The organism is Tolypothrix campylonemoides VB511288_2, from assembly GCF_045999855.1.
Taxonomy (GTDB): Bacteria; Cyanobacteriota; Cyanobacteriia; order Cyanobacteriales; family Nostocaceae; genus Scytonema; species Scytonema bouteillei_A.
Genome location: NZ_JBFPMW010000003.1, coordinates 576713 through 634383, shown reverse-complemented (window position 1 = coordinate 634383; position 57671 = coordinate 576713). Strand labels below are relative to the sequence as shown.

Below are 57671 nucleotides of genomic sequence, written 5' to 3'. Positions count from 1 at the left end.
TTCACCCCCGATTGCCATTGGCAATGTTTCCGCAGATGCCAAGGTAACTGGTACTCTAGGTAACTTACAAGCCCTCGCCCAAGTTCAAGCACCAAAAGCAACTTATCCCACAACCGGACAAGCAGTCATCTCTCAACAAGGAGAAAATATTCTCTTTCAAGATGCTGTAGCCAACATAGCAGGCAGTACAATCGGAGCAAGAGGTCAGCTGGCACGAGGTCGGTGGCAAGCATTTGTTAATGCTGGAAGAATTCAATTGAGCCGTTTTGCCCAAGTCCCGCCCCAAATTCAACGAGGCGTCTTAAGCGCTCAGTTGAACCTGGCGGGAACCACTGCATCCTTCCAACCCGAAGCCATTCAAGCAACGGGACAAGCAACTTTACGGAATGTTGCAGGAGGGACAGTTAACGTTAGAAACATTAACCTCAACAACGGGCGCTGGGATGCACTAGCCAATGTCTCCCAAGTTCAACTTAACCAATTTTCCCAACAGCTAAAAGGACGGTTGAGTTCCGATCTACAAGTTGCAGGAACAACTCAGTCTTTTCAACTCGCAGATATCCGCGCCGCAGGTCAAGTGCGGTTTTCTCAATTAGTCGCTCTCGAACAACCACTGACAGCGCAAGTTCAATGGAACGGACAACAAATTGCGATCGAACGAGCCACTGCTCCCGGATTGAGTGCTGCTGGTATAATTGCCGTTCAATTACCGGAAACAGGAACGCCTCAAGTCTCCGGGTTTAATTTGGATGTCCAAGCACGGGGTTATAACTTACAACAAATTCCTGTCAACCTTCCCGCTAATGTGGCGCTAGCAGGGCTGTTGGATTTCCGAGGACAAGTTAGGGGTACTCCAGAGACTCCCAATGCTCAAGGAAATATTCGCTTGCGGGGATTGAAAGTGAACCGTTTGGCGTTTGACCCCTTATTAACTGGCAGAGTTAATTTTCAGGGAGGACAAGGTGGAGAGCTAAGACTTGCGGGTCAGCAAGACCAAATTGCAGTGAGTTTGAATTCAAATTATCGCCCAACGTCATTTCTAGTTCGTCTTGATAACGCTGTCGCAACAGGAAGAACGGAGGGAGATAATCTCCTGGTTAACGTCCAAAGTTTTCCCGTTGCTCTTTTGGAGGGCGTTGTTCCTCAAAATAATTTAAATTTAAAACCTCTGTCTGGGGAGATCTCTGGAGATCTGGCGGTTAACTTGGAGCAGTTTACAGTTGTAGGAGATGTGGCGATCGCAAAACCTCAAGCGGGTAGAGTTGGTGCGGATGCGTTTCAAGGAAGCATCAGTTATGCCAATGGAAGGGCATCTTTAAACAACGGACAATTGCGAATAGGAGACAGTGTTATAGCTGTTAGCGGTAACGTAGAAACTGGCAATAATCCCCAATTCCAAGCTCAAGCTAGTTTTGACCAACTGAACATCCAAAAAGTTTTACAAGCAGCTAATATTTTTGATTTCCAAGATTTTGGTGGGGGATTGCAGATTCCGGAATTGGCAGGTGCAGAAGTTCTTCAAACAACACCTGTGGGGTTGCCTAACGCAGATTTACTAACGCAGTTAAGACGTTTTGCGGAAATTGAGGCTTTGAAAACACAACAGGCACAACAGCGCAATGAAACTCAAACTTTGCCTGTTCTGGCAGAATTACAAGGTGCTTTGAACGGACAAATTGAGGTGGCTGGTTCCTTAAAATCGGGAGTCAACGCTAGTTTCAATTTTCAAGGTGCTAACTGGCAATGGGGTGAGTATAAATTAGAACAGGTTATTGCCCAAGGCACCTTTGCAGATGGAGTCGTAACCCTAGTCCCAGTGCGTATAAATTTGGGTGATGGTCTGTTGGCTTTTACAGGACAGTTGGGGACAGAAGAACTATCAGGACAATTGCGTGTTGCTGACTTTCCAATATCATTACTACAGTCTTTTATACCAGACAATACCGTAAATGTAACAGGTAAAGTGGATGCGCTCGCAACTCTTGCAGGAACTTTAAAAGACCCCCGTGCTATAGGAGAAGTGACACTAGAAAACGCAACTTTAAACCAGCAACCCGTGCAAACAGGACAACTTAGCTTTAATTACGACAATGCCCGTTTGAATTTTGCCAGTACTTTATTGCTGACAGGAACACAACCGCTTGAAGCACAAGGAAGCGTACCAGTTCCGTTACCTTTTGCTTCCGTAAAACCAGACAGCGATCGCATTAACGTTACGGCTAACGTTCGAGATGGAGGATTAGCCCTGTTAAACGCCTTTACCGATGTAGTCAGTTGGGTAGACGGTCAAGGACAGGTAAATGTAGAGATTGGGGGTACATTAAAGCAACCAACAATTACGGGAACTGCCACAGTTAATAATGCAACTTTTCAAGCACAAGTTCTGCAAGATCCATTAACTAATGTGACGGGAACACTTGCATTTAATGGCAATAGGGTAGATGTCCAAGGGATTCAAGGACAGTACAATCGAGGAAATTTGACTGCTGAGGGGATTATTCCCATTTTTGCCAGCCAACAAGCTCAACAGGAAGCAGCAACAAACCCCCTCAAAGTATCTCTGCAAAATCTGAATTTGACCGTTCAGAATCTGTATCAAGGTGGTGTCAGTGGTAATGCTGTCATTGGGGGAAGTGTTTTAAAACCCGATATCAGTGGTGAGATTTTATTAAGTGATGGTCAAGTCACCATCGGACAACAAGCAGCGGGTAACGCTTCACAAGGTGGTCGGACAAAAAGTAATGAAGTCTCAGCCGCCGAAACAGCACAAAATACAGGTGGTTCTCCCGGTCGTGCTGCACCCGCACTGACCGATTCTCCTATCGAATTTACCAACTTAAAGCTCGTTTTGGGCAATAATGTTCGTGTCACCACGCAATCAGTATTTGGTAATTTCATACCATCGGGAGTCGATCCAACGCAAGCCATACTGAGCTTTGTTGCGAAGGGAGATCTGAATATTAATGGGACTTTAGCAAAACCCGTACCTGAAGGAACCATTCGACTTACAGGTGGGCAAGTTAATTTATTTACAACTCAGTTTACCTTAGAGCGAGGTTACGAACACACAGCAGAGTTTATTCCAAGTCGGGGGCTTGACCCGATTTTAGATGTCCGAATGATTGCTCTTGTACCGGAAACTAGTGGAAGTAGGATTTTGACTTCTCCTGTCATTTCTTCGGAGATCAGTGACATTCCTTCAACAAGTATTGGGACTTTAAGAACGGTACGCGTTCAAGCGAGAGTAGACGGACCCGCCAGTCAATTAGCTGATAATTTGGAATTAACAAGCGAACCCCGTCGCAGCGAACCAGAAATTATTGCGTTATTAGGTGGATCGATTATTAATACATTGGGTCAATCAGATACAGCATTGGGAATTGCTACTTTTGCCAGTTCTACGGTGCTGGGGGGACTGCAAGGAAGTATTAGTGCATTAGGACAAGCGATCGGATTTAGTGAATTTCGTATATTTCCTACAAATGTTGCTAACGAAGCGTCAAGGGCTTCTGTATTGGGTTTAGCTGCAGAAGGTGTTTTTGATATTAATAGGCGTTTCTCTGTTTCGCTCTCTAGAGTTTTCTTAACTAATGAGCCTTTCCGTTACAATGTGCTTTACCGGGTGAATGACAATACTCTCGTGCGAGGTTCCACAGATTTGGAAGATGAAAGTCGATTGGAATTTCAGTATGAAACGCGGTTTTAGTTTTTTAGGGGGATCGAAACCGCAAGAATGCACTTTAGAAGAAAAAACACGTTTGCGATTGAAATCGCCGCTATACAGGCTAAGCCCACCTACGTGGGCTTAATAAGAAGTCCTTGTCTTGCGGACTTCGTTTGTATAGCCGTGATTTCTAATTACTAAGCTAAAAGGGGTTAGAAAAGCGGATTTGGTATAAGTCATTAACCAGTCATAGAGGTGACCGTATCAATATTGCTCGAGCTGAGCAATAAAATCCAGTATGAGTGATGTCAATTTCTCAGGATACCAGAGTCCCCATTCGTGCAAACCTTCTTCTACAGTAATTAATTTAGAGTTGGGAATAATTGCTGCCATTTCTTGAGCATTATTTAATGGCGTAGTTAGGTCTTTATCAGACCATAATAACAAGCATGGAGCTTGAATTTTCGGTAGCAGATGGCTGATATCTTCGTATATAGAAATTAGCAGTCCTTGAATGACATTTCCCGTATTGAATAACAAGTTATAGGAGAACACCAAAGGGATATCAACTAATTTCAATCTGGGTCTTGGAAGAAACATTTGAACCGTCATTTCGATCGCCCTTCGCGGTATCATCTCCGGTATAGATGGTGAGGGAATTCCAGTACTATCTACCAGAATGACACTTCTGACTTTTTCTGGAACAAGTGTAGATAAAGTAATGGCAATACCTCCACCTAATGAGTGTCCTACTATATGAAATTGTTGTAAATTCAAAGCTTCCAGAAATGACAGGAGAAATTTGCTGTAGCTTGCGTAATCGGGAATTAGCTCAGAGTGAGTCGATCGCGCAAAACTGGGCAAGTCAGGAGCAATTATGGTATGCTGAAGTGCTATCAATGTCAGCACTTCAGTATAAGGCTCCGTAGAAATTCCCCATCCATGTAGAAATAGGATGGGGATTGAACTCGACTCCAACTTACTTTGCTGATAAAATATAGTGCAATCTTGTAAATCAACTCGATGATTCGTTAATTGGGATTTCAAAGCCACAACCTCATTCACTATGACTCGATAAATCACTTCAGCGATAATATTACAGTAGCAAGCTTAGAGGGTGGGCGAACCTTTCTCAAGGCTTATATCAGTCCAGATTTCTGAGTTCATAAAAATACAGCATTTTGAGGTATGTGAGGTACAACAATTGCAGAGTTGCTTTTAAACGTCGGAATTTGAATGAAGTACTTACCTCATAAACTCTGAATTTGCTGTAATACCAATTCTATAGGGAGCATCCCAATTCGAGCGTTGAAGAATTTCATGCAAAGGCGCAAAGCTTTTTTAGTTATAATTTAACTTATAAGTTAATAACAATACGCCTGTGTTGTAGCTTTTTGAGTTAATTAACGACAAATGAATTGCTTTTTTACTCTTGCCAAAAAGTTTTATGCCTCGACCAAGAATAATGGGATAAAGTTTGATGATAAGTTCATCAATGAGTTCGTTATCTAACAAAAAACCTGCAAAGGTTCCACCTCCGCACAAATAAATATCGGTTCCATCGGCTTCTTTCAATTGCTCGATCGCTTCTAGTTCGTTTTGGGCGATAATTTTAACTCGATCGTCTAGTTCTGTATCAAATTTCAAAGTCTTTGAGAATATGTAATTTTTCATGTGAGGATATGCAGGTTCTCCTGGTTTGTTTCCGTATTGATAACCAAACTCGTATGTTCTTTTTCCCATGACTGCTGTATCGTAAGTCTTGAGACTTTCAAAGTATTCTGTTACGTGTTCTCCCTCTGCAAACTTTAAGAAGCCGTCAATTGAACCATCTTCGTGAGCGATATAACTATCAAGGGTTGTACCTACGTGATAAACGAGTTTTCTCATTTTAATGTTCTTTTTTGTGTACCAGTCAATTGGAGCAAACAATCCTTTCTCGTTCGTAGTTGCGATGCAGGGGCTAAAGCTCAACTACGAACGTACTTTCTGCTTTTTAAAAAAGGGCTTTCTTTATTCCAAATTCTGCAACCCTAGTGCAATCTTACTGTGCTTTTCAATCTGTCCCATCACTTGTCTTGCTCGTTGAATAACTACTTTTGGTAAACCAGCCAATCTTCCCGCTTCAATCCCATAAGATTTATCAGCACCTCCCGGTTGAACTTGGTGCAAAAAGATAATTTGATCTGGTAATTCTTTAACTGTGACCTGATAATTAGCAACATTTGATAACAACGAAGCCAATTCGTTCAATTCATGGTAATGTGTTGCAAAAATTGTTCGGGAGCGGATTTCTGTTGCCAAGTACTCAGCGACAGCCCAAGCAATAGAAAGACCATCAAAAGTCGCTGTTCCCCTACCAATTTCATCTAACAGCACCAATGATTTTGATGTGGCGTGGTTGAGAATATTTGCTGTCTCGTTCATCTCCACCATAAAAGTAGATTGACCTGTTGCTAAATCATCTACCGCACCGACACGAGTGAAAATGCGATCGCACACTCCCAATTGTGCTTCTCGTGCGGGTACAAAGCTTCCTATTTGCGCCATCAGTTGAATTAATCCCACCTGTCTGAGATAACAACTTTTACCACTTGCATTTGGTCCGGTAAGGATAACCAAATCAGGAGAGGGAGAGGGGGGGAGGGGGAGAGGGGGGGAATTTCCCTGGTCCCCATTCCCCAAATGAGTGGAATTCGGTACAAAGAAACCGGAAGGTAAAGACTGTTCCACCACGGGATGACGCCCATCAATAATTGTGATTTCTCGCCCTTCCACCACGGACGGACGACAGTAATCCTGATAGATTGCTAGCTCGGCTAACCCACACAAAACATCTGCTGCTGCTATTGCACGGGAAATATTGCGAATCACTTCCGCCTGCGTACCTACCTCCTCTCGCAAGGCTACAAAAATTTCGTATTCTAACTGGTTTAAATCATCCCGCGCTGTTAGAATTCTGGCTTCCCGTTCCTTCAACTCCGGAGTGATATAGCGTTCTTCATTCACCAGGGTTTGTTTGCGGATGTAATTCGATGGTACTTGGTCGGCTTTTGCACGGGAAATCCCAATATAGTAACCAAAAGTTTTGTTAAATCCTACCTTTAAATTGGCAATTCCCGTTCTTGCTCGTTCATCAACTTCTAAATTAGCAATCCATTTCTGGTCATCTTCAACAGTGGCGCGTCGTTCATCTAATTGAGCATCAACTCCAGAACGGATCAATCCCCCTTCCTTAATATGTAAAGGTGGTGACTCTACTATATGAAGGCGAATTTTTTGTGCTAGCTCTTCCATTCCTGGTGGTACTTTTTGCAAAGCTTTCAAGAAGGGAGAACGAGCAACAGAAACCAAATTTGCTATTTGAGGCAAACGAGATAGGGAATCGGCTAAAGCTAATAAATCTCTAGCATTAGCAGTACCAGAACCAGCACGTCCTGTAAGCCGTTCTATATCATAAATTTGACGCAATAACTGTCGCAGATCTTGGCGCAGGGAATTGTTATCAACAAGTTCTTGAATCGTGTCTTGTCTTGCGCGAATACCTTTAATATCAAGCAATGGTTGCAACAACCATCGTCGTAAAGCACGACTACCCATTGGTGTAGAAGTTTTATCTAACGCCCAAAGCAGAGAACCAATAAAAGTGCCATCACGTACAGTTTGAGTTATTTCCAGATTGCGCCGTGTTTGATGGTCAATAATGAGAAAATCCGTGAGAGTGTAAGTCCGGAGCGTTTGTAGGGGGATCGCGTTTTCCTTCTGTGTATCTTCCAAATATTCCAGCAACCCACCCGCCGCACGCACAGCCAGGGCTAGGTGTTCGCAACCCAAGCCTTCCAAAGAACGGACTTTAAACTTTTGCAACAATCTTGTTCTGGCTTCGCCTTGGGAGAAAGGAACTTGCGATCGCAAGCTATAACAAAAAGATGGAGGCAAACATTCAGGTAAATGTTCCGAACGTTCTCCCGGACGCAATAAACTTCCCAAATCTGGGGCGTTAGTGGGAACGAGCACCTCAGCAGGCTGCAAGCGCATAAGTTCCTGTGTCAAATGTTCTGGATTACTCCCTTGAGTGGTTAAGAATTCACCTGTAGAAATATCTGCATAAGCCAAACCCCAATAGTCACCTGCAATGACCACAGCCGCCAAGTAGTTATTTCTGCTTGACTTAAGCATTCCTTCTTCCAACAATGTACCGGGAGTCAGAATGCGCGTCACTTCACGACGAACTAAACCTACAGCTTCTGAAGCATCTTCTACCTGATCGCAAATAACAACAGCATATCCCTTTTCTACCAACTGAGTCGTGTACCGTTCCCAAGCGTGATGGGGTACACCCGTCATGCGTACCCTACCGACTTCTCCTCCGTGTTTGCTAGTCAGAACCAGTTCCAGTTCTCTGGATACAACAATGGCATCTTGAAAAAATGTTTCAAAAAAATCCCCTACCCGATACAGCAGTAGAGCGTGAGGATACTTTTCCTTCACTTCTACATAGTGCTGGTACATCTTGCTGAGTTTGCTGCGGTCTACCGTGCGGTAGTCGCCGATGGGCTCATTCGGGTTACTCGGTTCGGTTGTTTGGGGTGTATGAGAAGCGGTCATGAGTGTCTACCAATACACAAGGCTGCCTGCCAAGATCCGATGATAACGTGATGTTGGTGATACTCACAAATTGTTTACGGTTTGTTAATCACTTCGATTAGTTTCTTCTAGACATTCTTTATACTGGTTCAGTCAGCTTGTTTAAGTCAATACCCACTATTACAGGAATCATCAATCCCAAACGCAATCTTAATGCTAGCCAGTCGCTCAAAGCTTCTCTCAATTCCCGCCGACAACCTTCAAGCGTGTGATGATTTGACCAGACTCCCTGTAAAATAGGAATTTCACCCCAGTAAGTTCCATCATCTTCAATAATTTCGTAAACTGCGAGTTCCATTGCTTGGTCAATATAACTTGCTAACATTATCTGTATTACCTCACCTATGTGCTCCATTCTAGCTTTATGTTGTTCCTCAGATTTCACCAATTCTCTATAGGCGATCGAGATCTAAGGGAATGACGCTTCACTTCCATAAGATAAGAGATTTTCTAATCGCAAGCAGGGGATAAATCTTTTACCTTCCATCTGAATTCCCCCCAATGATTTACCATATAAATTATCGCTCTAAAATCACATTTTCCGTTTTTCCTAAAGCCACACCGTCACTGGAAGCATCCTCACTGGGTGGAACTCTAAAACCTCCATCACGCCAGCTATCTGTTACATCTTTGATAAAACTAGCTATAGGTATAGCAACCAACAAACCTAACAGTCCTCCGAGTTTTGCACCTACCAATAAGGAAATTACAACCCAAACAGGGTTTAACCCAGTCAAATTTCCTAGAATTCGAGGAGCAACAAAGTTAGTATTAATTTGATCCACAAGTACAGCAACAGCTAAAACTTCCACTCCCAACCAAAAATTTTGCAATCCAATTAATAAGGTCACTATTGCAATCCCTATACCCGTACCGAAAGGAAAGAGGGAGAAAAATCCAATACCAATACCAAAAAGTAAAGCTAGGGGTACTTGTAGCGCTAAAAATATCAGTATGAGTGTCAGCGCTAGCAATGCACCCAATGTTGCTTGACCGATGAAATAATTTTGGAAATCCTCACGTAATAATTGCCGTATCGGCGAGCTAATGTAAGAAGGAAACCATTGAAAAATTCCATCCCAAAGTTTTTCTCCATTCAGTATTAGATAAATTGTAATGACTACTGTCAGCAGTACATTCACCAAACTGCCAATCGTGTCTACGGCAAAACCAAGGATTTGACCTGTTAATGACTGAAGTTGGTTGGAAAACCTATCCAACAGTTGAGTGACCAAACTACTTAAATTAACTGGCAGATCTTGGGTTACGGTTTGGGTAGCAAGCCAGGCTTGAAAAGCTTGAATTTGTTGTGCTCCAGAATCAATCCAATTAGGCAAAAAATTTACTAGTTCGTTGAGCTGTTCCAGAATTAAGGGAACCAAAGTAACAGCTAAAGCCCCAACAATGACTACAGCTAACAGCAAAACACTGACAATGGCAAAGTTCCTATTTATGCCTCGTTTTTGGAAAAACCGAATTGGATAATCTAAAACAAAAGCTAGCAAGAGGGCGGCGACAAGAATGCTTACTAGGGGTTGGAAATACTGTACAACCTGAAGCAACACCCAAGCGTTGAGTATAGCGAGGGGAAATGCTAAGCCCAGACTTAACCATTGTGGTAGTTTGTTTGGAGTCATTAATGATTTGCTAATTGCTAATGGCTAATGGCTAATGGCTAATTGGGACTGGTAATTAAGCATTAGCGAGTGGCATAGGTTTGCTCTCTATAAAATCTAACAGAATACGTTGATGGACTGCTCCAATTGGTCTGACTTCTCCTGCAACTGCTGAGTAGCAACTCCCTTGTTGAACGTATTCTGGTGCTACTAAACCCATGTCCCAACCTTCATTTAGAACTAACCGATCTAATTCTACTAATAGCGGTGCATGGAAAACATGACGCAACGCTATTTCATCAGAATAGCAGCCGAACTTGGAAAAGTTTGGTGGTAACTTATAACCTATTTCCTCTAAAATTTCTCGCTGTACTGCTTCCTCTGGGGTTTCGCCCGGTTCCATATGTCCGCCAAAAAATGCCCAGTGTCCCGGATAGAGAAGATTGGGTTTATTATCCCGCAACTGCATTAGGAATTTGTTTTCTCGGTAGAGTATCGCAATTGCAACTTGTACTTGCATAATTATTTGTTGGTTGTTGGTTGTTGGTTGTTGGTTGTTGGTTGTTGGTTGTTGGTTGCTATTAACCACTAACCACTAACCGCTAACAAATTATACTTACTCTTCTTCTAGGTAAATTTCTCCGTACTCTTTCCCTGCAATGGGAATAGATTGGTAGCGTATTTTACCTTTAAAAACAACTTTATCTCCCTCTTTTATACCAGTTTGATTGGTAATTACCCATACTTTACCGGTAGAGTCGTCAATTTGATATCCCAACCGCTTTAATAAAGGGACTCGTTTCTCAACTTTTCCCTGTACGTAGACTGTTGCATCATCCTCTTTCGGCGGTTTGATTTCCTGAATGGGGGTGATATTGGCTCCTATTGTATTCCAGCCATATCGACCAAAATTAGTGCAGCCAAACGCTCCTGTCAGAAGGAGGACTGTCAATCCCAGGCGTAAGGATAAAACTAGGGCGTACTGATACAAAAACAATATATTTAAATTTTTCATTTTTTGCATAATGATTACCTGTACTTGCCAATTTTGGCATCAGGGATCGGCTAGTGACAATTTATATCGGTTAAGTAGCGATATTTTTATCGGTTAAGTAGCGCTCGGGGGCGGGATTGACACAATAAGCCCCAGTTTCCAGTCCCGAGACTCTAATTTTATATTTCTTTACATAGTTGGTTTTATCTTTGCCTACCGACTTACAAGCAATCTGAGAAGATATTGAATGTGGTGTTTAAACGCGAATGCGAATTGTGCATGAGATGGCAATGCCACTGCGTAGCGTTCTTCTTCTACGAATTGTGATGGATACAAAAACAGCCAAACTTCTTGATGGTAAAGTTAAGGCAGAAAAAATTCAGCAAGAACTTTCTGCTGTCATTAAAGAAGCTCAACCCAAAATAGGACGCCCGCCCGGATTGGCAGTGCTGATGGTGGGTGATAATCCAGCATCAGCAGCGTATGTACGTGGAAAGGAACGCGCCTGTAAGAAGATTGGTATTGCATCTTTTGGTAGGCATTTTCCTACAGAAACGACAGAAGCCGAACTCGAGGAAGTTATTGCTGCACTTAACTCTGATGAGCGAGTGGATGGTATTCTCATACAATTGCCTCTTCCCAATCACTTGAATGCCCAGCACTTGCTATATCAAATTGCTCCAGATAAAGATGCTGACGGCTTGCACCCCGAAAACTTAGGACGGTTGGTGCGGGGTGAGGTGGGTTTACGCAGTTGCACTCCTGCTGGCATTATGAGTTTACTGGAAGAATACAACATTCCCCTACAAGGTAAGCAAGCAGTGGTGGTGGGACGCAGTATTCTAGTCGGTAAACCTTTGGCTTTGATGCTACTCGAAGCAGATGCTACCGTGACGGTTGCTCATTCGCGATCGCAAGATTTACCCGCGATCGCAAAGAATGCCGATCTTCTAGTTGCAGCAGTAGGGCGTCCGGAATTCATCACTGCTGAGATGGTGAAACCAGGTGCTGTTGTGGTAGATGTGGGGATCAATCGCGTGACAGACTCAAGTGGTAACAGTCGCATCGTGGGTGATGTTCGCTTTGAAGAAGTTGCTAGAGTTGCGGAATTTCTGACACCAGTTCCAGGCGGCGTAGGTCTCATGACTGTAGCTATGTTGATGCAAAACACTGTGAATAGCTACAGGCAAAATTTCAAAAATTAGTCATTTATCTTGTGTCAGCAAAATATACCAAATTAGGATTAACAGGATTGTTTGCCCTTCAGTGAAGATAGCTAAAATACAATGCATTTCAATCCAAGAGCCAAAATCCATTTATCCAAAATTGGTATCGGCACCAATGACGAATGACGCTTTCCCGTAAAATTGTTACGTAGACAACGGAATATCAAGGATAATTAAGGATGGTAGCAGCAGATAACATTCAGACAACTCCACAGGAAGGTAAATTTAACCTGTTAGCTTATCTCAAAGAGAAAAAACAGCTTTGTGATGAAGCTTTGGATAAGGCTGTACTCGTGCATTATCCAGAAAAAATATATGAAGCAATGCGTTATTCCCTACTAGCGGGTGGGAAGCGGTTGCGACCAATTCTTTGTCTGACTACCAATGAAATGCTTGGTGGTACTATTGAAATGGCTCTACCGACTGCCGTTGCCGTGGAGATGATCCACACGATGTCGTTAATTCATGACGATCTACCTGCTATGGATAACGACGACTATCGACGCGGTAAGCTGACCAACCATAAAGTTTATGGTGAAGATATTGCGATTTTAGCTGGAGACGGTTTACTCGCCTATGCTTTTGAGTATGTTGCAACCCAAACTCAAAATGTTCCTGCAGAACGGGTGCTAAGAGTGGTTGCTCGGTTGGGTCACGCAACTGGAGCAACTGGATTGGTAGGCGGTCAAGTGCTGGATTTGGAATCGGAGGGCAAAACAGATACTCCTCTGGAAACGTTAAATTTCATTCACACTCACAAGACGGGTGCTCTTTTGGAAGCTTGTGTCGTTTGTGGTGGTATTTTGGCAGGAGCAACAGCAGAACAAGAGCAACGCCTGTCTCGCTACTCCCAAAATATTGGGCTTGCTTTTCAAATTATTGATGACATTCTAGATATCACTGCGACTGCAGAGCAATTGGGTAAAACAGCTGGCAAAGACCTACAAGCCAATAAGGTTACCTATCCCAGTCTTTGGGGAATAGAAGAATCTCGCGCAAAAGCTCAACAACTGATTGAAGAGGCTTGTACTGAACTCGAACCTTTTGGAGCAAAAGCGCAAGCATTAATTGCGATCGCCCATTTTATAATAACTCGCGATCGCTAGATAATGAAAATGAATGATGAAAGACGGCTTTACAAGTCACCATTTATCATTCATATTTCTTTTCATAATTCATCATTTATAATTCATAATTCATAAATAGTATGCAGGACATAAGCGACATTTTAGAAAACCGAGTGCTTTTCGTAGCTCTAATATCTAGTTTGATTGCTCAAGGGCTAAAGCTGGTTATTGAGTTAGTGAAAAATCGCAAACTGAACGTCAATGTTCTCGTAACTACAGGAGGAATGCCCAGTGCTCATTCCGCTTTGGTGACAGCCTTAGCAGCGGGTATTGGACAAACTTTAGGTTGGGCTTCTTCCGAATTTGCAGTTGCTGTGGTTTTTGCCATCATTGTCATGTATGATGCAGCAGGAGTGCGACAAGCTGCGGGTAAGCAAGCTCGCATTCTCAATCAAATGATTGATGAATTATTCCACGAACATCCAAACTTTAACGGCGATCGCCTCAAGGAATTATTGGGACACACACCCGTTCAAGTTATAGCAGGTTCAGCTTTAGGTATCACCATATCATGGTTGGCCAGGTCTACCGGCGTACTCGTTGTCAATCCTTAATCACCTGATAGGAGACAGGGGAGACAGGGGAGACAAGGGAGAATAATTCATAACCCTACGACAAATTTACTGCAAGCGTACAGCCGAGCGTAACAGCAAAACTTTTCGACTATCTACCAGTACAGCAGAAAAGCCTTGCTCGCTTAGCTTTTGCAATGTAGTGTATGCATCTTTTTGGTTATTTGTGTAAACAGCTAATAAGTAAGGGCGTTGCCCGTAGGTAGCAAAACCTACATTTCCTCCTACAACTTCCCGTACTTCATTGGCAACTTCCGGACGATTATAGTAATCAACTAGTACAGCATAACCCTCTCCCAATCGCTCCGGTTTGTAGGTGACATTTTGACCGGGCGTAGCTTCTGTTGGTCGAGTTGTGATGATAGCAGATAGCCCAACAACATTGCTGATGTACCTCGCCCAGCGATTGGCATCGTCTATGCTGCGAAATCCACCTATCCGCGTCACTGTATCTTTCAAGTACCTACACGTCGTTGTCTTGAGTTCTCCAGGTAACGCACGACGCAATTGATTTTGATTATTTGATGTGGGACTAATAACCAATAAAAGGTATTCACCTGCACCAGGTGGTTGACAGACAGGTACATTTTGTGATTGAGCAATGGCGGAATCTACGCCAGCAATTAAGCTGCTAAATGCTAGCAATAAACTACTGACTAAAGATTTTGTTAACGTCCGGGCAATTGCTTGATACATAATTTTATTCTTTTTTCAAATTTATAGTGTAAAGACGCGCCATGGCGCGTCTTTACATTTAGGATACGGTAGCAACAGATGCTAAAGCATCAGGGATCGCTGGCGACGGAGCTTGAAATTCGCCAGTGATGACGTACTCCAATCTTAGTTTCAACCAGGTAATAAATTGGGAGTCAGTAGAAACAATTGCCACTGCAGGTTGGGGACACTTTGCCTTGATTTGTGCCATTTGAGGTGCTTCTAGAAAAGCTGGTTCTTTAACCACCCAAAAATCTATTTCTTTTTCTTGTTCGTGATAATGACGGGTTCGTTCTTTAAGAACTTCCTCCATGGGTTCTTCTTCTAGTAAAAATCGTTGACTTGCCAAAACGTAATAGTATTTTTGCATTTTTCGTCTCTTCTTGCGATCGCACTTTATGATGATACTAAGTTGTTGTTTGTTTCTTACCAACAGTTAACTTTTGGAGAAACTGACTGTTATCAAAGTAGTGTTCCACCGAAAGAATTTTTAAATCATCAGTGACACGGGCTATGCTCATACCGACTATCTCCACTGTCTCCCCTGTTGACGGATAATCTTTGTACGAACCGCTAAAAGTTCCCCAATGCCGCCATTTAAATGTTACGTTGGGGGGACCGGAGAAAACCTCTAAGACTTCCCACAAAAATCCTTTAGGAAATGCCGTGCGGAAAAGTTTCCCCGATGATTCAAAAGTCTCTTCAGAAGCTTTGTAATCTTCTGTATCCGGCATAAATAGATTATAAGTCCCTGAGTTTATCACATCTGATGCTGTGTATTCTGGACCTCCATTGCTACTCATGCGGAATTGCTCGTTAACAACAGATAGCCACTGAGAGGGGTTAGTCTTGAAAGATGCTTCCATCTCAAAGGTTCTCACCAAATTTTGCACAATAGCTTCGAGTGAACCTTCAAAATGGTTAGCTTTACTTTCTTTTGCCAGCCCTTCTTTAGAATCAGTGTAATCTGGTGGAGTTTGAGAACGCCATTCAGCATTCCCACTGTTTGCTATAACCGTGTCTCTGTCCTGTACCCAAAGAGGAAGGTTGTTAGATTGTTCTGCGCTCATAGAAGTTTGAATCCCGATTTAACTTGAGAAATGCAAACAAGCTTTTGGATTTTCGCATTGACAACCCTTCTATTTCAGTTATCAGTTATCAGTTTCCACGGGTTACCAGTCAGCTCTAACCGTTCACTGTTAAGCGCGCATGGCTAGTTTCATTTCACGGACTGCTCTTTCCATACCCACGAGCACAGCGCGACTGACAATAGTATGCCCGATGTTCAGCTCTTCCATACCAGGAAAAGTAGCAATGGGGAAAACATTCCAGTAAGTCAGCCCGTGACCTGCATTCACGCGCAATCCTGCTTGTATTGCTTGCTCGCATCCTTTAGCTAGAAAGGTTAATTCCTGTTGGCGACTGGTTTCATTTTTAGCTTCAGCATATCTCCCGGTATGAAGTTCAATAAACTGTGCTTGAATCTTGACAGAAGCTTCAATTTGTGCAGGTTCAGCATCGATAAACAAACTAACTGGAATACCAGCACCTTGCAGTTTATTGACAACGGCTTCCATGCGATCGATTTGACCAACGATATCCAGCCCTCCTTCTGTAGTGACTTCCTCCCGTTTTTCTGGAACTAGAGTGACATAATCAGGTTGGATATCTAGGGCAATAGCAACCATTTCATCGGTAGCTGCCATTTCCAAGTTAAGATGAGTTCTGACTGTTTGACGCAGTAAGCGCACATCGCGTTCTTGAATGTGTCGCCTGTCTTCGCGCAAATGCACGGTAATGCCATCTGCACCCCCTAATTCTGCAAGTACCGCTGCAGCTACGGGGTCTGGTTCCACCGTCCGCCGCGCCTGTCGAATGGTGGCAATGTGGTCTATGTTTACACCAAGTGTAGCCAACCTGAGTCTCCCTGTTTACAATCCTCAGGACTTGATTTTACTGGAAATTGTGAATTTATGGCGTTATCATTTTTATCAGTCCTCCAGGCACGGCAGAGGTAATTAATGAGTAAAGTGGAATAGAAGACATTTAGAGTGAATTATAAATTGAGCAACTCCGAACAACCCTCTAACAGTAGTTTAAGTTTGATTAACATTTTAAAACAAGCATCAGATGGTTTGTTGTTTATCAGTGAGTCCGAGTCACCTTTTGAAGTTTTTCTTTGGGATGATTCTGAGCAAAAGGATATTACGCCGGAGTTGGTTCTTCAAAAAATAGGGCTCCCTTTAGAGACACCTGTTGAAATGGTTGAACTTGACTCGTTTTTTGAAGTTGCGATCGCAGAACAGAACTGGCATAGTGCAGAAGACAAAATAACTGTCAATAAGTATCAAAATCTTGTGAAAGTTTTGAAAGAAAACCTTAGCGATATCAAAGTCATGCGTTTTGGAACTATCAGTATTGATGTTTATATTATAGGGAAAACCTTGAACAATCGTTTAGCAGGGCTGTCTGTAAAAGTAGTAGAAACTTAGTTATTTTTTGCGCGTTTTGCTCTTTAATTTTAAATCACTTATTTGATACTTTTTAGATTCTAAAATATTTTGGATAGAAGGGTTAACCTCAGATAAAAAATCATAACCTGTCTGGTATTCAATAGCATCAATACTGGTTAAAAATTCAGTCCAAGCAGCATCGCGATTACCATTTGTGTTGGGAGTATCAACAGCAATAATTCTTGTAGATTCATTAATCCTATTTACACTGTCATTAGGTGCGATCGCTATGATAATTTTAAAAATTCGATCGGGAATAGAAACTTTTCCTTGAGCAATAGTTCCTTTCTGACCGTAAACTCCTGCTATGATATACAACTGATTGCCTTGATTGGCTAGAGATCTCTCATAATCTTCCAAACGCGCCCAGTAACCCTGATTGTTATCGGGTGCTTGAGGAACAATATTTGTCATTAAAAAAGTAGCAGCATTATTTTCAGGATTATTGCTGCGATCGGCAGAAGGTACCATATGTCCTTTATCAAAACCGCTTTTCGTGTAATCGTTAGGGGTGACACGATACCAGCCTTCCGGAAGGGTATCGTCAGGACGAAAATTATTAGACCTTGGTGCTTCACCCAGCCAAGATTGATTTAATTCCCAGCTGACCCAGTTGGGAATTCCTTTATCTCTATTGTATGAAAGAACATATTGAGGTTTTTCTATTAAATAATTATTTGGGTCCGTTTGACTGGCATTACTTGGATTACCAAATGGTAAGCGAGGGTTAGTAGCAAGCGGTCTTGGAAAAAGAATCGTACATCCGACAACCAGTGTCAGGAGAAGTGTGATTAGCAGAATGAGAAGTTTTTTGGAGGCGAACATTATCTTCCAATACAGTGTATTGCAGGCGCAGTTTGCAGACAGTTTTTTAGATATTGGGGATTAACGCTTCTCAAGCACGGTTCTCATTAGAACATCAACCCTAAATATAAAAGCTGCATCGTACCCAAAACGAACCCTTGAGGGCGGGGAGTTAGTCAATGTTACCATTTTAGCTTAATCCAAAATTCATTTTATATCCGATCCTTTAAGTTAGATATTAGGATGAATTTTGGGATACAATTTGCTCCTCGCCGTTGTTGAAGAATTAACAACATCTGTCTCAAAAATAGTTTTGTATAAAATACAACACAACTTTTTGGGTAACACCACTAAAACACAAACAGAATAAGCTATGTTAGCTTTTTATAAAAATAATTCTTTTCAATCTGTATGATAGATAAATTAGTTAAGGGTGAGGAGCATCCCTATTTGGAAAAAATACATTTGCGATTGAAATCGCTACTATACAACCTAAGTCCGCCTACGCGGACTTTTTATTAAGTCCACGTAGGTGGACTTTGTTTGTGTAGCCCCATATTTTTAATATGAGGGCAATTGGCATTCTTAGGGATGCTCCCTAAAGATGTAGCCAAAGAAGTAACCAAAAGCATCATTCTTTAATTCTGTAAATTTCTACTCTACCTGCTCTCTTCATTTTTCTCTCTAGAGTGATATCTATGGTTAATTTAAGTCTTATACGTTCGACCTTAATTGCAAATGCAGTTAGTATAATTAGTCTGGCAAGTCTTCTACTAGTGCCATCCCAAGCTGCTGTTATAAATGGTAATTTTGATAATGATTTGAAGAATTGGGAAGCTAAAGGTAGCGTTAATCTTATCGATGGACAAGCATTAATGTCAGCTTATGGAGATGATGTCACAGTAGTTGAAACATTCCTAGAACTAAGCGATGGAACATTGAATGCTGTAAACAGAACCTCTGCAGCCAATGGCTCTGCAATCAAACAAACAATTACAGTTAATGCTGGAGATATATTGAGCTTTAATTGGAAATTTCAAGGAGGAGATTATTTGCCATTTAATGATTTTTCCTTCTATTCAATTAATTCAATAGCTTATAAGCTGGCTGATATCGCGCAAGTTGGTAGTTTTGAAGAAAGCTCATCCCAGACTTTCCATACCTTCCAAACAGCAGGTACTTACACCATTGGATTTGGGGTTTTGAATGCCTTAGATACTTCGGGTACCTCATTTCTGGCAATTGATAACGTCAAAGTATCATCTACCACCACTGTTCCCGAACCCGCTTCTATAATTGGTATTTTAACAATAAGTGCTATAAGTGGAACTTCGGCTTTAAAGCGCAAACAGCTTGTAAAAGCTAGACAAAATTGAGAAATAGGATTCTAATACAAATTTTCTATGAACATGCATACAATTAGACTGCCTTCGCAGTCTAATTGTATAGCCCCGCTCTTCTAAAGTGAGAGCAAGAATGTACAACTTAACATAGAATTTGTATGAAATTAGTTTCATGAATTAAGTGATGAGAGATTTTCATGTATGTAGTCGTTTACTTGGGTTTTGTGGCATGGTATTATAGAAATTTAGTGGAAAATTGCATTATTATTATGACAACTTCTACAGGGAAGTTTCTGGCGACACATAGACTGGTATTCTCACTCTTTGTCACTAGAAGCTAACAGTTCTAGAGCTTTTTATCTCTGGTTGCGAGAGAGTTCGGAAAAGACAAGATAAAATCTTTAACTTGAGCTTTCCCCCGATTCTTGATTGAACAATTAGTAAAAAAATTATAAATATCTAAGGAATTTTATATATAAACCTGATATTCTGTTGAGAAAATTGTTAGATATTTCTCACCAAATTTTAACAATTAGTATTTCCTGAAAGAATTTCTGGTTTATGATAAAAGCCATTGAAAAGAAAACTTTACAAAATCAAATGTGGCAACGCTCTCGACAAGCGATCGCACTTTTGTCTTCTTTAAACTATCGAACTGGGGAATTAAGCAGCTATCTACATAACGTTGCTTGTGGAGTCAGTGAGTTACTGAATGTAGATTGGTCAGTCGTAACATTTTGTCAAGAAGGATTTGAAAAGGTACTGGCTAGTAGCATTGATATCGGTGAGGGCGAACACCTTTATTCACTGCATGGTTCATTAACAGGCACTGTTGTAAAAACTGGTTGCTCCCTAGTAGTGAAAGATGCAAAGGAACACCCAGAGTTTGGCGAAGCTCCAGAAGGTTATAACGCTTATTTAGGTATACCGTTGCGAACTGCTGAAGGCGAAGTCATTGGTACGATTTGCTCTTTCCATCAGCAACCGCGAGAGTTTAGCGAGGAAGAGATTCAGTTAGGCGAACTGTTTGCTGAACGTGCTGCTACAGCAATCGATAATTATCATTTGTACAAACAACAATGCCAATTTAACCAGATTCTGGAGGCTGAAGTACAAAAACGTACAGAAGAATTACGGACAGCACAAGCCAAGCTTGTAGAACAGGAACGCCTAGCAGCCATTGGTGAATTTGCGGCAATGATTGTTCATGAAATTCGTAACCCATTGACTACAACGATCTTAGGATTGAAGTATTTCCAAAAAACCGTTTTAACTGAATCCGCCAAAGAGCGATTATCATTGTCGCTCAATGAAGCCAGTCGATTAGACAATCTGCTGAGTGAAATTTTGCTTTATGCCAAACCCCAGGTGTTGCAACTGTGTGAATTGGATGTAGATCGATTCATGAGTGAGTTGCTCAATGACATGAGCGAGATGCAAGAAGCCGTTGCACGAAAAATTGAATTGATCCCTGTATCAGTTCCAGTCAAGATTTTGGGAGACAAAGATAAACTCAAACAAGTTTTTATTAATATTGTCCGTAATGCCTGTGAAGCAGTTTCCCCAGGAGACGCCATTAAATGGGAAGTAGACATTTCCGATCCAGAGCAAGTTTGCATCAATGTTTGCAATAAGGGTCAACCAATTCCCCCAGAAGTTTTGTCAAAACTAACTCAGCCATTCTTCTCTACAAAACCAAGTGGGACTGGTCTAGGGCTGGCTATCACCAAACGCATAGTTAATGCTCATGGAGGAGAATTATTTATTCACTCTGATACAACAGGTACTACAGTCAGCGTGCAATTACCCAGAATTCATCTTTTGGACTTTGGACAAAAAAATCACAATCTATCCGTTTTTATTTAGTATCAAATCAAACTAAACTTGAGAGCGTTAATGTAAAAAAATGTAGGGGATGATCGGCGATCGCACTCAAGAAACCCAGGTAAAAATTTTTTTATGTATGTTGTTGTCTATATGTTGTAAGCCGAGCAGCGAAGCTTATCGCCCTGATTCGTGTAACAATTAATCCCACCTGCGTAACTTTTGGTGTACGGTAGCTAAGTGCCACATATAATCGTCAATTTTATAACTAACTGCTTGAGTCATATATTGCCGTGCTTGTTCTAGTTGACTCTCTACTTCAAAATACAAACTAAGATAAAGATAACTATAAAACGATTGACGCCGATCGTTAGAAGCGCCAACAGCCAGGACATCATCAACAGAGCAGTGACCGGCATAAAAATCGTAAACTCGCCGCATGACAAACCGGGAATCGTTTCTGACTTCTAACAAAGACTGTCGTGCTTGTGTGGGACCGTGAAGGCGAGCAATGCAAAGGTAGCGCCAAACGGTTTCTTCCACATCGTGAGAGTTAATAGTTAAGTCTATCTCAAATTGTTTTGCCCCCTCAGCAAATCGTTCGGCGTAGTAGTACGACAATCCTCTTTGCCACAAGTAGGGTGTTAAGCGTGGGTCTAGTTTTTCAGCTGTATCAAAGTCAGCGATGGATTCATGAATGTTACCTAACTTGAAATGAACCATTCCCCGATATATGTAGGCTTTGGGGTCATGAGGATGACTGGAGATAACATTATTCCAACGAATTAGCTCTTGTTCTAGAAGATTGCTCGAATTCATTATCAATATTTTTATAAATAGTACTGCCTGAAAAATGGCAAAGTCAGGCTATTTACATAGAAAACTGTCAAAGTCAAGATGAAGATAAGAAAGAACATCTTCAAGTCTTTCTGCAACAATATGCGCCACTCCAAAAAATGGAGTTATTGCAGGATTGCTTGGTATATAATTGAGCAACTTATTTCCAAAAGTTTTGCGAAAAGACTCTTCATCTATCGAATATTTTCCAGTCTCATAATGCGGTGGCAAACTGCCAAGAACAAAGGCATAAATATTGGAAGAATCTTCTTCAGCTAGCAAAGAATCCCAATCCGGGCTTCGATCTGTGAAGAAAAGTTCGTAAGGATTGAAATTAAAAGTATACTCTGTCAAATCTGGGAGAGCAACTTGCCCAAAACGCAGTGGGTTTAACTCAATGGGAAAAAGACTGCCGTCACTGTACCTTCTAAACTCAAAATGGAATGGGAAGCGATGCAAATCGAGCTTGGTTCCGATCTTATCCATAAGGCGAGTAAGAGGTTCTAGTGTCTGAGCTACAACTTGCCTTGATGTATAGTAGAGAGTATCACTCACATCTGATTCCGAGGCGAAAGGATGGTGATACACCCCAGTTATGACTGTTCTGCCGTTTGCATCCCAGAAGCCATCGCAAGCAAATTCCTCGCCTTCTACGAACTCTTCCACCAGAAAACGCGAACTGCTTAGCATAGCGGAATTCATAGACTTTGTAGCCCTGTCGATATCCTGAAGAACCGAATCTACTGTGCGAGCCCACTCTTGTTGTCCTCGCACTGTGCGAATACCTATGGAGGCGGTTCCTAAAGAAGGTTTGAGTACCACTGCTTTAATTTCCTGTGGTAGCTGAAAGTCTTGCAGAGTTTCTCTTGTTAACTCTACGTAGAATAAATCGGGATGTGATTCTTTGAGGAGTTCTCGGAAAGCCGCTTTGTCTTTAAAGACATTCACTTGAGACAACTGTGTGTGTGAAAGATTTTGGAGAATGAAACAGAGGCTTGCTTCCCAGTTCATTATGACCGCAGTGTCTCTGTTTGCTACCAAAGACTTTGCTTCTGTATCTTCAAGTGTAGGAATTGTCTCTGGTAGAGGCGGTGTTGGTGGTTGGACATACACGGGAATTGCATATTTTTGCACGGCGCGTAGCAATGAGGGAGAAAGAACGGGTCCGGAGATCAAACAGCAATTTAAGCTCATATATCCAATAAACCGTAGCGCTTTTGTAAATTGAGCAACTTCATTCTGGCTTCACCTGCATTATCGGCTAGATCGGCAAATTCAACAAATCTCAGTAATTCCTTCCGCAGTAAATTTCGCTCAACTTCTAAAGTATTCCTATCGAGATCTGGTGGTAAAACGATCGTGTCAAATATGGTTGCGCGTTCTTTACCGGGATGGGGGCGTAAAACGCGTCCGCGTCTTTGGATAAACTGGCGGGGATTAGCCGAACTTGCCAAAATCACAGCAGTTTGAATCGCGGGAATATCAACTCCTTCATCCAAACAGCGAATGGCGACTAAACCTTGTAATTCACCACTTTCAAATTGACGGCGCAAAGCTTCTCTTTCTGCTAATGGTGTTTGGGCAGTATAAGTACTTATTCTGTAACCCAACTCCGTACCCAGTATTTTGGCGACGGCTTTCACTTGATGTAAATCGGAACGTTGAGTGACGTCTTGGGAACCATCGCTGCAATAAAAGAGGGTATGGGTGGTGTCCCGGCGATGTTGCATGAGTTCGCGCAAAGCGTGTAACTTATTTTCAGCAGCACCGACTAACCTCGCTCTTTGCATTAACAAGGGTTTTAAGTCTTCGTTGTCTTCAAAATTTCCTAGAGCAACACTTTCCCGTTCTCGATACAGGAGCGCTCGTCCAATTTTTTGTGTGAGTTTTGCATATGCACGGCTTTCTGTTTCAGTTAATTCTACAAGTACGGGATAATAGAGATAGTGAACAAGCGCACGTTGGGCGATCGCATCTCGTAAGGTAAACTCTGGTTGCAGAACAGCTCCAAAATACCCCAAGATAGATTGGGTTCCATCTTCATCAAAATATCTCTCTGGTGTAGCAGACAAAGCCAGTCGCAACCCGAGGCGTCGGGGTAAACTTTCTTCTAATCTGGGTGCTCCGAGATTGTGTGCTTCATCTCCTACAATCAAAGTTCTTTCGGGAAAGTACTTGAGTTGAGATTGAAAGCCATCGCCAATGAGAGTAGAGTTGCTGGTAATAATTGTGAGAAATGGTTGAGAACCAGAACGGACGTTATAGAGTTGTGTGGAGAGTTGGCTTTGCCAATTGCGTATACTCTCGAAGGCGAGAATGGGTTGCAAATTAAATTTTTCACATTCTCGCGCCCATTGAGTGACAAGATGGCGGTACGGGCAAATAACTAACACGGCTTGCAAGTTAATTTGCTTGTAGAGTTCGCAAACAATGGCAAGTGCAGTGATTGTCTTTCCACTACCAGTTGCCATTTTCAAGGTTCCCCTACCATTGTTAGCAAACCAATTGTCAATCGCTTGTCGCTGATATCCCCGCAATTCGATGGATACCGGCATTTTAGGACATCCCGGTAATGATGGTTGCTGTGTTTGATATTTGCTTTTGTTTTCACCTACAAATGGTGGTTTGAGGAGATATGTTGCTAAATGAGTCTCCTCTACCGTGTTGGAAGTTGGCAGTTGGACGCGCTTGTTTAACAAGTACATATGCTATTGGTAAGTCGTGAGTGGAAAAAATGTTCAAGTATAAAGTATGAAGGATGAAAAATTCAGTTCATCCTTCATCCTTCATCCTTCATACTTTTCTTTGTTAGTTGTAATTGCGCCAGATGGCGACTAGGGAACCTTGCACTTGTACTTGAAAAGCGTTGACCTCTATGGGATCGTATTTGGGATTTGCGGCTTTAAGGGTGACGCGATCGCCTTCACGATAGAATCGTTTTAAAGTTGCACCATATCCATCAACTCTGGCGGCAACAATCGTGCCATTTTTGAGGTGATCTGGTTCTGGTACGGGACGCAAAAACACCAAATCTCCATCAACGATAGAGTCCTCGATCATACTGTCACCTGTTACCCGCAAAGCATAAGTTTTCGCAGGTAACGTCATACTGGTGAGGTCTATATACTCTTCCGCTTCTGTGACTGGTTCTATCAAACCCCCTGCGGCAATTTCACCCAAAATGGGAACACCTAGCTTTAACGGTCGCAAAATTCTAATAGTTCGCGCCTTACCTTCATTCCATTCAATGTACCCTTTGGTACGTAAATGTTCTAAGCGACTTTGAATGGGTGCAGGGGATTTTAAATTCATAGCCTGCATCATTTGTCGGATAGAAGGTGAATGCTGGTGCAATCGTATATATTCTGCCAGCCATTCGTAAAGTTCTCTTTGAGCTTCTGTGAGACGTTCCATAATTTTGAAAACAGGAAAATACAAATGTTCCTAGAACATTAGTACTACAAAAAACATCTTTATGCACTATTTATTTAGAATATTTTGGATTTTTTATTAAAAAATTTTGGAATTGGGTGAGAAAAGAGGAGTGAAGAGAGAGGGATAAATACTCACAATTTCAATTTTACAACCTCTCACTCAGAAACTCCTACTTCTTTTTTATATTTCTTCTGCTCCTAAAAGACTTGCAAGCAAAGCTTTTTGGATGTGCATTCGATTTTCTGCCTGGTTCCAAATTTGCGACTGAGAACCTTCCATGACTTCGTCAGTGATTTCTTCACCGCGATGTGCTGGTAAACAGTGTAAAACAATTGCATTGGGATCGGCAAGACTTAACAGGCGATCGTTAACTTGGTAAGGTTGAAAAACTGGCAATCGGTCATTTGCTTCTTCTTCTTGTCCCATACTTGCCCAAACATCGGTGTAAATAACATGAGCACCTTTTGTTCCTGCTTCGGGGTCGTGAGTTAGCAATACCTCAGTTTTTCCACCAGCAATTGAGCGTGCTGTTTCTAGAATTGCTGCATTTGGTTCAAATCCATTGGGTGTGGCGACTCTTACATTCATTCCCACCAAAGCACAGCCCAGTAACAAAGAATTTGCCACATTATTCCCATCTCCAACATAAGTTAAGGTTAAACCCGTGCAGGAGCCAAAGCATTCTTGGACTGTCATCAAATCAGCCAATACCTGACAGGGATGTTCCAAATCAGTGAGGGCATTAATGACGGGAATTTGAGCGTAATTAGCAAAAATTTCTAATTCCTGCTGTGCAAAGGTACGAATTGCCAAAATATCTAGATATCTATCTAAAACTCGTGCCGTATCTTGCACGGGTTCTCCACGACTGACTTGTGTAACATTGGGATTTAAATCGATGACTTGTCCGCCAAGTTGATACATCGCAACAGTAAAACTGACTCTCGTTCGAGTAGATGCTTTGGAGAACAGCAAACCCAATACTTTATTGCATCGCAATCTCAACTGTTGCGACTTTAGCTGGCTTGCCATCTGCAAAAGTTCTTGAACTTCCGTGGGACTGAAGTCTGCCAAACTTAATAAATCTCGTCCTTTCAACCCTGCCATGCTTGTTGATGTGCGATCGAACAATCTTTTATTTTCGTTCTTTTACCCAACCTTGTCCAAAAAAAATTTGGATAAATATATTTTTGGGCGATCGCTTGCATAACAAGGATACCTATGCTATATTGTTTGACTAGTGCAATGCCTGAAAGCAGTAAACCTTATGGTTGTTGTGAAAGGTGTAAGAGTGCCAGCATAGCACAGTGGTAGTGCATCCGACTTGTAATCGGAAGGTCGTCGGTTCAAATCCGACTGCTGGCTTTGAATGCCAGTTTGTACATCGTCGTTTAGTCAAGTGTACATTCACAAATTAAATGTCGTTGTTCACAAATTCATGTCGCAAAAGCATTCTCCATAACTGTTCACAAATTAAATGTCGCTAAGTTTGATTTTGATTTAACTGCCCAAGAAACCATAGCAAAATTGCTACAAGTAAAGGTTGAGCTTCACCTAATATCTTAAAACCTTAAATAAGGTAGTGCAAACCAAGCAGGCGGATTTGAACCCTTTCAACCCATCCAAATTTAAATCAATCCCAGTTTGTATATTGTTGCTTAGTCAAGTTTAAAATCTTTCAACTCCCAATACATGGAGAGAGTTATTGTTACCTTTTCCTTCAGAGGTGCGATCGCAATACACTTCAAACATATGCTCGCCCATAGTGCTGAACTTCAGTTTTTTTGGACGCATCAAGTGGAATGGGCGATCTGTCCAAAGGGCAGGATCGAAGCTATCGCGTCGTTATGAAAGGTGCTTTGATGAGGACATTTGGTTGCTGGTAAGGAGTCGGTTTGCGCCTTGGGATGCTATTGCGAAAGAGATGGATAAATTGGAGCAAGAGGCTTCAAGCTAATAACCTCATCTCTGGAGCCAAATAAGGTCGGGGTGTGAGTTAGATGAGCGATCTCAAGACAAAAGGTGAATTTTACAAACCACTCTGCATCTCTAGCAACAATCCGCGCACTAGGGGCGTTTCCATATCAGCCTAGTCTTTTTAACCTAAAGGTGAAAGTGATTTTAAAGAAGAATGATAATAATTGTGAGGAGGAGAAAGCGCTTGCCGACGGTAAGCGCTTTCTCCCCCTCAAATACGCATGAATAATTTACATCCCTTTCCCTTTATAATATGTGAAAAAACAAAAAGTAGTAAGAAATTATAGTATACAAAAATCCTTGTAAAGCAATAGTTTTAGGAATCAAGAAACGACATCAATTTGTGAATTTACAAGTACAACAACAGCATTTGTAAGGCGTTTAAATTGTCAGCCTGGGGAACTTTTGGAATATGAGCCTGATGATGATGATGATAAGGTCATTTCTATTATTGATATGGCATGAGTATAAATACTTTTTTTAAAATCAAGGTAAAACTGCGTTCAGTTTAAGGGGTCAAAAAATCAAAATAATCTCCCGATTGCGAACCTCCTTCAGAGACACTTTGCGAACGCAACTGAGCTGACTTAACGTGGACGCGATCGCACCACAGTCTTTTCTTTAAGAGGACGTAAAAAAATAACCCCCAATAGTTTTGGGGGTAGAAGTGACTGATGTGCTACAGTCACAAAAACTACTGCACTAAAATATAACGGAACCATGTATTTGGAACCCCAACAGACGCGCATTCTTAAGAGCAGAATTAGACGCATATTATGCAAAACTCTACGGACTGACCCGTGATGAATTGCAATATATTCTAGACCCTGCTGATGTCTACGGTGAAGACTTTCCTAGTAAAACGTTCCGCGTGTTGAAAAATAACGAAATTAAGCAGTTTGGAGAATACCGCACACAAAGATTAGTGCTGGAAGCTTGGGATAGAATAATTCGTAATGCGTAATTCGTACTTATGAAAACAGACATACTTTTCTACGAACTCATTCAAGAACTTCCACAAGTTTTTTTTGAACTGATTGGTAAACCTGACACAAACCCTAATATCTAAAAATTTACTGCGATCGAAATTAAACAACAATCCTTTCGATTAGACGGACTGTTTTCTACCCTAGTAGGTTTTGAAAATGAACCATTATATTTTGTAGAACTACAAACATACAAGGATGAAGAATTTTACGAACGGCTTTTTGGAGAAATTTTCGTTTACTTTCGTCAGTATAAACCGACAAACTCAGATTGGTATGCAATTGTTATCTACGACAGGCGCAGCCATGAAAGTCCACCCCATGCTCGGTATCAGGTTTTAATGGAAAATCATGTACGCCGTATTTACCTAAACGAACTCAGCAGTCAAACAGATGACTCTTTAGGGATAGGAATTATAAAGTTATTTGTAGAAAATCCCAAAAAAGCTCCTCCCTTAGCTCAAAAACTAGTCAGTCAAGCAAGAGAAGAATTAACCGAGCAAAACCTTCTTCTGAAAGTGTTAACATTTATCCAAAGCGTTGTAGTCTATAAATTCCCAAATCTTACCAAAGAGGAGATTCAAACTATGCTGAACTTAGGTGAAGATATAGAAAAAACTGGCTATTATCAAAGCGTCCTGAAAAAAACTAAGTTAAAAGTTGTACCAAAATTACTGGAGAAAGGATTAAGCATTCAGGAAATTGCTGAATCTTTAGAACTAGATCTTGAAGAAGTCAGAAAGGTCGCAGAAGAACTATAGATTTCTTGCAGAAATAGAAATTTGATTTTAAGGATTGCCTCAGAAACCTGATTTCTTTGAGAAACCAGGTTTCTTGATTCCTACAGTTAAGCGCTCGCATAATTGTTAAAACTGATACATTCTAGATTAGATCTGAAAAATTATAAAATGACGAAACTTAAGTATCAAAGGATAGCGCTCGCTTGACGCTACCAGATTTGTTGCTGAGATGGGAATTGACAGTATCGGACTTGTGGTCGCCTGAATTTGATTGACCTTACTTTACAGAGGAGGGGACGAGCAATGACGCAAACCTTACGCCAACTAGTAACCTTTGAAGAATTTGTTCGGTGGAAACCGGACAATGGACGCTATGAACTGCACGATGGAGCGATTGTTGAGATGTCGCAGCCAACAGGAGACCATGAAGAAGTAACGGGATCTTTGGTGACAAAGCTAGCTGTTGAATACGCAAGGTTGCAGCTGCCCTACTTCATACCCAAGACTGCATTAGTTAAACCACCGGAAAATGAATCGGCTTATTCACCAGATGTGGTGATACTGAATCGGCTCAACCTAGTTAACGAACCGCTGTGGAAACAAGAATCTACCATCACTCAAGGCGCGTCAATTCCCTTAATCGTTGAGGTCGTAAGTACTAACTGGCGGGATGATTATTTGACAAAGGCTGGTAAATACGAAGAGATTGGGATACCCGAATATTGGATTGTCGATTATCTCGCTCTTGGCGGTCGTCGGTTTATTGGCAACCCCAAGCAACCAACTATCTCCATTTATTCCTTAGTCGAGGGCGAATACCAAGTCACTCAGTTTAGAAACGGCGATCTCATCTCTTCACCAACATTCCCGGAATTAAATTTGACAGCAGAGCAAGTTTTTCAACCTACCTGAATATACTTAGTTTAAACCTTTGATGCCATGAGGCGTCGATCGCATCAGAGTGAGTGAAGCACAAATCCAACAACCGCTATTGAGACAGTTAACCAGTAACTTATTAACGTCGTAGTACTGGTGCAACAGTTCCTTTTGAGAGTGGCTCAATAGCCAATGCCGAGCAATGCTGCGATTCTTCTTGCCCCGCAATTGCGATAAATTAAAAAGAAATAGCGATCGCGACCATGTTTACCATTGCGGATTTACAAGAATTACAAACAGAACACCCGGACTGGCAAATGGAACTGGTGGATGGGAGTATTGTTGTTATGGGTCCATCAGATTACGAATCAGAAGAGATTGGTGCCGAGTTTGTGCGACAGCTTGCCAATTGGGTACGTCCTCGCAAACTAGGAAGGGTAACAGGTTCCAGTGCTGGATTTATTCTGCCAACTACAAAAGAGCAGAGCGAGCGGGACTTGCGTGCTCCTGATGTGTCGTTTGTCAAAGCCGATCGCTTAAAAAAGACCAAGCGTGATTTTGTAGAGCTAGCCACTACTGCATCTTCTTTGGTTCTCCCTGCAAAATCCCAATAATCGTCCGCGTTACAAACTCTAAATCCTGAGGAACTGGATGCAGTGGTAAACATTCCACCACATGATGCAAGTTGCGCTCGTAAAAACCAAATCGCCAAATTTCCCCAGTCGAAACTGCACCGTACAAAATCGGACTCTCACTTTCTATCCAGCGATCGAGCGCAATCAATTCAACGGCAAGTTGAGTAAAGCCTTTAGTCAAATCCGATTGTTTTGCTTCAATAATTAGAAGATGACTCGGACTGGGAATATAGTAATCCAAGGAGCCTTTCAACCAATTACTTACATTAAGAGTATACTCAATATTGATTGAATAATCTAAGAGATCGCAAATCCGATCGAGCAACGGAAAAATTAATGCTTCACGGCGGGCTTGTTCGGTGGTTGTATTCACCCGTTTCAATCTGCGCCGCATAGTGTGTGCGAGTTCAGTTAACCAATCTAATTCACGTTGTGAGTAGGGGAGATCTTCGAGATCCGTGCGCTCGAAAGTACAGCCCAAATCTGCCAAAATATCTTCAGGTGAGTAAGGCAAATCAAAATACTTGCTAAAGGTATAGGATTCATTTGGATCTAAAACCTTAGGCATGGTGTCGATCTCCTCACTAAAACAATAAGCCCATTCTATCGAAACCAGTAGGCGATAAGCCTTTATATGCAAACTTACACCTACGCAATTACGATAAATTAAAAAGAAATAGCGATCGCGACCATGTTTACCATTGCGGATTTACAAGAATTACAAACAGAACACCCGGACTGGCAAATGGAACTGGTGGATGGGAGTATTGTTGTTATGGGTCCATCAGATTACGAATCAGAAGAAGTTGGCTTGGAGTTTGCACGGCAGCTTGCCAATTGGGTACGTCCTCGCAAACTAGGAAGAGTAACAGGTTCTAGTGCTGGATTTATTTTGCCAACTACAAAAGAGCAGGGCGAGCGGGACTTACGCGCTCCTGACGTGTCGTTTGTCAAAGCCGATCGCTTAAAAAAGACCAAGCGTGATTTTGTAGAGCTAGTTCCAGACCTAACAGTTGAAGTGAAATCCAAAACAGACCGCATTAAGGTTTTGGTAGAAAAAATTCAACTTTTTCTAGAACTTGGAAGTACTGTTGGTATCTTGATTGACCCCGATGAGCGAACTGTTACAGTTTATCGGCTCGCTCAAAGCCCCACAGTTTTAAGGGATAGCGATCGCTTGACGCTACCAGACTTGTTGCCGGGATGGGAATTGACAGTATCAGAGTTGTGGCCTCCTGAATTTGATTGACTTGCAACCGTACAGCACGCAGCACGTAACTGTAGCGTTTCCCAGTTTATTGAGGTACAAATTTATCTGCATCCATCAGCTACAGACTGCGGTTAGTGCAATATCCATGTTTAATCAACTGATTTTGCTGAAAACTAAATTCGGTACGGATTCCAAAACTTCCATTGCTTGAGTGTAAGCATCTTTAGCAGCAAGTTGTTTGGCTGTTTTCTTGTTAGGATAATCAGCGGAAGTGAGGATTTCTTGCTCAAACAATTTAATCTGACAGCGACAGCGAAAACCCCCGCTTCCTAGCTGAGTAAAGGTATATTTTGGTTCTTGTTGCTTGAGCTTGATAACCAGCTCTTGAAGGAGTCCGATAAAATTGAGATCGGGAGCGTTCAAGTCCACAGTCTCTATGACAATGGGTTTTTGAACCTCAGTTTTGACCTTGACGGGTAACGCTCTTTCACTGGGATTCACTAAGCGATCGCCAAGATAGTCCCGCACCCAAAAAACGGCTGCTTGGTTGCGACTCGCTGCTTTTCCTGGGGCGATCGCACACTCTCTTGTTGTCAGCACCAAACCATCAACCGCGACGACAAACCAAGTACAGAATTCTTTGCCCTCATCAACAATAGAGTTCTCTATCTTCCAACTTGTATTAATTTGAGTTTGCATCATCAGTGCGGAGACTGCCATGTGAGGAACTTTGGTTAAAGCCGAGTAAGTTGTCTCGTGTACCCGAGTTTCTGTACTGTGAAATAAAAGGTAAGTAAAGTCTGAGGCTTGCAAAAGTTCTTGTGTTCCCCGCCGTTCAATTTCATCAATTATGCTTTCAACCGTATTATTTTCAATGGCTCGCTTAACCTCGCGGCTAAACTCTTTTGGAGTCAGTTCTTGCATAACTAGGCGATCGCAAAGCGCAGCTGATGGCTGTAGATTGCTTTCCACCTTAGGAGGCAATTCTCGTTCATTAAGGTGAACCAAACTACCACGAAGATACTCCTGAATCCAGAAAACTGCTGCTCTATTGCGGCTAGTTGCCTTCCATAAATCTGTGGTACCTTGTTTTGTTGTGAGTGCCACACCATCAATACTGACAACAAACCAAGTACAAAATTCCGTACCTTCATCAACAATAGAATCTTCTATCTTCCAGTTTTCTTCCTTTTGACACTGTATAGTCAGTGCTGAAACTGCTAGGTTGGGAGTTTCGTTTAAAGCCGAGCAGACTATTTCATGAACGTTACTATCTTGAGCGTAAAATAGAAGGTAAGTAAAATCTGAAGCTTGTAGTATTTTCTCTTGCGCTCTCCGCTTGATTTCATCAATTATAGTTTCAACAGTGTTCTGCTTGGCAACATATTTAACTATGCGAGAAAAATCTTTTGGAGGCAGTTCTTTAAACTCGTTAGAAACTATACTTTTTTCGTACTGTTTTTTCTTTTCTCCTGAAAAATATGCATCCTTATCTTCTTGTAAACTATTGCGATATTCAGTTGCTTTAATCGCAATTTCTTGAAGCTCTGCTTTAGTGTAAGGAAGTTTTTGTCCGTTTAACCAAGCCTTGATTATTCTATGGTTGACCAGATCGACATACCGTCTAATGGGAGATGTAAAATGGCAATAAGCAGGTATTGATAAAGCAAAATGTCCAGCCAAAGTAGGGCTATATTCAGCCTTGTTCATCCAATTAACTAGCAACGACTGAATGTAGCCCATAGAAGCCACAACAGATATTGATTCTAAGATGCGCTTGCGATCGGGAGCGATCTCCTTAGCTGAATGATTTCTATACACCATGTTGATTCCACAGTCCGCCATAGTGTTGGCTACCGCAAAGTTACAGAGAATCATAAATTCGGAGATAATTTGCTGGCTTTTATACTCAACCGCGAGCAAACGACCATCTTCAGTGACTAGTAAACTATCGCTTAATGAGATAGCAATCGCGCCTTGTTCTTGACGTCTGATGGTTAGTTTTTTTGCTACCAATTGACAAAGTTTTAAAGTTTCGTGGAAATCGTCATCCCGATTTTTCAAAGCAGCATCTGCTTCAGCGTAAGAAAATCTCCTCAAGCTACAAAGTTCCGATTCAAAAATTCTAGTTTCTAAAATTTCTGCACTATCTGACAGCCGAACTTGTACTGTTACAGTATCCCGTGTTTGCTTTTCCAACAAACTGAGATCGTTTTCTGCTAGATGCTTGGGCAGCATGGGACTCACACTACTAGCTCTATATCTCGTTTCTATTTTGTTATAAGCATTGCGATCGATGTAGCTATCTTTCTTCACATGAGCAGCTACATCAGCAATGTGGATAGACAGCAGGACTCCTTCGTTTTGTTGCTCGATCCAAATTGCATCGTCTAAGTCCTTAGAGGTTTCACCGTCGATTGTAAAGCCAAAGACTCCTACTCTTTGTTGCATATGTCTTACAAGTAGTACAAATACACTTTATTTTAGCGAGTTTATCAAAATGCTCCACACAGCTTTAACTGAGTATCGCTGTTAAAGTTTACTCTTTTGAAAATATTTTTCGTAATTCTTGGGATTTTCTTCACGTTAAGAGCGTTGCATTTTCTGTAAGAGAGTTCAAACAGTTTTATGAGTGGCAATGAGGGGTAATAAATCTTTATTTAGATTGCGTTACAAGGCAAGCAGCCCTGTAACGAGAAAAAGCTCCATTTTAATGGGTTTTACCTGAACAAGGGTACCGTTCTCCTAACCTTTGACCCCTACTTTCTCCAATGCGTCTATAAATTTATCAACACTTTCTTGACGGCTGTTAAAACCCATCAGCCCAACACGCCAAACCTTACCTGCGAGTTCGCCCAATCCTCCCCCAATTTCAATATTGTGCTCGTTCAGTAACTGCCGAGCGATCGCTTTACCATCGACGCCTTCTGGAATGCGAACTGTGGTCAGCGTGGGAAGGCGAAATTCTCGCTCAACGTGCAAAGTTAACCCCAAATTCTCCAACCTTTCCCAAAGATATTCTACGTTCTTTTGATGGCGCTGCCAGCAGTTTTCCAATCCCTCTTCTGCAACCAAGCGCAATGCCTCCCGCAAAGCATAATACAAATTAATGGGCGCAGTATGGTGATAAACGCGTTCTTGACCCCAGTATTTGTTCAACAACGTCATATCCAAGTACCAGTTAGCTACCTTATTCGGGCGCTTTTGCAATTTCTCCACAGCACGGGGGCTCATTGTAAATGGTGAAGCTCCTGGCGGACAGCCCAAACCTTTTTGGCTGCAACTGTACGCCAAGTCAACTCCCCACTCATCTAAAAAGATAGGAACGCCACCCAAACTGGTCACCGTATCTACCAGTAGCAGACACCCAAATTCACGACACAGATCGCCAACTCCCTCCAAAGGTTGACGTGCGCCTGTAGAAGTTTCAGCATGAACTAAAGCCAACAGGCTCGGACGATGAGTTTCCAACGCACTCCGCAATTCCTCCAGAGTAAACACTTGTCCCCAAGATTTTGCGATCGTTCTGACATCTGCACCATATCGCCCCGCCATATCCACAAGACGATTGCCAAAGTAACCCATCACACCAACCAACACAACATCACCAGGTTCTACAGTGTTAGCGATCGTTGCTTCCATTGCAGCAGTTCCCGTACCTGAAACCGCAATAGTCAAAGGATTTTCCGTTTGCCATACGTAGCGCAACAGTGACTGAATTTCATCCATCAGCCCCAAAAACGCAGGATCGAGGTGTCCCAATGGAGAAGTGTTCATGGCTTCAAGAACTGCAGGATGGGCGTTGGATGGTCCCGGTCCCAACAGAAGACGAGATGGAACTGCAAGAGGTGCTAGTTGCAGACGTTGGTTGTTGTTAATTGACAGTGTTTGCATTATTTATTTCTCAGCGTGTACATAGTCTACAAAGTAAAATTTAGGGCTTAGGGAGAATTTGAGCCAAGCGTAAACGGATAGGCTCAAAAGTGCTAAAACAATCAGGGGTACACCGAGTCTTGCTCGCAGTGCATCGGGAAAGGTAGCAACTGCTGAAACAATCATGACAAAGCATCCCAAAAGAATCCATTGCAGGCGCTGTATGTTTTTCAGCGCATTTCGACAGCTACTACAATGTTGAGTGTGTTGCCTGTAGCGATTGAGTAATTCTTGACGATTCTCGTTGATTGTCGAATTTGCTGGAACACTGATTCCAACTTCGCTCCAAGGTAACTGTCCCTGACAATATGTATCGAACCATTTCCGAAACTCAGTAACCAAGCGATCTGCACTTGTGGGTAGTTTGTATGCAGTTTTCCAATTACCTTGTTGCTGTTGGAGAAAATACTCTTGCTGGTGTAAAAAAATCATATCTCCATCCAACACCGCATTTCGGTTTTGAATGTGATCCCACCAACGAGGTATGAGATGGTGAAGGGTTTTGGCAAAGTTACGGGGAAACTGACCTACAATCCTCGATTTCCCTGGAGCCACTGGTATGCAATAAGTTACAAGCCCTACCTGTTTTCCTTGGTTACCGAAGCTAATGGCATATTCCAAGTGACAGGGTGGCTCAAAAGTAATGCTTGTTTTGTACAATCCTTGACTGGCGACTTGAATCAAGTTTGGTGTTGATTGTACAACTTTCATGTCGATAGGAGCTGCTTTTGAGCGATCGCCCTGAACTCCATGATGTGCAAAAGGAACGTGACTGGGGTCTGCTACATTTTCTACAAGGGTTTGCCAGTCATAATCCAAATCCCTGACAAAAGAAGACCACACAAACCCTTTACTAGCATCGAGCTGTGGCGATAGAGGTAACGGTGTATTGGCGGCTTGCTCGGCAGAACTGACATCAGGCCAAACCCAGAGTAAACCATTTTCCTGACAGCAAGGAAATGCGATCGCACATAGTTGTTTGTTCTCTGTCAACAGTTCCGGCTTTTCTGCTTGGGGAACGTGAGTGCAAATCCCTTGAGAATCAAATTGCCACCCGTGATAGCTGCACGTTAAATTGCCAGTTTTATCGTCAATTCGACCTTCACTCAACGGTGCAAGACGGTGGGGACATCGATCTAAAAAGACTTGAAAATTTTCAGATGACTTTGGTTTCCAAATGACCAAACGGAGTCCCAAAAGCTTGACTGGTGTTGGTCGCGTTGAGTCAAGATCTTCTATTGGTGATAGGGGATACCAGTGTTGAAAAAAATTAAATTCGGATTGCATATCTACCATTGTGTTCGGTTTTGTGCATTTGCGAATATAGTTCGCGGCTATACAAACAAAACCCACCTACGTGGGTTTCAAAACCTTGATTCTTTAACTAGTAGTCCGCGCAGGCAGACTTTATTTGTATAGTAGCGACTTATATTCGCCCAGAACTTTTAAAACATTCTCTAAGCTCCATCATATCTAAATAATCGTTAGCAAATGCTTTCCGTAGAAGTGGGTAAGGAATAAATTCATCATACTTTTGCATCTGCGGTGCTTCAGAAGTACTGACTAAAGCTGCATTGGGAATTCTTTGCTCGCATAGGGAAAGAATTTCCGATTGCAAATATTTTAATTTTTCTGGCGCTAGTTTTATTATTAAAAAATAAGGATTATTGCCACTCATACTTTTAATTTCTAGAGATTCCCGACAAAAAGAGTTCAGCAATCTTTCTAAAGTTCGATAAGCAACAGTCCCCATCCAAGGAAAAATACAACACTTACCTTTTTCTAATTGCACGATATAACTTGTATCCAATCCAGAGTCTTTTGCCAATTTGCGAGCCGAATGCAATCTTTGTAAGGCATTTTTTTGTAAATAGCTATATTCTGTCTCTTCACACAAAACTTGACGCATTCTTTGCAAAACTTTTGTATGAATAGTGCTACTACCCCCACGCCAGTAAATACTTGATTGACCTTCTCCCTGTTTTACCAAAACAATCCTTTTTTTGAAATCAACTTCCGTAACTTCCCAAGTTCTACCCGCCAAAGCGAAGACATTTCCTACAGGGATTGGTGTAGAGATACTGCCAATGTCCGTATTACCCTGTTTGACAGCATACTCCCGAGCGTCAGAAAAAACAGCATAAAATTGAAATTTTCCAACAACTTTTTCCCCTGTCAAACCAAGAATTACGTTACCTTTTTCCGTTAACTGGACATGATTGATGTCAATTAAGTAATTTATTAATAATTTAAAATCTTCTCTAGAAATATTGCCAAAAATGGGCAAACTTAAAACTTTTTTTGCCAAGTGAGAAGGTGACATTTCACCTTCAGATAATAAAATACTCATCATTTGTTGATACAACAAACTCACGGGATATTTAGGATTCTTAATTGGCTCAATCCAACGCTCCTCTAAATAAAGTTGAATAATAGCAATACACTGTAAAAGTTGCCAAGGGATTTGTTCTGGTAAAGACTTTTCCGAAGAGATCTCCTCTTCAGCACAGACAAAACGCATATCAGCCGCTTCTCCTCTTCTCCCAGTACGACCCAACCTTTGTAAAAAACTAGCAACAGAAAAAGGAGATTCCAACTGAATGACACGTTCCAAATAACCGATATCGATACCCAATTCCAAAGTTAAGGTTGCAGCTGTGACAGCCGGACGATTGGGTTCGCGCATAGCACTTTCAGCCGCTTGACGCAAACGAGCAGAAATACTGCCATGATGGACGTGATAAATATCGTCCTCCCCCTCCTCACGAGCAATTTTTCGCAATGCTCCAATAACCGATTCCGTCTGAGACTTATTGTTAGCAAAAATCAGACACTTTCGCGACTGACTCAAATTAAAAATATAGCGATCGCACTCACCTAGCTCCTCCTCTCTTTCCTCAGCGCCCTCAGCGCCTCTGCGGTTTATATCACCAACATAAAAATGCTCCACAGCCAACTTAATTTGACGCTTCCCCACCTCCATTTTTGGAGTAACAACCGCTCTTTTAGTCCCAGAGCGCAACCACTCCTCAGCCATCGAATAATCCCCTAACGTCGCCGACAACCCAATCCTGCGAGGTTCTTTATCAATTACCCTCTCCAAGCGCGTCAACTGGCAAAGAATTTGACAACCACGTTCCGAACCCATAAAGACGTGAATTTCATCAATAATGACAAACCGCAAATCTCCAAACAGACGAAACAATTCATTGTGTTTGTTAATTAACAAACTTTCCAAAGATTCCGGCGTAATTTGCAAAATTCCTCTAGGGGTTTTCAAAAGCTTGTTTTTATGACTTTGAGAAACATCACCATGCCAACAGCAAACAGGTATTTCCGCTTCTTTTAACAAGTCATTCAATCGTTCAAATTGATCGTTAATTAGAGCTTTAATAGGACCAATATACAAAGCTCCAATTGTAGTCGCAGGATTATCGTACAATTCAGTCAAAACAGGTAGAAAAGCCGCTTCTGTTTTTCCCGCAGCTGTTCCAGCCGTCACCAGCAAATGAGCATCAGTGTTAAAAATGACTTTACAGGCTTCGATTTGAACTGGTCTTAATTCAGTCCAGTTGCGATCGTAAATATATTCCTGAATAAAGGGTGCAAGTTTGGAAAAAATAGTCTCACTCATTTCACAGACTTATTTCTGCAACATCATCATCTTCATCTACATTGATATTTATATTTTTTCTGATAGAAGTCGGTTTAAAATCAGTGCCATGGATGAGTGTTTTAAAAGTAAAATTGGGATTTTGGTAGAGAACATTTACCACACTAATAAAATCCCGTACAATTTCACCAGGAGTCAGCAAAGCTTCAGCACCTAACCGACTGACAATTTCTCGGACAAACTCTTTCAAGTCTCTATTTGTCAAAGTTTGCTCGTAACCATAATTAAATGCATGAATCTCAGCTAATCTTTGCAAAAGGATGAGAATTTCCTCTTCTACAAGCGGATTCAGACGCAGTACGGGACCCAAAAATTCCTGTACTCCAGCTTGTGACGCAAAACGGCTTTCTTTGGTACGTCTTCGCCAAGCAGAATCAGAAAAAAGTCCCCGATTGGGATCTTCTAAAAATCTTGTCGTTCCACCAATAATAATTCCAAGATGTTCTGCCTTACATTGCATGGTGTCATTAAACATTCCCAACAATCTGTTGTAATTTTTTTCACGGGTTACTGTAGTCGGTATTTTGTACAAATACACGGCTTCATCAAGCAGAACAATAAGCCCTTTATAACCAATTTCAGCAACAAACTTGGCTAATAACTTAAGGTAGTCATACCACGTTTCATCATCAATAATAACGCGAACTCCTAAGGCTGCTTTTGCCTCAATTTTTGTAGTAAATTCCCCCCGCAACCACTTGAGAGCAGCATTTTTTAAATTATCCTCATCCAATCGATAGCCCCGCCAGTAAGCGACAATAACGCTCCCAAAATCAAAACCATGAACTAAATCTTCGATATACTGAACTACTTCTCGAATTTTCTCTTCTACTTTGTCGTCAAAACCTTCATCATTGGGACGCATTCCACTTTCTTTTGCGACCTCTTGTTGGATTTTGTTAATCCATCCTTCTAAAATAGAAACTAAAGCACCACCATCAGGGCGAGTTTTTGTGGCGAGGTGACTCATTAATTCTCGATAGGTTGCCAAACCTTCGTTATTACTTCCAGCAAGCCGGCGTTCCAGGGATAAATCAGCATCAGCAACTACAAAACCTTGCTCCATAGCATAGCTGCGGACTAACTGTAGCATGAAGCTTTTTCCAGAACCATAGTTACCAACTACAAAGCGAAATGCTGCTACACCCTCGGCTATATCATCAAGATTTTGCAATAAACTTTTCAGTTCTTTTTCTCTTCCTACTGCTATATGCTCTAACCCCAATCTCGGTACGACTCCCGCACCTAGAGAGTTCATTAAAGCAGTAGATACTTTTTTTGATATTTTCAGCTTTGCCATGTAAATCACCTCGTTCTATTCTCGTTATTTGGTTGAGATCCAGTGACGAGAATATAAATATGTAGATGCCTTTAATTTCTTGAGGTTTGCCTAGCCATTATATCTTGATGGATTGCGATCGCTTTTTTGACATCTGTTATGTACTCTTGATAAATTACAGGCTTGTCTGATGCTGTATCAATTAACAGTTCACCAATTGTATCTCGAGCGAGTTCGTTGATAGAGTCAATTAGCAAATTTGGCATTGTGATGTTGTCTTCTGCGATCTTTTTTATTGTAGGATTGGGGTTCTCTTGTTCTAGTATAGCTGCTAAAACCTGAATTTCATAATTTGGGAGCTTTTCTACGAGTTTAGCCCATTCTTCCGATGAATCTTCCAAATTATCTGCTAAACTATTTACTGGTTCTAAAGAATCCATAAACTCAGAGAAGGGGAAAAACTCTGCTTCTCTGTTTTGCTCATTATTATCAAAAGTTGGATCGGAAGTTAAAGTTTCCATTTGTTGGAGCAGTTCCCAGACCTGGTTTTGTAATTGGTCGCGTTCCTCAAGAAGTAATGAAACTTGTCCTTGTAACTGTTCTAGCTCTCTCCGTTGCTCCGTGAGTTCTTCATGTAAAGAATTTAAGCTTGCTTCTATGCTTTCTCGCTCAGCTTTTTTAGCTGTCAGTAACAAAGATTGCTGTTGTTCTTGCACTTCCATCTCGTGAATTTCAATTCGCAACTCATACAATTTTTCTTCGAGTGGTGGCTTGAGTCTGTTAAGCAGGGTAATACTACTTTCTAGTTCTTGTTTTTGTTGTTGAAGTTCAAGAAGCTGATTTTGTAAATTTGTCACCTCAACACGAGACACATTGCAATTTAATTCCAAACGGCGTTTTTCTGAAGTGAGAGCAGAGAAAGAATGATTCAAGTCTACTTTTGTCTTATCTAGTGTATGTAGCTCGTTTTGAAGATAATTAATTTCTGCTTCTAACTTCTGCTTTTCTATGAAAAAAGAGCTAAGTTCTCGATGAAGACTATCTCTTTGAGTGCGACGTTCTACAAGCTGATTTTGTAATTTACCGGATTCTGAATAAAGTAAAGCATTATGTGCTTCAAGTTGCTTAATTTCTGAAACAATGCGAAATTTCAGCCCTTCAAGTTCTTGAATTCTCCTTTGGAGAGAATCTAAAACAAGCATTTCATTGTTTCGGCGTCGTTTATCTACAAAAAATGCAGCTAGATAAGTCGCAGGTACGGTGACCAAACCTGTAACAAAGGCTTTATTAAAATCCCAACTCAGGAAGAGGCTGAGACTAAAACTGACGCCAAAAGCAATTATACCTATAATAAACCGATTGCTGACCATCGCTGATTGGTGACTGCTGGTTTTTAACATAGTTATAGTTAAGGTTTTAAAAAAGAGGATTGGGGAAGGTAGGAGTCCCCTCTGGGGATAAGGGGATGGGGGAATTGGGGGATTGGGGGATTGGTCATCGATTTTTTAGTCCCCAGTCTCTAGTCCCCCATCCCTAGCTCCCAGTCCCTAGATAGTGCCAAATCTGATTTTAAGAAGTCAACAAACTGTCGTGCTGTCCTTCCGGAACGACCGTTATGACGGGTCGCCCATTGCAAAGCTTGACGTTCTAAGTCCTCCTGAGATATTCCAATTTCAGCTTTGAGTGCAAGATGACGGACAATTTGCAAGTAAGTTTTTTGATCGGCTGGTTCAAAAGTCAAAGTCAAACCAAAGCGATCGCTAAAAGAAAGCTTTTCCTGCATGGTATCCCAAGCATGAATTTCGTCATTTTCCTTAGGAGAGGGTCTATCGGCAAAAAATTCTCGAATTAAGTGACGGCGGTTCGAGGTGGCGTATACGACGGCATTTTGAGGTCTTGCTGTCAAGTTCCCTTCTAACACCACTTTGAGCGCTTTAAACGCATCATCATCTTCCTCAAAAGAAAGGTCGTCAACAAAGATAATAAATTTTTGTGGTAAACCGCGTAACTGTTCCACAATTTTTGGTAAATCTTTTAATTCAGATTTTGCCACTTCCACCAAGCGTAAGTTTTGTTCGCCATATTCATTTAACAAAGCTTTGACTAAAGACGATTTTCCCGAACCACGGCTCCCGTACAGCAGTACGTGTAAGGCGACCTGTCCTGATAATAAAAACTGAGTGTTTTTTAACAAAGCTTCCTTTTGAGCCTCATAACCGGTCAATTGATTCAAACGAATTGGATCGGGATGGTATATTCCAACAAACTGTCCTGCTTCCCAGCGCAAAGCTTGACACTCTGCCAACAAACCAGTACCGGATTTACGATAATATACAGCCAATTCTTCAACTGCGTCAGCCCAATTTTCTAAATATTGTAGTTTTTCTATTACGGGTAATTCCTTATCTCCCACCGCCTCCTCTGGCTCCACATACCACACCACTGGTGATATAGGTAAATATGCTCCGGCTTGCACCCACTCACTTAAAGTCGCGCTACTGCACTCATAAAGACGTTGCAGCGCTTGTAAATCGTGCTCTGCTGCTGCTATCAAAGAATATGGCATTTTCTCGAATTCTTGCTTTTGAGCAAGTCGAGAAAAAGGATTGTCATCTCTAAGGATTTGAGTCACGAGATAATCTTCCCAGTTTTGACCTCTTGCAGCTAAGCATTTGAAATAACTGCCGTAGGCTTGAAGACAACCTCGCGCATCCGCATCAATATAGCGTATAGCTTGCAACAAATCAAGAAATGCTTTCCCCGCTTCGCCGTGAAGAACAGATTGGTAGAGTAAAAGGGATGCTGCTTGACGTTGGAGAAACTGAACCTTTGCAACTACTTGATTATCCATCAATTAATACCATTTTGGATGCGTGGATGCGTAGATTTTGGATTGATAAAGCCTTGCTAGAGCTTATTTTTATCCAATGATCTGTAGCATTCTTTTTTCAGATTGGTATATTTTAATGTGATGTTGGTTGAGAGTTATGGTAGATTTTCTGCCGATGCTTGCAGCAAAATCAAAATCTACACAGGTTTTAACAATGACTTTAGGTATTGTTGCAGCGCTTGCCTACGGCATTTTAGTCATTTTTGGTGGTATTATTGGCTACTTCAAAAGTAGTAGTACGATTTCGCTTGTAAGTGGTAGTTTGAGCGGTGTCTTACTGCTTTTCGCGGCTTTTGTCCAATTTCAAGGACAAAGTTGGGGAGTGATTTTAGCGTCTGGTATCACTGCCATTTTAGTTGTTTTCTTCGCATTCCGATTAGCTAAAACGCGAAAGTTTATGCCTGCAGGATTGATGATTACCCTAGGTGCATTGGCACTGGCAATTATGGTAAAGCAATTGGCAGCGTTGAAGTGAATTAGGACTCGCTCCGTAAATTTTGATAAGTCCTAAAAACTTTCTATCACCTCGTCACCTCGTTCCCAGGCTGAGCCTGGGAACGAGTGGCAGGCGGAAATTTGTAAAACTTAATATTAATTCAATAGATTTACCGATGCAATACTTTTTCCTCACAAGTTTCTCATATTAATTACCTACATTGGAAGCATAAAAGTAGAGCCCGCGTACAAGTCCCGATAAAGGGCTCGTAGGGTAAGCGAGAGGAATTATGAAAACTATTGTTAATTTAACTTTGGCTGCTATTGTTAGAGAAATTGATGCGGTTCTTGAAACCTATCCCCATCATCCCTATCAAAAAGCTTTTTCGATTCCCGACCTGCGCCAAGAACTGACTGCTCGTGTTCTGAGTCAAATCTCTAATTGCTATGTAGTTGTCGATACTCCTCAAAAACCATCATCCATTAGCCTGAATTCATTGCCTTGTTCTTTGGACGAAAAAGAATGTATTAAAGGCTTAATTCATCGGGAAATTGAAAATATTTGTCATAAAAACGAAGAAGAGCTAAGCCGTCAAATAACTGAAGAACTTGACCCTAGCTTTGCTCCTTCTCATTGGTTTGGTTGATGATTAAATACAAATTTCTGCTTTCACTACAGAAGCTTCAGAACTGCGATAGATATGGAAACCAAGTTTTTCACAAACTCTTTGCATACCGTAGTTTTCTGCCAAAATTTCGGCAGAAATTCGCTCTAACTTTTCATCGCGACCAACTTGTATGAGTTGTCGAACTAACTCCGTTCCCAATCCGCGACACTGATATGGGTCACTCACAAGCATGGCAAATTCTGCTTCATTTTTGCCGTGCAATTTGCTCAACCGCCCAACTGCTAAAATCTGATGTTCTCCAGTTTGGGGATTGATATAATCGGCAACAAGTGCCATTTCGCGATCGTAATCAATGAAACACATCCGCGTGAGCCGTTCGTGAGCCACTCTAGATTTCAACTTAATCATGTGGAAATAGCGAAAATAAACGCTTTCTTCAGATAAAGTTTTGTGAAATTTTACTAACAAAGGTTCATCTTCTGGCTGGATGGGGCGAATGGTGACTGGAGTACTATCTGCTAATGTCCAAGGAGCCACATATTGGGTTGGATAAGGTTTAATAGCAAGCTTTGGTAGTTGCTCTAGATCCGTATCTGCATCGTGTAAAACAATACGAGCATCTAAAGCAATCAGAGAAGGGTGTGGGGAATTTTCATTTCCTGCTACGGGTTTTGCCAATAAGGGATTAATATCAATTTCTTTAATCCACGGTTGCTCGACGACAAGTTGACTAAATCTCACTAGCAGTTGCTCTAATGCTCCCATATCGACTGCTTCCCGCCCCCGAACTCCTTGGAGTGCTTTGTAAATTCGGGTTTGCTCCATCATCCGGCGTGCTAACGTACTGTTGAGTGGTGGAAGAGCGATCGCGCGATCGCTAAATACCTCTACAAGTTGACCACCCGTACCAAACACTAACACCGGACCAAACTGCGGATCTATACTGCTACCAACAATTAACTCATAGCCATCAAGTTTGACCATGGGTTGTACGGTGACTCCTTCAAAGAGAGGAGAGGGGGAGGGGGGTGTGTCTGATTGTCTTCTGCTTTCTGCCCATTTACCAACAGAAGATTGAATGGAACGGTAAGCACTCCGAACTTCGTCAGCGTCGGTAAGATTTAACTTCACGCCACCAACATCAGTCTTGTGAGTAATGGTTTTGGAAAGTAATTTAACAACTACAGGGTAACCAATCGCTTCTGCACAAGCAACTGCTTGCTCTTCACTTGTAGAAATACACGTTTGTACTGTAGGAATGCCGTAAGCTGCTAGCACCTGTTTTGATTCAAACTCGGTGAGAAGAGCTCGGTTTTCCTGTTGGGCGTTTTGAATAATTTGTTCAACTTGAGTGCGGTTGAGCACACCTTCCCCAAAAGCACACGGTAAAACTGGCGTTTCGTAAATACCTCTTAAGTTATAGCTATACTTCCACATATAGCTAAATGCTCGAGCTGCCGCATCAGGATAATTATAAGTGGGAATACCTGCTTGATTGAGAATACTTTCACCTTCTGCTACATCGGTTCCACCCATCCAACTGGCAAGAATGGGCTTACCGCGCAGGGATGTTGTTTGTAAAGTCGCTACAGAAGCTTGAAACTTTTTGGCTGTTTGGCTTGGGTCGGTCATAGCCTGAGGCGTGAGTATGACTAACAATCCATCACTGTTGCGATCGCCCGCAGCAATTTCCAGTGATTGAATATACCGTTCTGGATCGGCATCACCCAAAATATCGATAGGATTGCTGTGACTGCCATGTGGTGGCAAGATCTTTTCTAAAGCTGAGTGCGTATCGGGAGATAAATCTGCCAATTCTCCACCACTACCAATAAGAGCATCAGTTGCTAGAACACCCGGTCCTCCAGCATTGGTAATAATTGTGAGGCGCGGTCCTTTTGGACGGGGCTGCTTTGCGAGCACCTCTGCCATATCAAACAAGTCGGCGATACTATTCACTCGCAGTACGCCACAACGACGAAACGCAGCATCTAGAACAGCATCACTACCAGCTAAAGCCCCTGTATGAGAAGCGGCTGCTTGTGCGGCGGCTTCAGTACGACCTGCTTTAATCACAATAATTGGTTTTGTAAGGGCGACTTCCCGTGCTGCTGAAAGGAACGAACGGGCGTTCCCAATAGATTCCATGTAAATCACTATGCTTTGTGTTTGCGGGTCATCACCGAGATAGTAAATCAGATCGCCCCAATCTACATCCAGCATGGAGCCAATGGAGACAAAAGCACTAAAACCTACATTTTCACGTCTGCTCCAATCCAAAATAGAAGTACAAAGTGCTCCACTTTGACTGATAAAACCAACCGTACCGGGTCGAGCCATGCCATTAGCAAAGGTAGCATTTAAACCCGTAATGGGATTCATAACACCCAGACAGTTAGGTCCGATCAGTCGCATTTTACCCTGGCGGACTTGTTCGAGAACTTGCTGTTCCAATTCAAAGCCAGCCGCTCCTGTTTCCTTAAAACCGGCTGATAAAACGATTGCGCCCTTGACTCCCGCACCAACACATTGACTGATGATTCCCGGAACCGTAGGAGCTGGTGTCGCAATCACAGCTAAATCTACTTGTTCTGGGACTTCCGCAATGTTGGGATATGCTTTAATTCCCAAAACATTACGGCGTTGCGGATTGACGGGGTATACCGTACCGCCAAAAGAATTACTGATGAGATTCCAAAGTACGGTACGTCCAACACTCCCCGGTCTTTCTGTTGCTCCAATGACTGCGATCGCTTTGGGTGTAAAAATAGCATCCAGAGGGCGGTATTCCGAGCGGAGAATGTCGTATGCTCGGTCTGGCGTGCGTTCCGTTAACTGTTGCATGATGGAAATTCCTTGTTTAAGCTTTGTAAAGACACGCCATAGCGCATCTTTACAGGCGTCCTAATTTGTTGCTAATTCAGTCGTAGGTGTTGCTATCGATTCTTCATGGAATGGAGCCGCACTTTTCTTACAGCCCAAGTAAGCCAAAATATACAATTCCTTCAGGTCGTCAATCAGAGGATAACGTGGATTTGCTCCGGTGCATTGGTCATCAAACGCACGTTCCGCCATTTCCTCAACTTTGGCATAAAACTCTTGTTCGGTCTCGTTAAGAGTTTCTTTAATCGTGCTGGGAACTTCAACTTCCCGCTTCAAGTTTTCCACGGCTTCAACAAGTTTCTCCACTTTTTCCTCAAGAGTATTGCCACCCAATTTTAGATAATCGGCAATCTCTGCGTACCGTTCTTTGGCATGAGGATATTTATATTGTGGGAAGATAGCTTGCTTAAAGGGTATATCTGTAGCGTTGTAGCGGATCGTGTGAGAAATCAGCAGTGCATTTGCCAAACCGTGAGGAACGTGGAAAGTCGATCCCAACTTATGAGCCATGGAATGACAAACTCCCAAAAACGCATTTGCAAATGCCATTCCAGCAATTGTAGCTGCATAGTGGACTTTCTCTTTTGCCTCTGGGTCTTTAGCACCGTTCTTATAAGAACGTGGCAAATACTTAAACAGTAGCCCAATAGCCTCAAGCGCCAACCCTTCTGTAAATTCCGTTGCTAAAACCGATACATAAGATTCGAGAGCGTGGGTGAGAGCATCCAAACCACCGTAAGCTGTGAGTTGCTTGGGCATGCTCAGCACTAACTCAGGATCGACAATTGCCATGTTTGGAGTCAAGGCATAATCAGCAAGAGGATACTTCACTCCCACACGGTCATCTGTAACCACTGCAAAGGGTGTCACTTCCGAACCCGTTCCAGAAGTCGTGGGGATCGCTACCATTGTTGCTTTTTGACCCAGTGCGGGGAGTTCGTAAACTCGCTTGCGGATATCCATAAACCGCATCGCCAACCCTTCAAATTCAACTTCTGGATGTTCGTACATCAACCACATGACTTTAGCAGCATCCATGGGCGAACCACCACCAACAGCTATAATCACATCTGGTTGATAGTTTCTAAGTAAAGCAAGCCCCCGCTCGACATTGGAGAGTGTAGGATCGGGTTCAACATCGTGGAAGATATCGTAACTAACTCCGATTTGATCTAGAACTTTAGTTACCTTCTCTAAGATGCCTAAATTAAATAACGGTTTGTCAGTGACGATAAAAGCTCGTTTTTTATCAGCTAGCTCGCGCAATGCTACAGGTAAACAGCCGTACTTAAAGTAGATTTTGGGTGGTACGCGGAACCAGAGCATATTTTCCCGTCGTTCTGACACCGTTTTAATATTTAGTAAGTGGTGAGGAGCTACGTTATCTGAAACTGTATTCCCGCCCCAAGTCCCACAACCTAAAGTTAACGAAGGATCGAGTTTAAAGTTGTAGAGGTCGCCGATCGCACCTTGAGAAGAAGGAGTATTGATGAGCAGTCGTGCTGTCTTAAGAGTGTTCTCAAAGTAAACAATATCATCTAGATTCGCCGGGTCTGTATAAAGGACTGCAGTGTGTCCGGGACCGCCAAAAGCCACCAACTTTTGAGCTTTTTGAACTGCTTCGTGGTAGTTTCTGGCTCGATACATTGCAAGTATTGGCGATAGCTTCTCATGAGCAAAAGGTTCGTGACTCCCAATGTCTTCTACTTCAGCAATTAAAACTTTGTAACTGGTGGGTAGTGGACAATAGACTTGTTCGCCATGATTTGCGATCGCAACCCGTTTTAGGTCAATTCCTGCCAAATTTGCAAGAGACTCTACCGATTGTCCGACAATCGCTGCATTCAAACGACCCTCTTTAAGCACTAAATTGCCTAATTTTTCTTTTTCTTCCCCTGTCAAAACATAAGCACCACGACGGATAAATTCTTGTTTAACTTGCTCGTATACTGAATCCACAACGATGACAGACTGCTCGGAAGCGCAAATCATCCCATTATCAAAGGTTTTACTGATCGTAATCGAGCTAACTGCCGTTTGAATATCTGCAGAACTATCAATGACAGCTGGAGTGTTTCCAGCACCTACACCCAATGATGGATGTCCCGATGAATAAGCTGCTTTCACCATAGCGGGTCCACCCGTTGCCAAAATCAGCTTCACTTCAGGGTGTTGCATTAATGCTTTCGAGAGTTCCACCGTCGGTTCATCAATCCAACCAATGATATCTTCAGGCGCACCTGCAGCCACAGCCGCCTCTAGAATTATTTTTGCCGCTTCTATAGTGCAACGAGGCGCACGGGGGTGAGGAGAAAAGATAATGGCGTTGCGTGTTTTGAGAGAAATTAGAGCTTTGAAGATAGTGGTTGATGTTGGGTTGGTGACAGGAACAATTCCAGCTACGATCCCTACTGGTTCCGCAATTTTTTGAATACCAAAAGATTTATCGTCTTCAATAACGCCACAAGTACGTTCTTGCTTGTACTTGTTATAAATATATTCAGATGCAAAGTGGTTTTTAATAACTTTGTCTTCTACAATGCCCATGCCTGTTTCCGCAACCGCCATTTTTGCTAGGGGTATGCGTTGGGCGTTCGCAGCTTGAGCCGCTTTTTTGAAAATTTGGTCTATTTGCTGTTGAGTGTAGGTGGCAAAGACTTCTTGAGCTGCTTTAACGCGTTGGATAAGTTGTTCTAGTTCTTCGAGATTTGTAACTCTCATAGTTTGTTTGTGTCCTTTGTGAAATATTTGTGGAATATTCACTTGCCTCACCTGTAAAGTTAGAAGGCAAAATTGAGGAACTTGTGAAGAATTAGTACTTAACCAAATTCATTGTGAGGCGCTGAACGATCCCCGATTGTTGAAAGGATCTGAACACGCACGTTGGCGAAAGAAATAGGTACAATCCCTATTAACTAGGTACTGACAGGCGTCATAGTACCTATTTAAAAAGGAAACGTTTTATTATTACGCCTTTCTGCGCTAAGCTTAACGATTTTTGTAGGGTTGGCAATGCCAGCCCTATGCCCATAGGTAATCTCTTAGGTAGGCAGGGACTCACCAATCTCTAGATTAAGGTGCCAACAGATAGAAACCAGGTTTTGGGCTGACCACGCGGGTACTCTGGAAAACCGGGTAAGTACTTAGGTTGAATTTAGACAATGATACCATAACTACAGAAAACCTTTTAAGAAAAAGTAAAAAAATATACCATATTTTTTGAGATAAACCTGGGTATTGAGAAATAAGAAAGACAATGATGTTCGCGAGCGATCGCATTAAAGATTCATTTCTAAAAAACTGACTTTTCTACGACCATACTTTTTTCAAGATTTTAGTAACATAAGACACATTATCATATGAATTTTTATTACCAAACACCTTCATGTAAAGAAAATATTTCAGTCAAGTTAAGCGTTGCTACTTTCATATTTTCTTTATTAAGGATTTTTAAACACTTAGGATTTTGGTATTTTTTTCTTTATTTTTCTAGATATTGATTGAATTTCTGACATAAAAGAAGTTCAGTTATTATCCCGATTTAAAAAGATTTTTGCCAATGTTAGTCTTGATTCAGTTGAGAGACATCAACTAAAAAGTTTTTTTAAATAATTGGGAAGTGAAAAATGATTAAGCGCACAGTGACTAAATTTTTGTTTGCTTCTACAGCAGGATCTATGATTGGTTTAGCAACAATTATTGCATCAATTAGTAGCTCTGTTGCCGCCGTACAAACTTTGGCTATCAATGCTCCAGATAAATATTCAATATCACATATCGTTTTGTTCTTACAGTCCCCTTCTGGAACAATTAGCAGAGTGAAAATTGATAATTTTCCTGATGGGATTATGAGTTATGACCCAAATAAAGTTTTGAGTCAATATCCCAATACTCAATTAGTAGCTTACTCAGTTAAAGCAGGAAATAATAAATTCAATGAGACAAGCGATGCATTGCCAGTCATTATTGATAGCAGTGTACAAATGAGTCAACTGCCGATCGATAAGGAGGCACAAAAAAACACTACAGTATACCAATACACAAAATATCCTACTGGTAGCAGCACTATTCCTGTAGTTTCCAATCCAACTCCTGAAAACAACACTCCTGTAGTTTCCAATCCTGCTCCTGAAAACAACACTCCTGTAGTTTCCAATCCTGCTCCTGAAAACAACACTCCTGTAGTTTCCAATCCTGCTCCTGAAAACAACACTCCTGTAGTTTCCAATCCTGCTCCTGAAAACAACACTCCTGTAGTTTCCAATCCTGCTCCTGAAAACAACACTCCTGTAGTTTCCAATCCTGCTCCTGAAAACAACACTCCTGTAGTTTCCAATCCTGCTCCTGAAGACAACACTCCTGTAGTTTCCAATCCTGCTCCTGAAGACAACACTCCTGTAGTTTCCAATCCTGCTCCTGAAAACAACACTCCTGTAGCTTCCAATCCAACCCCTGAAGACAATACTCCTGTAGCTTCCAATTCACCCACTGCTGATAGTGGCATCCCGCACGCTTCCAAGACAACTCAAGTTCCCGAACCAGGTACTATGGCAGCACTTGCTCTGTTTGGTTTAGGCGGCTTGTTTGCGAAGAAAAAAATCAAGTAGTGAAATTGCGTGCTTTATAACATCATTTTTAGGGTTGTCAGCGTTAGCATCTATTTTCATCAGTTAATCATAAAAGGTAAGATTTGCATTCCAAATCGGAAAAATCAAATAAATTTCCTAAGGACTGGTCAGTACATCAGTCCTCAAGAATTATCAAAATCCCCTCACCAAACATTTTTGGTGAGGGGAAAATTATACGCGTTTGCCTTCTTTAAAGAAATTTGAAGTAATCGTCCTGAAGATTCAAACTTGATACACCCTGCACAATCGCAATCAATTCCTGCGATTTACCATTCACAACGTGAATTGCTACCCCTTCTGAAGAACCAACCGAAGACGATCCCAAAACGTAGTCAGTACTTTTTCCAACAAGCTCGATAGTATCTTCATTGGGTTTAAAGTCAGCAATCATGGCGTAGTCATTATCATTACCAGCGCCTGTGTCATAGGGGTCGTCATAGTAAACACAAAGAGTTCCTGCAGCATTCCGCCCTCCCAATTGAAACGTATCTCTTCCTTGTCCTCCAACGAGGATATCTGTTTCATTCAAACCAAAGATACCACCAGTACCAGAAGGAATAAAACCAGCCGCAGTCAGTCGATCGTCACCGTTTCCACCAAAAAGGCGATCGTTCCCTTGACCGCCATCAAGAACGTCATCACCATTTCCACCATCAAGAACGTCATCGCCATAGCCTGTTTTATAACTGCCATCATATAAGACATCATTGCCATCGCCACCAATGAGGGTATCATTACCAAAACCGCCATCTAATTTGTCATTCCCATAGCCTCCATCAAGATAGTCATCACCCCAGAGACCTAAAATTTCGTCATCTTCAGACTCACTATACAAATAATCTCTTCCAAAAGACCCAAAAAGTAAATCGTTACCCTGACCACCATACAAGGTATTCTCACCTTGTGGATCGGCTCCATATCCCGGTGCATAGGATAATTTGCTCAGCCCAGCATAGAGAAGATCGTTGCCATCACCGCCCTCTATGCGATCGCGACCTTCTCCACCCTCCAAAAAATCATCCCCAGATAGACCAATAAGAATGTCATCTCCTAAATCACCAATCAGGAAATCATTGTCTTGCGTTCCCTCTAAATAATCGCTTTGCGTAGTACCTTGAAGAATCACCATAAATATTCCTTCTTGAAAATAGGACATTGGAGAGCCAGTGCGTTGCGGTGAGTCTAGTCCTGTAGGGCGGTTCCCGACCTCAGGAACGAGCCTATAAGGGCATGTCGTAACCCGTGCTTTGCAAATAGTATCTCCGTCAGGAGATAGCACCTGGCGTCATTGGGTATGGGAAAAGAATTATTTTTATGCCCTGTTTGTCAGCAACTGCCTTTAACCTCTGGCTGAGTAATTTAAGCTTGACATTAGAAATCACATCTGAAATCAATCAATAGGTAGGATTGATTTCTGAGAAAAGTTAGAAAAATAAATGGTCACATCTTATGAGTTGGGTATCCCTGTGTGTCTTTCATTAGTAACAGCTTTTTCTTCCATACACAAAAAATTTTGGAATATTTTTTTATTTAGAAAATTCTTTTCTAAGAGGCTGTTAGAAAAGGTGAAATCAAAGATTTTGCTTTGATTCCACCAAGTTCATATAAATTATTCCTTTGAGTGGTTTAAAAGTACCAATTTGTGTAATATTTTCCTACCCACCACTAACCACTCACAACTAACTACGTTCCAACAACTCAGTCGCCGCATTCACAACAATTTGTGCTGTCCCCGTAAAAAATTCACGGTCAAGAGTCGCTGGGACATCACTAGGTTTGTGATAGTGAGGAGTTCGTAAATTAGCCGTATCTGTCACCAAAACAGCACCAATGCCTTGATACCAAAAGGGAGCATGATCGCTACGCAAAACATCAGGTGTCAGCAAACCTTTAAGAGGTACTGGCAGAGTCAGTACAGATGGCAATGTAGGAGAAGACGTTATTGCTGTCTTATTCAATGCAGTTTGAGAAGCATTTGCTCGCTGAAAAGCATTGAGAATTGGCAAGTGCTCGGCATCGCCAACCACAGCGACAAAATCACCTTTGTCGCTGTTTGGAGAGACAGGCAAACCCGATGGGTACTTCTGACATCCTGAGGTATGGCAAGCGTAACCCACCATATCCATCACAATAACACCTTCAAGATTTTCTAGGTGAGCTTTATTTTTGACAAAAGCTTTGCTACCTAAAAGCCCCGCTTCCTCCAAATCAAAAAAAGCTAATTGCAGCGTTTTGGCAGTGGGACGCGCACCGAGGAGTCGTGCAAGTTCCAGGATAACAGCAACTCCACTCGCATTATCGTCAGCGCCCGGAGAAAAGAAAACACTGTCATAGTGAGCTCCCACTAGGATAGCACCTGCTCCTTTACTTGTACCGGGTCTTTCCGCAAAAATATTAACGCCTTCTCTAGTGGTATCCAACTGTTTCTCGGTAAACTCCTCAAGTTGGGGTTGCCAACCTAATTTTTTGAGTTCCGAACTAATGTAAGAGCGAGCTCGCGATCGCTCTACAGGAGTATGACGTATAAAATTTAACTTTTGAAGATGGGAAAACAGTTTATCGCTAGAGACTTGTGGAGTACTGGTTGTTTGTGCTCCATCGACCTTTTCTTGTAAAGACTGATGGGGAGAAGAGGTAGTGACCGGAGGATTCCCCGTGTTCTTATTGACCGCATCTTTCTTGACAGGAACAGAATTCTCAACTCTAATACTATAAATAACCGATTCTTGAGGCTGTGGAAACAATCCTTTAGCAACCAGTACAACAACCATAGTTGTCAAAGCTAACAGCACCCACCAAAACCATTTTTTCTTTGCTTTCATTAATAAACCCTTTCTTGTTCATTTTTCACCAGACAGCCGTCATCACTCCAGCAAATAAAGTAACGCGCTGCCTCCACGTGTCCTCTTATCTCCTAATTTCCCAGCATAGGACGTTGCAACCGCTTTTGTTTGACACTTTGTCTTTTGACAGAAGTACCAACTTCATCTAGAGTTCCCCATATGGCTGTCAAAGTACGTACAATGCTCCAAAAATTTTATATCTAATTATTGAATTTTCTAATGTTACATTTGTTGCTCATTACAACCCTAGGGTTTCTTGGAAGTTTTGGACACTGCTTTGGAATGTGCGGTCCTCTTTCAGTAGCATTTTCTCTATCTCATAATTCAGAAACAGGAAGTGCGACATCTAGGCAACCCCGTTGGCAAGAGCAATTCCTGTTTCACGTATTATTAAACTTGGGGAGAATGCTAAGTTACGCTCTAGTTGGTGCTGCCATTGGTGCGCTAGGTGCCGTATTACTCAAGAGCGGATATTTAGCAGGCATTGGAAGTGAATTACGCCAATGGATGGCGATTATAACTGGCATTCTGCTGATTTGGTTTGGGATAAGACAAATAAATCCAGAGTTTTTGCCCCGTCTTCCAGTGTTACACCCTTTTTTACAAGGCAATCTGCATAACCGCCTGAGTGCGGAAATGGTCAAGCTTTCCCTACAAACCAAGTGGTGGACACCCGCGCTTTTGGGGATAACATGGGGTTTAATGCCCTGCGGATTCCTCTACGCTGCCCAGATTAAAGCGGCTGAAACTGGTAACTGGTGGATGGGCGCAGCCACAATGCTAGCTTTTGGCTTAGGCACTTTACCCACGATGCTAGGTGTTGGCGTATCTACAGCCTTAATTGGTCAAGATAAGCGCAGTCAGTTATTTCGTTTGGGTGGTTGGGTAACTCTCACTATCGGTGTGCTAACGCTTTTGCGAACTGGTGACACCATGGTAGATTACACTGGACATATTGCGTTGGTATTTTTAGTACTGGCGCTGATTGCTCGCCCCATCAGCGGTTTGTGGGCAAAACCTCTCCGTTACCGTCGTGCTTTGGGAGTTGGTGCTTTTGTGCTGTCATTAGCTCATACAACTCACATGATGGAACATTCATTGCAATGGAACTTTGCAGCCTTCTTTTTCCTGACACAAGAGTATCAATTAGGAATGGTGGCTGGTGCTATAGCATTGGTTTTGATGACTCCTGCTGCCTTAACTAGTTTTGATTCTTGGCAAAAGTTTCTGGGCAAATTTTGGAGACTGATTCATTTATTGAGCTTACCTGCTTTAGTGTTCGGTACTTTTCATGCTGTGACCATCGGTTCTCATTACTTAGGTGCTTTACAGCTAAGTTGGAAGAATAAGTTAGCAGTGTTGCTTTTAAGCTTTGTAACACTAGGTGTTTTACTGGTACGTTGGCGCTTTTTTTGGTCAATCTTATCTATACAAAAATTTTATGTTTCCTCTACCAAGTCGCGTTAGCCCCACTTCTTTCCTCTCTTTTCAGACAGAAATAAGCAAAAATACCTTCCCTTCTCTACTGACAAAGAAGGTTTTTTGGTACAAATTAACACTGATTTTTGTAATTTTACTACCAATTTCCACCGTCCGCGCTCACAAGGTCAATACTGCAGCAGATGTAGGTGCGACTCTCCATCTAGAACCAAATGATAATCCCCGTGCGGGGGAAGCAACCAAAACCTGGTTTGCTCTAACCCGTCGAGGTGGAAAAGTTATTCCTTTAACTGAGTGCAATTGCCAATTAGCTGTTTACGCTGAACCTTATTCTCAGAAAGAACCTCCTTTGCTAGAACCGTCTTTACAACCTGTAGTAGCAGAAAAGTATAAAGGTATACCAGGATCGGAAATTGTCTTTCCCAGACCGGGGGCTTATTTATTACAGTTGAGTGGCAAACCAAAAAAAGAAGGGAATTTTCAACCCTTTGAGTTAAAGTTTTCAGTCACAGTTGCTGTAGGTTCAGCAACTACAGAACCAGTAGCAGCAAATAATACACAAGTACAAGATCTCAATACTGATGTTCAACCCACTCAGACCCAAAGCACTCCAATTTGGGCGATCGCTTCATTAGCCCTTGCTGCTTTGGGTGTATCTTTTGCAGTACTGCGAAGCAGAAACAGGGAGTAGGGAATTGGGACAAGGGAGAGGGGGTAGATAAGGGGGACAAGGAAGCAAGTTCTATTGTCCCCCTTATCTCCCGTGTCTCCTTACTTATGCCGCTTCTGATGCCACTGCCAAGCGTGAGCAATAATGTTCTCAATAGATGAGTACTGTGGATTCCAGCCGAGAATTTTTCTAGCTTTTTCACCACTTCCAATCAGTGAGGGTGGGTCACCGGGACGGCGATCGCATTCCACAACTTTGATATCCTTTCCTGTAACTGTCTTGGCAGTGTCAATCACTTCTTTAACTGAGAAGCCATTCCCATTTCCTAGGTTAAAAACTTCGCTATTACCCCCTTTTAGCAGGTATTCCAACCCTAAAACATGGGCATCTGCCAAATCCGTAACATGAATATAATCTCTAATACAAGTACCATCGGGAGTCGGGTAATCGGTTCCAAAAACAGAGATAGATTCGCGCTTACCCATAGCTGCTAGCAATACCAAGGGGATCAAATGAGTTTCTGGATTGTGATCTTCCCCTAACAAACCCTGAGGATGAGCACCAGCAGCATTAAAATAACGGAAACGGACGGATTTGAAATCATAGGCAGCATCAAAATCAGATAGAA

46 protein-coding genes, 1 tRNA gene and 2 pseudogenes (2 of these 49 running past the window's edge) are annotated in these 57671 nt (G+C 42.0%); 17 read left to right on the top strand and 32 right to left on the bottom strand.

The genetic code is table 11. The features are described from left to right. Positions 1 to 3706, top strand: partial view of a translocation/assembly module TamB domain-containing protein gene (locus AB0756_RS11325; protein ID WP_038090747.1) — the 3' portion only. It extends 1847 nt beyond the left edge of the window; only the last 3706 of its 5553 coding nucleotides appear in the window; the start codon falls outside the window, past its left edge; the stop codon is at positions 3704 to 3706. A 222-nt stretch (positions 3707 to 3928) separates the two neighbouring features. On the opposite strand, the gene AB0756_RS11320 is transcribed toward AB0756_RS11325, so the two are convergent. From AB0756_RS11320 to AB0756_RS11290, 7 genes are all read right to left on the bottom strand, one after another. Further along, positions 3929 to 4717: an alpha/beta fold hydrolase gene (locus AB0756_RS11320; protein ID WP_237265811.1), complete on the bottom strand. Its 789-nt coding sequence runs from the start codon at positions 4715 to 4717 to the stop codon at positions 3929 to 3931. 288 nt (positions 4718 to 5005) lie between these two features. Then, positions 5006 to 5554 carry a dihydrofolate reductase family protein gene (locus AB0756_RS11315; protein WP_038090750.1) on the bottom strand — a complete coding sequence of 183 codons (549 nt, stop codon included), beginning with the start codon at positions 5552 to 5554 and terminating at the stop codon, positions 5006 to 5008. Between the two features lie 123 nt (positions 5555 to 5677). Beyond that, positions 5678 to 8272 carry a DNA mismatch repair protein MutS gene (mutS, locus tag AB0756_RS11310; protein ID WP_050045134.1) on the bottom strand — a complete coding sequence of 865 codons (2595 nt, stop codon included), beginning with the start codon at positions 8270 to 8272 and terminating at the stop codon, positions 5678 to 5680. 118 nt (positions 8273 to 8390) lie between these two features. Beyond that, positions 8391 to 8636, bottom strand: a complete 246-nt coding sequence (locus tag AB0756_RS11305; RefSeq protein WP_038090840.1) for a type II toxin-antitoxin system HicB family antitoxin — start codon at positions 8634 to 8636, stop codon at positions 8391 to 8393. Positions 8637 to 8829: 193 nt separating this feature from the next. Next, the gene (locus tag AB0756_RS11300; RefSeq protein ID WP_038090754.1) at positions 8830 to 9948 is read right to left on the bottom strand and encodes an AI-2E family transporter; all 1119 of its coding nucleotides are present in this window, start codon (positions 9946 to 9948) and stop codon (positions 8830 to 8832) included. A gap of 55 nt (positions 9949 to 10003) precedes the next feature. Further along, on the bottom strand, positions 10004 to 10447 hold the full coding sequence (locus tag AB0756_RS11295) for an NUDIX hydrolase (RefSeq protein ID WP_038090760.1): 444 nt from the start codon (positions 10445 to 10447) through the stop codon (positions 10004 to 10006). A gap of 96 nt (positions 10448 to 10543) precedes the next feature. Continuing rightward, positions 10544 to 10951, bottom strand: a complete 408-nt coding sequence (locus AB0756_RS11290; protein WP_038090763.1) for a hypothetical protein — start codon at positions 10949 to 10951, stop codon at positions 10544 to 10546. 296 nt (positions 10952 to 11247) lie between these two features. Between AB0756_RS11290 and folD the strand changes: the two genes are divergently transcribed. The 3 genes from folD to AB0756_RS11275 all read left to right on the top strand — a co-directional run bounded on the left by folD (position 11248) and on the right by AB0756_RS11275 (position 13828). Continuing rightward, positions 11248 to 12126 (top strand): bifunctional methylenetetrahydrofolate dehydrogenase/methenyltetrahydrofolate cyclohydrolase FolD, encoded by an 879-nt coding sequence (gene folD / locus AB0756_RS11285; RefSeq protein ID WP_038090845.1) that lies wholly within the window; start codon positions 11248 to 11250, stop codon positions 12124 to 12126. Between the two features lie 200 nt (positions 12127 to 12326). Continuing rightward, positions 12327 to 13253 (top strand): geranylgeranyl diphosphate synthase CrtE, encoded by a 927-nt coding sequence (crtE, locus tag AB0756_RS11280; protein ID WP_038090766.1) that lies wholly within the window; start codon positions 12327 to 12329, stop codon positions 13251 to 13253. A gap of 101 nt (positions 13254 to 13354) precedes the next feature. After that, positions 13355 to 13828, top strand: a complete 474-nt coding sequence (locus AB0756_RS11275; protein WP_017745413.1) for a divergent PAP2 family protein — start codon at positions 13355 to 13357, stop codon at positions 13826 to 13828. Between the two features lie 66 nt (positions 13829 to 13894). Here AB0756_RS11275 and AB0756_RS11270 read toward each other — a convergent pair whose 3' ends face one another. The 4 genes from AB0756_RS11270 to AB0756_RS11255 all read right to left on the bottom strand — a co-directional run bounded on the left by AB0756_RS11270 (position 13895) and on the right by AB0756_RS11255 (position 16476). Then, complete coding sequence (locus AB0756_RS11270) at positions 13895 to 14542, bottom strand: hypothetical protein (protein WP_038090768.1); 648 nt, start codon at positions 14540 to 14542, stop codon at positions 13895 to 13897. A 58-nt stretch (positions 14543 to 14600) separates the two neighbouring features. Then, on the bottom strand, positions 14601 to 14930 hold the full coding sequence (locus tag AB0756_RS11265; protein WP_038090771.1) for an MgPME-cyclase complex family protein: 330 nt from the start codon (positions 14928 to 14930) through the stop codon (positions 14601 to 14603). A 37-nt stretch (positions 14931 to 14967) separates the two neighbouring features. Next, on the bottom strand, positions 14968 to 15630 hold the full coding sequence (locus AB0756_RS11260; RefSeq protein WP_038090773.1) for an ester cyclase: 663 nt from the start codon (positions 15628 to 15630) through the stop codon (positions 14968 to 14970). A gap of 129 nt (positions 15631 to 15759) precedes the next feature. Then, positions 15760 to 16476: a pyridoxine 5'-phosphate synthase gene (locus AB0756_RS11255; protein WP_038090775.1), complete on the bottom strand. Its 717-nt coding sequence runs from the start codon at positions 16474 to 16476 to the stop codon at positions 15760 to 15762. A 135-nt stretch (positions 16477 to 16611) separates the two neighbouring features. Here AB0756_RS11255 and AB0756_RS11250 point away from each other — a divergent pair, with 135 nt between their 5' ends. Then, on the top strand, positions 16612 to 17052 hold the full coding sequence (locus AB0756_RS11250; protein ID WP_237265812.1) for a nuclease A inhibitor family protein: 441 nt from the start codon (positions 16612 to 16614) through the stop codon (positions 17050 to 17052). Here AB0756_RS11250 and AB0756_RS11245 read toward each other — a convergent pair whose 3' ends face one another. Then, positions 17053 to 17898 (bottom strand): DNA/RNA non-specific endonuclease, encoded by an 846-nt coding sequence (locus AB0756_RS11245; RefSeq protein ID WP_038090777.1) that lies wholly within the window; start codon positions 17896 to 17898, stop codon positions 17053 to 17055. A 677-nt stretch (positions 17899 to 18575) separates the two neighbouring features. On the opposite strand from AB0756_RS11245, the gene AB0756_RS11240 reads away from it, so the two are divergent. After that, the gene (locus AB0756_RS11240; protein WP_050045135.1) at positions 18576 to 19253 is read left to right on the top strand and encodes a PEP-CTERM sorting domain-containing protein; all 678 of its coding nucleotides are present in this window, start codon (positions 18576 to 18578) and stop codon (positions 19251 to 19253) included. 528 nt (positions 19254 to 19781) lie between these two features. Further along, on the top strand, positions 19782 to 21086 hold the full coding sequence (locus AB0756_RS11235) for a GAF domain-containing sensor histidine kinase (RefSeq protein ID WP_050045136.1): 1305 nt from the start codon (positions 19782 to 19784) through the stop codon (positions 21084 to 21086). A 159-nt stretch (positions 21087 to 21245) separates the two neighbouring features. Here AB0756_RS11235 and AB0756_RS11230 read toward each other — a convergent pair whose 3' ends face one another. From AB0756_RS11230 to argF, 5 genes are all read right to left on the bottom strand, one after another. Then, complete coding sequence (locus AB0756_RS11230) at positions 21246 to 21863, bottom strand: tetratricopeptide repeat protein (RefSeq protein WP_038090780.1); 618 nt, start codon at positions 21861 to 21863, stop codon at positions 21246 to 21248. Between the two features lie 48 nt (positions 21864 to 21911). Further along, positions 21912 to 23075, bottom strand: coding sequence for an ATP-grasp domain-containing protein (locus AB0756_RS11225; protein WP_038090783.1), 1164 nt, complete (start codon positions 23073 to 23075; stop codon positions 21912 to 21914). Further along, the gene (locus AB0756_RS11220) at positions 23072 to 24586 is read right to left on the bottom strand and encodes a DNA phosphorothioation system restriction enzyme (protein ID WP_038090788.1); all 1515 of its coding nucleotides are present in this window, start codon (positions 24584 to 24586) and stop codon (positions 23072 to 23074) included. Before AB0756_RS11220 ends, AB0756_RS11225 begins: the two co-directional genes overlap by 4 nt. Before the next feature lie 103 nt (positions 24587 to 24689). Continuing rightward, the gene (gene lexA, locus AB0756_RS11215; protein WP_038090791.1) at positions 24690 to 25295 is read right to left on the bottom strand and encodes a transcriptional repressor LexA; all 606 of its coding nucleotides are present in this window, start codon (positions 25293 to 25295) and stop codon (positions 24690 to 24692) included. Between the two features lie 201 nt (positions 25296 to 25496). Next, a complete protein-coding gene (argF, locus tag AB0756_RS11210) occupies positions 25497 to 26423 on the bottom strand; it encodes an ornithine carbamoyltransferase (RefSeq protein WP_038090793.1) in 927 nt (308 codons plus the stop codon). A gap of 186 nt (positions 26424 to 26609) precedes the next feature. On the opposite strand from argF, the gene AB0756_RS11205 reads away from it, so the two are divergent. After that, positions 26610 to 26681 (top strand) — tRNA-Thr (locus AB0756_RS11205). A gap of 303 nt (positions 26682 to 26984) precedes the next feature. Here AB0756_RS11205 and AB0756_RS11200 read toward each other — a convergent pair. Next, complete coding sequence (locus AB0756_RS11200) at positions 26985 to 27110, bottom strand: hypothetical protein (protein ID WP_272899688.1); 126 nt, start codon at positions 27108 to 27110, stop codon at positions 26985 to 26987. A 1156-nt stretch (positions 27111 to 28266) separates the two neighbouring features. Here AB0756_RS11200 and AB0756_RS11195 point away from each other — a divergent pair. Both AB0756_RS11195 and AB0756_RS11190 read left to right on the top strand, forming a co-directional pair. Beyond that, positions 28267 to 29040 (top strand): annotated as a pseudogene (locus AB0756_RS11195) (Rpn family recombination-promoting nuclease/putative transposase). Between the two features lie 282 nt (positions 29041 to 29322). Continuing rightward, positions 29323 to 29931 carry a Uma2 family endonuclease gene (locus AB0756_RS11190; RefSeq protein ID WP_038090798.1) on the top strand — a complete coding sequence of 203 codons (609 nt, stop codon included), beginning with the start codon at positions 29323 to 29325 and terminating at the stop codon, positions 29929 to 29931. A gap of 6 nt (positions 29932 to 29937) precedes the next feature. Here AB0756_RS11190 and AB0756_RS11185 read toward each other — a convergent pair whose 3' ends face one another. After that, positions 29938 to 30123, bottom strand: coding sequence for an NACHT C-terminal helical domain 2-containing protein (locus tag AB0756_RS11185; protein WP_408019846.1), 186 nt, complete (start codon positions 30121 to 30123; stop codon positions 29938 to 29940). A 35-nt stretch (positions 30124 to 30158) separates the two neighbouring features. On the opposite strand from AB0756_RS11185, the pseudogene AB0756_RS11180 reads away from it, so the two are divergent. Continuing rightward, a pseudogene (locus AB0756_RS11180) lies at positions 30159 to 30464 on the top strand (Uma2 family endonuclease); the annotation flags it as partial. A 4-nt stretch (positions 30465 to 30468) separates the two neighbouring features. Here AB0756_RS11180 and AB0756_RS11175 read toward each other — a convergent pair. After that, positions 30469 to 31098, bottom strand: coding sequence for a hypothetical protein (locus tag AB0756_RS11175; RefSeq protein ID WP_167844600.1), 630 nt, complete (start codon positions 31096 to 31098; stop codon positions 30469 to 30471). 123 nt (positions 31099 to 31221) lie between these two features. Between AB0756_RS11175 and AB0756_RS11170 the strand changes: the two genes are divergently transcribed. Continuing rightward, positions 31222 to 31779, top strand: a complete 558-nt coding sequence (locus AB0756_RS11170) for a Uma2 family endonuclease (protein ID WP_408103993.1) — start codon at positions 31222 to 31224, stop codon at positions 31777 to 31779. A gap of 114 nt (positions 31780 to 31893) precedes the next feature. On the opposite strand, the gene AB0756_RS11165 is transcribed toward AB0756_RS11170, so the two are convergent. The 7 genes from AB0756_RS11165 to AB0756_RS11135 form a co-directional block, all read right to left on the bottom strand. After that, positions 31894 to 34191, bottom strand: a complete 2298-nt coding sequence (locus tag AB0756_RS11165) for an RNB domain-containing ribonuclease (protein WP_050045137.1) — start codon at positions 34189 to 34191, stop codon at positions 31894 to 31896. A 294-nt stretch (positions 34192 to 34485) separates the two neighbouring features. Continuing rightward, a complete protein-coding gene (locus AB0756_RS11160; RefSeq protein ID WP_038090803.1) occupies positions 34486 to 35637 on the bottom strand; it encodes an alanine--glyoxylate aminotransferase family protein in 1152 nt (383 codons plus the stop codon). Continuing rightward, a complete protein-coding gene (locus AB0756_RS11155) occupies positions 35638 to 36960 on the bottom strand; it encodes an aromatic ring-hydroxylating dioxygenase subunit alpha (RefSeq protein WP_038090857.1) in 1323 nt (440 codons plus the stop codon). 139 nt (positions 36961 to 37099) lie between these two features. Then, positions 37100 to 39307 (bottom strand): DEAD/DEAH box helicase, encoded by a 2208-nt coding sequence (locus AB0756_RS11150; RefSeq protein ID WP_038090806.1) that lies wholly within the window; start codon positions 39305 to 39307, stop codon positions 37100 to 37102. A gap of 1 nt (position 39308) precedes the next feature. Next, a complete protein-coding gene (locus tag AB0756_RS11145) occupies positions 39309 to 40646 on the bottom strand; it encodes an ATP-binding protein (protein WP_038090808.1) in 1338 nt (445 codons plus the stop codon). Between the two features lie 71 nt (positions 40647 to 40717). Beyond that, positions 40718 to 42025 carry a tellurite resistance TerB C-terminal domain-containing protein gene (locus AB0756_RS11140; protein WP_167844601.1) on the bottom strand — a complete coding sequence of 436 codons (1308 nt, stop codon included), beginning with the start codon at positions 42023 to 42025 and terminating at the stop codon, positions 40718 to 40720. Between the two features lie 119 nt (positions 42026 to 42144). Continuing rightward, positions 42145 to 43476: an ATP-binding protein gene (locus AB0756_RS11135; protein ID WP_167844602.1), complete on the bottom strand. Its 1332-nt coding sequence runs from the start codon at positions 43474 to 43476 to the stop codon at positions 42145 to 42147. A 193-nt stretch (positions 43477 to 43669) separates the two neighbouring features. Between AB0756_RS11135 and AB0756_RS11130 the strand changes: the two genes are divergently transcribed. Together AB0756_RS11130 and AB0756_RS11125 are read left to right on the top strand one after the other, a co-directional pair. After that, positions 43670 to 43990, top strand: a complete 321-nt coding sequence (locus tag AB0756_RS11130) for a TMEM14 family protein (RefSeq protein ID WP_038071992.1) — start codon at positions 43670 to 43672, stop codon at positions 43988 to 43990. Between the two features lie 250 nt (positions 43991 to 44240). After that, complete coding sequence (locus AB0756_RS11125) at positions 44241 to 44597, top strand: hypothetical protein (RefSeq protein ID WP_237265813.1); 357 nt, start codon at positions 44241 to 44243, stop codon at positions 44595 to 44597. Positions 44598 to 44600: 3 nt separating this feature from the next. On the opposite strand, the gene AB0756_RS11120 is transcribed toward AB0756_RS11125, so the two are convergent. Together AB0756_RS11120 and adhE are read right to left on the bottom strand one after the other, a co-directional pair. Continuing rightward, entirely contained in the window at positions 44601 to 47423 is a 2823-nt protein-coding gene (locus AB0756_RS11120) for a bifunctional acetate--CoA ligase family protein/GNAT family N-acetyltransferase (RefSeq protein WP_038071961.1), read from the bottom strand. 60 nt (positions 47424 to 47483) lie between these two features. Next, positions 47484 to 50183 carry a bifunctional acetaldehyde-CoA/alcohol dehydrogenase gene (gene adhE / locus AB0756_RS11115; protein WP_038071962.1) on the bottom strand — a complete coding sequence of 900 codons (2700 nt, stop codon included), beginning with the start codon at positions 50181 to 50183 and terminating at the stop codon, positions 47484 to 47486. A 905-nt stretch (positions 50184 to 51088) separates the two neighbouring features. On the opposite strand from adhE, the gene AB0756_RS11110 reads away from it, so the two are divergent. Beyond that, positions 51089 to 52069, top strand: coding sequence for a PEP-CTERM sorting domain-containing protein (locus tag AB0756_RS11110; protein ID WP_408019844.1), 981 nt, complete (start codon positions 51089 to 51091; stop codon positions 52067 to 52069). Positions 52070 to 52280: 211 nt separating this feature from the next. On the opposite strand, the gene AB0756_RS11105 is transcribed toward AB0756_RS11110, so the two are convergent. Beyond that, the gene (locus tag AB0756_RS11105; protein WP_050045141.1) at positions 52281 to 53219 is read right to left on the bottom strand and encodes a calcium-binding protein; all 939 of its coding nucleotides are present in this window, start codon (positions 53217 to 53219) and stop codon (positions 52281 to 52283) included. A 550-nt stretch (positions 53220 to 53769) separates the two neighbouring features. Next, on the bottom strand, positions 53770 to 54912 hold the full coding sequence (locus tag AB0756_RS11100) for a M28 family peptidase (protein WP_038071966.1): 1143 nt from the start codon (positions 54910 to 54912) through the stop codon (positions 53770 to 53772). 240 nt (positions 54913 to 55152) lie between these two features. Here AB0756_RS11100 and AB0756_RS11095 point away from each other — a divergent pair, with 240 nt between their 5' ends. Beyond that, complete coding sequence (locus tag AB0756_RS11095; protein WP_050045142.1) at positions 55153 to 56400, top strand: urease accessory protein UreH domain-containing protein; 1248 nt, start codon at positions 55153 to 55155, stop codon at positions 56398 to 56400. Then, a complete protein-coding gene (locus AB0756_RS11090; protein ID WP_202048573.1) occupies positions 56375 to 57064 on the top strand; it encodes a hypothetical protein in 690 nt (229 codons plus the stop codon). Before AB0756_RS11095 ends, AB0756_RS11090 begins: the two co-directional genes overlap by 26 nt. Positions 57065 to 57144: 80 nt before the next feature. Here AB0756_RS11090 and galE read toward each other — a convergent pair whose 3' ends face one another. Then, positions 57145 to 57671, bottom strand: the 3' portion of a protein-coding gene (gene galE / locus AB0756_RS11085) for a UDP-glucose 4-epimerase GalE (RefSeq protein WP_038071968.1). It continues 472 nt past the right edge of the window; only the last 527 of its 999 coding nucleotides appear in the window; its start codon lies beyond the right edge, outside the window; the stop codon is at positions 57145 to 57147.

What these genes read in the sequence shown, in the direction of transcription:
- AB0756_RS11315 (WP_038090750.1), bottom strand. Translation starts at nt 5,554, where the DNA reads ATGAGAAAACTCGTTTATCACGTAGGTACAACCCTTGATAGTTATATC.
- mutS (WP_050045134.1), bottom strand. Translation starts at nt 8,272, where the DNA reads ATGACCGCTTCTCATACACCCCAAACAACCGAACCGAGTAACCCGAAT.
- AB0756_RS11305 (WP_038090840.1), bottom strand. Translation starts at nt 8,636, where the DNA reads ATGTTAGCAAGTTATATTGACCAAGCAATGGAACTCGCAGTTTACGAA.
- AB0756_RS11300 (WP_038090754.1), bottom strand. Translation starts at nt 9,948, where the DNA reads ATGACTCCAAACAAACTACCACAATGGTTAAGTCTGGGCTTAGCATTT.
- AB0756_RS11295 (WP_038090760.1), bottom strand. Translation starts at nt 10,447, where the DNA reads ATGCAAGTACAAGTTGCAATTGCGATACTCTACCGAGAAAACAAATTC.
- AB0756_RS11290 (WP_038090763.1), bottom strand. Translation starts at nt 10,951, where the DNA reads ATGCAAAAAATGAAAAATTTAAATATATTGTTTTTGTATCAGTACGCC.
- folD (WP_038090845.1), top strand. Translation starts at nt 11,248, where the DNA reads ATGGATACAAAAACAGCCAAACTTCTTGATGGTAAAGTTAAGGCAGAA.
- crtE (WP_038090766.1), top strand. Translation starts at nt 12,327, where the DNA reads ATGGTAGCAGCAGATAACATTCAGACAACTCCACAGGAAGGTAAATTT.
- AB0756_RS11275 (WP_017745413.1), top strand. Translation starts at nt 13,355, where the DNA reads ATGCAGGACATAAGCGACATTTTAGAAAACCGAGTGCTTTTCGTAGCT.
- AB0756_RS11270 (WP_038090768.1), bottom strand. Translation starts at nt 14,542, where the DNA reads ATGTATCAAGCAATTGCCCGGACGTTAACAAAATCTTTAGTCAGTAGT.
- AB0756_RS11265 (WP_038090771.1), bottom strand. Translation starts at nt 14,930, where the DNA reads ATGCAAAAATACTATTACGTTTTGGCAAGTCAACGATTTTTACTAGAA.
- AB0756_RS11260 (WP_038090773.1), bottom strand. Translation starts at nt 15,630, where the DNA reads ATGAGCGCAGAACAATCTAACAACCTTCCTCTTTGGGTACAGGACAGA.
- AB0756_RS11245 (WP_038090777.1), bottom strand. Translation starts at nt 17,898, where the DNA reads ATGTTCGCCTCCAAAAAACTTCTCATTCTGCTAATCACACTTCTCCTG.
- AB0756_RS11240 (WP_050045135.1), top strand. Translation starts at nt 18,576, where the DNA reads ATGGTTAATTTAAGTCTTATACGTTCGACCTTAATTGCAAATGCAGTT.
- AB0756_RS11235 (WP_050045136.1), top strand. Translation starts at nt 19,782, where the DNA reads ATGATAAAAGCCATTGAAAAGAAAACTTTACAAAATCAAATGTGGCAA.
- AB0756_RS11230 (WP_038090780.1), bottom strand. Translation starts at nt 21,863, where the DNA reads ATGAATTCGAGCAATCTTCTAGAACAAGAGCTAATTCGTTGGAATAAT.
- AB0756_RS11225 (WP_038090783.1), bottom strand. Translation starts at nt 23,075, where the DNA reads ATGAGCTTAAATTGCTGTTTGATCTCCGGACCCGTTCTTTCTCCCTCA.
- AB0756_RS11220 (WP_038090788.1), bottom strand. Translation starts at nt 24,586, where the DNA reads ATGTACTTGTTAAACAAGCGCGTCCAACTGCCAACTTCCAACACGGTA.
- lexA (WP_038090791.1), bottom strand. Translation starts at nt 25,295, where the DNA reads ATGGAACGTCTCACAGAAGCTCAAAGAGAACTTTACGAATGGCTGGCA.
- argF (WP_038090793.1), bottom strand. Translation starts at nt 26,423, where the DNA reads ATGGCAGGGTTGAAAGGACGAGATTTATTAAGTTTGGCAGACTTCAGT.
- AB0756_RS11200 (WP_272899688.1), bottom strand. Translation starts at nt 27,110, where the DNA reads ATGCGTCCAAAAAAACTGAAGTTCAGCACTATGGGCGAGCATATGTTT.
- AB0756_RS11190 (WP_038090798.1), top strand. Translation starts at nt 29,323, where the DNA reads ATGACGCAAACCTTACGCCAACTAGTAACCTTTGAAGAATTTGTTCGG.
- AB0756_RS11175 (WP_167844600.1), bottom strand. Translation starts at nt 31,098, where the DNA reads ATGCCTAAGGTTTTAGATCCAAATGAATCCTATACCTTTAGCAAGTAT.
- AB0756_RS11170 (WP_408103993.1), top strand. Translation starts at nt 31,222, where the DNA reads ATGTTTACCATTGCGGATTTACAAGAATTACAAACAGAACACCCGGAC.
- AB0756_RS11165 (WP_050045137.1), bottom strand. Translation starts at nt 34,191, where the DNA reads ATGCAACAAAGAGTAGGAGTCTTTGGCTTTACAATCGACGGTGAAACC.
- AB0756_RS11155 (WP_038090857.1), bottom strand. Translation starts at nt 36,960, where the DNA reads ATGCAATCCGAATTTAATTTTTTTCAACACTGGTATCCCCTATCACCA.
- AB0756_RS11150 (WP_038090806.1), bottom strand. Translation starts at nt 39,307, where the DNA reads ATGAGTGAGACTATTTTTTCCAAACTTGCACCCTTTATTCAGGAATAT.
- AB0756_RS11145 (WP_038090808.1), bottom strand. Translation starts at nt 40,646, where the DNA reads ATGGCAAAGCTGAAAATATCAAAAAAAGTATCTACTGCTTTAATGAAC.
- AB0756_RS11140 (WP_167844601.1), bottom strand. Translation starts at nt 42,025, where the DNA reads ATGTTAAAAACCAGCAGTCACCAATCAGCGATGGTCAGCAATCGGTTT.
- AB0756_RS11135 (WP_167844602.1), bottom strand. Translation starts at nt 43,476, where the DNA reads ATGGATAATCAAGTAGTTGCAAAGGTTCAGTTTCTCCAACGTCAAGCA.
- AB0756_RS11130 (WP_038071992.1), top strand. Translation starts at nt 43,670, where the DNA reads ATGACTTTAGGTATTGTTGCAGCGCTTGCCTACGGCATTTTAGTCATT.
- AB0756_RS11125 (WP_237265813.1), top strand. Translation starts at nt 44,241, where the DNA reads ATGAAAACTATTGTTAATTTAACTTTGGCTGCTATTGTTAGAGAAATT.
- AB0756_RS11120 (WP_038071961.1), bottom strand. Translation starts at nt 47,423, where the DNA reads ATGCAACAGTTAACGGAACGCACGCCAGACCGAGCATACGACATTCTC.
- adhE (WP_038071962.1), bottom strand. Translation starts at nt 50,183, where the DNA reads ATGAGAGTTACAAATCTCGAAGAACTAGAACAACTTATCCAACGCGTT.
- AB0756_RS11110 (WP_408019844.1), top strand. Translation starts at nt 51,089, where the DNA reads ATGATTAAGCGCACAGTGACTAAATTTTTGTTTGCTTCTACAGCAGGA.
- AB0756_RS11105 (WP_050045141.1), bottom strand. Translation starts at nt 53,219, where the DNA reads ATGGTGATTCTTCAAGGTACTACGCAAAGCGATTATTTAGAGGGAACG.
- AB0756_RS11100 (WP_038071966.1), bottom strand. Translation starts at nt 54,912, where the DNA reads ATGAAAGCAAAGAAAAAATGGTTTTGGTGGGTGCTGTTAGCTTTGACA.
- AB0756_RS11095 (WP_050045142.1), top strand. Translation starts at nt 55,153, where the DNA reads ATGTTACATTTGTTGCTCATTACAACCCTAGGGTTTCTTGGAAGTTTT.
- AB0756_RS11090 (WP_202048573.1), top strand. Translation starts at nt 56,375, where the DNA reads ATGTTTCCTCTACCAAGTCGCGTTAGCCCCACTTCTTTCCTCTCTTTT.